This window comes from Lysinibacillus sp. LK3 (assembly GCF_001043675.1).
In the GTDB taxonomy this organism is placed as follows: domain Bacteria; phylum Bacillota; class Bacilli; order Bacillales_A; family Planococcaceae; genus Lysinibacillus; species Lysinibacillus capsici.
On sequence record NZ_LDUJ01000014.1, the window covers coordinates 461,372 to 519,042 of the forward strand.

General features: G+C 38.1%; 61 protein-coding genes (1 of these 61 cut by a window edge). 45 read left to right on the forward strand and 16 right to left on the reverse strand.

Annotated features, from left to right (window positions below):
- On the forward strand, nt 1-31 hold the 3' end of the coding sequence (locus VK91_RS10200; RefSeq protein ID WP_048392704.1) for a LysR family transcriptional regulator. 869 nt of this gene lie to the left of the window's left edge; 31 of the gene's 900 nt are visible here — the last part of the coding sequence; its start codon lies off the left edge, out of view; it ends in the stop codon at nt 29-31.
- Between the two features lie 22 nt (nt 32-53).
- Here VK91_RS10200 and VK91_RS10205 read toward each other — a convergent pair whose 3' ends face one another.
- Together VK91_RS10205 and VK91_RS10210 are read right to left on the reverse strand one after the other, a co-directional pair.
- Nucleotides 54-1,082, reverse strand: a complete 1,029-nt coding sequence (locus tag VK91_RS10205) for an S-layer homology domain-containing protein (protein ID WP_048392421.1) — start codon at nt 1,080-1,082, stop codon at nt 54-56.
- A 125-nt stretch (nt 1,083-1,207) separates the two neighbouring features.
- Complete coding sequence (locus tag VK91_RS10210; protein WP_048392422.1) at nt 1,208-1,945, reverse strand: SDR family NAD(P)-dependent oxidoreductase; 738 nt, start codon at nt 1,943-1,945, stop codon at nt 1,208-1,210.
- A gap of 160 nt (nt 1,946-2,105) precedes the next feature.
- On the opposite strand from VK91_RS10210, the gene VK91_RS10215 reads away from it, so the two are divergent.
- The 14 genes from VK91_RS10215 (at nt 2,106) to VK91_RS10275 (ending at nt 15,453) form a co-directional block, all read left to right on the forward strand.
- Nucleotides 2,106-2,714 (forward strand): TetR/AcrR family transcriptional regulator, encoded by a 609-nt coding sequence (locus tag VK91_RS10215; protein ID WP_048392423.1) that lies wholly within the window; start codon nt 2,106-2,108, stop codon nt 2,712-2,714.
- A 206-nt stretch (nt 2,715-2,920) separates the two neighbouring features.
- The gene (locus VK91_RS22845; RefSeq protein WP_004230657.1) at nt 2,921-3,082 is read left to right on the forward strand and encodes a hypothetical protein; all 162 of its coding nucleotides are present in this window, start codon (nt 2,921-2,923) and stop codon (nt 3,080-3,082) included.
- 152 nt (nt 3,083-3,234) lie between these two features.
- Nucleotides 3,235-4,149: a metal ABC transporter solute-binding protein, Zn/Mn family gene (locus VK91_RS10220; protein WP_048392424.1), complete on the forward strand. Its 915-nt coding sequence runs from the start codon at nt 3,235-3,237 to the stop codon at nt 4,147-4,149.
- A gap of 9 nt (nt 4,150-4,158) precedes the next feature.
- Nucleotides 4,159-4,887: a metal ABC transporter ATP-binding protein gene (locus tag VK91_RS10225; protein ID WP_048392425.1), complete on the forward strand. Its 729-nt coding sequence runs from the start codon at nt 4,159-4,161 to the stop codon at nt 4,885-4,887.
- Between the two features lie 11 nt (nt 4,888-4,898).
- Entirely contained in the window at nt 4,899-5,771 is an 873-nt protein-coding gene (locus VK91_RS10230; RefSeq protein WP_016991662.1) for a metal ABC transporter permease, read from the forward strand.
- Nucleotides 5,768-6,637 carry a metal ABC transporter permease gene (locus tag VK91_RS10235; protein WP_048392426.1) on the forward strand — a complete coding sequence of 290 codons (870 nt, stop codon included), beginning with the start codon at nt 5,768-5,770 and terminating at the stop codon, nt 6,635-6,637. The genes VK91_RS10230 and VK91_RS10235 overlap by 4 nt, the downstream gene beginning before the upstream one ends.
- A gap of 220 nt (nt 6,638-6,857) precedes the next feature.
- Nucleotides 6,858-8,045 carry an MFS transporter gene (locus tag VK91_RS10240; protein ID WP_048392427.1) on the forward strand — a complete coding sequence of 396 codons (1,188 nt, stop codon included), beginning with the start codon at nt 6,858-6,860 and terminating at the stop codon, nt 8,043-8,045.
- 153 nt (nt 8,046-8,198) lie between these two features.
- Nucleotides 8,199-9,467 carry an MFS transporter gene (locus tag VK91_RS10245; RefSeq protein WP_048392428.1) on the forward strand — a complete coding sequence of 423 codons (1,269 nt, stop codon included), beginning with the start codon at nt 8,199-8,201 and terminating at the stop codon, nt 9,465-9,467.
- 16 nt (nt 9,468-9,483) lie between these two features.
- Nucleotides 9,484-9,975 (forward strand): kinase, encoded by a 492-nt coding sequence (locus tag VK91_RS10250; RefSeq protein ID WP_048392706.1) that lies wholly within the window; start codon nt 9,484-9,486, stop codon nt 9,973-9,975.
- A gap of 339 nt (nt 9,976-10,314) precedes the next feature.
- Complete coding sequence (locus VK91_RS10255; protein ID WP_048392708.1) at nt 10,315-11,103, forward strand: lipid II flippase Amj family protein; 789 nt, start codon at nt 10,315-10,317, stop codon at nt 11,101-11,103.
- A 141-nt stretch (nt 11,104-11,244) separates the two neighbouring features.
- A complete protein-coding gene (locus VK91_RS10260; RefSeq protein ID WP_048392429.1) occupies nt 11,245-11,919 on the forward strand; it encodes a response regulator transcription factor in 675 nt (224 codons plus the stop codon).
- Nucleotides 11,916-13,277: a cell wall metabolism sensor histidine kinase WalK gene (locus VK91_RS10265; protein WP_048392430.1), complete on the forward strand. Its 1,362-nt coding sequence runs from the start codon at nt 11,916-11,918 to the stop codon at nt 13,275-13,277. The genes VK91_RS10260 and VK91_RS10265 overlap by 4 nt, the downstream gene beginning before the upstream one ends.
- Nucleotides 13,278-13,440: 163 nt before the next feature.
- On the forward strand, nt 13,441-14,403 hold the full coding sequence (locus VK91_RS10270; protein WP_082148135.1) for an alpha/beta fold hydrolase: 963 nt from the start codon (nt 13,441-13,443) through the stop codon (nt 14,401-14,403).
- 177 nt (nt 14,404-14,580) lie between these two features.
- Entirely contained in the window at nt 14,581-15,453 is an 873-nt protein-coding gene (locus VK91_RS10275) for a DMT family transporter (protein WP_048392431.1), read from the forward strand.
- Between the two features lie 19 nt (nt 15,454-15,472).
- On the opposite strand, the gene VK91_RS10280 is transcribed toward VK91_RS10275, so the two are convergent.
- Nucleotides 15,473-16,159, reverse strand: coding sequence for a helix-turn-helix transcriptional regulator (locus tag VK91_RS10280; RefSeq protein ID WP_048392432.1), 687 nt, complete (start codon nt 16,157-16,159; stop codon nt 15,473-15,475).
- A gap of 88 nt (nt 16,160-16,247) precedes the next feature.
- Here VK91_RS10280 and VK91_RS10285 point away from each other — a divergent pair, with 88 nt between their 5' ends.
- From VK91_RS10285 to VK91_RS10300, 4 genes are all read left to right on the forward strand, one after another.
- Entirely contained in the window at nt 16,248-16,556 is a 309-nt protein-coding gene (locus VK91_RS10285; RefSeq protein ID WP_048392433.1) for an antibiotic biosynthesis monooxygenase, read from the forward strand.
- Between the two features lie 25 nt (nt 16,557-16,581).
- Nucleotides 16,582-17,412, forward strand: coding sequence for a CbrC family protein (locus tag VK91_RS10290; protein ID WP_048392434.1), 831 nt, complete (start codon nt 16,582-16,584; stop codon nt 17,410-17,412).
- A 24-nt stretch (nt 17,413-17,436) separates the two neighbouring features.
- On the forward strand, nt 17,437-18,546 hold the full coding sequence (locus VK91_RS10295) for a PA2928 family protein (protein ID WP_048392435.1): 1,110 nt from the start codon (nt 17,437-17,439) through the stop codon (nt 18,544-18,546).
- Nucleotides 18,547-18,639: 93 nt separating this feature from the next.
- Nucleotides 18,640-18,930, forward strand: coding sequence for a hypothetical protein (locus VK91_RS10300; protein ID WP_048392436.1), 291 nt, complete (start codon nt 18,640-18,642; stop codon nt 18,928-18,930).
- 113 nt (nt 18,931-19,043) lie between these two features.
- Here VK91_RS10300 and rpoN read toward each other — a convergent pair whose 3' ends face one another.
- Entirely contained in the window at nt 19,044-20,363 is a 1,320-nt protein-coding gene (rpoN, locus tag VK91_RS10305; protein WP_231595626.1) for an RNA polymerase factor sigma-54, read from the reverse strand.
- Between the two features lie 509 nt (nt 20,364-20,872).
- On the opposite strand from rpoN, the gene VK91_RS10310 reads away from it, so the two are divergent.
- The 9 genes from VK91_RS10310 (at nt 20,873) to VK91_RS10350 (ending at nt 31,268) form a co-directional block, all read left to right on the forward strand.
- On the forward strand, nt 20,873-22,264 hold the full coding sequence (locus tag VK91_RS10310; protein ID WP_048392438.1) for a sigma-54-dependent Fis family transcriptional regulator: 1,392 nt from the start codon (nt 20,873-20,875) through the stop codon (nt 22,262-22,264).
- A gap of 321 nt (nt 22,265-22,585) precedes the next feature.
- Nucleotides 22,586-23,356 carry an SDR family NAD(P)-dependent oxidoreductase gene (locus tag VK91_RS10315; protein WP_048392439.1) on the forward strand — a complete coding sequence of 257 codons (771 nt, stop codon included), beginning with the start codon at nt 22,586-22,588 and terminating at the stop codon, nt 23,354-23,356.
- 27 nt (nt 23,357-23,383) lie between these two features.
- Nucleotides 23,384-24,772 (forward strand): aminomethyl-transferring glycine dehydrogenase subunit GcvPA, encoded by a 1,389-nt coding sequence (gene gcvPA / locus VK91_RS10320; RefSeq protein ID WP_048392440.1) that lies wholly within the window; start codon nt 23,384-23,386, stop codon nt 24,770-24,772.
- A 22-nt stretch (nt 24,773-24,794) separates the two neighbouring features.
- On the forward strand, nt 24,795-26,378 hold the full coding sequence (gene gcvPB, locus VK91_RS10325) for an aminomethyl-transferring glycine dehydrogenase subunit GcvPB (RefSeq protein WP_048392441.1): 1,584 nt from the start codon (nt 24,795-24,797) through the stop codon (nt 26,376-26,378).
- Nucleotides 26,379-26,390: 12 nt separating this feature from the next.
- Nucleotides 26,391-27,137, forward strand: coding sequence for an SDR family NAD(P)-dependent oxidoreductase (locus VK91_RS10330; RefSeq protein ID WP_048392442.1), 747 nt, complete (start codon nt 26,391-26,393; stop codon nt 27,135-27,137).
- Between the two features lie 20 nt (nt 27,138-27,157).
- Nucleotides 27,158-27,985 carry an ABC transporter substrate-binding protein gene (locus tag VK91_RS10335; RefSeq protein ID WP_048392443.1) on the forward strand — a complete coding sequence of 276 codons (828 nt, stop codon included), beginning with the start codon at nt 27,158-27,160 and terminating at the stop codon, nt 27,983-27,985.
- Nucleotides 27,986-28,192: 207 nt separating this feature from the next.
- The gene (locus tag VK91_RS10340) at nt 28,193-28,888 is read left to right on the forward strand and encodes an amino acid ABC transporter permease (RefSeq protein ID WP_048392444.1); all 696 of its coding nucleotides are present in this window, start codon (nt 28,193-28,195) and stop codon (nt 28,886-28,888) included.
- Nucleotides 28,863-29,585, forward strand: coding sequence for an amino acid ABC transporter ATP-binding protein (locus tag VK91_RS10345; RefSeq protein ID WP_004230601.1), 723 nt, complete (start codon nt 28,863-28,865; stop codon nt 29,583-29,585). Before VK91_RS10340 ends, VK91_RS10345 begins: the two co-directional genes overlap by 26 nt.
- A 30-nt stretch (nt 29,586-29,615) precedes the next feature.
- Nucleotides 29,616-31,268 (forward strand): M20/M25/M40 family metallo-hydrolase, encoded by a 1,653-nt coding sequence (locus VK91_RS10350; RefSeq protein ID WP_048392445.1) that lies wholly within the window; start codon nt 29,616-29,618, stop codon nt 31,266-31,268.
- A 525-nt stretch (nt 31,269-31,793) separates the two neighbouring features.
- On the opposite strand, the gene VK91_RS10355 is transcribed toward VK91_RS10350, so the two are convergent.
- Genes VK91_RS10355 through fdhF form a run of 3 tightly spaced genes read right to left on the reverse strand, consistent with a single transcriptional unit; the run spans nt 31,794 to nt 36,273 of the window.
- Nucleotides 31,794-32,840 carry an Mrp/NBP35 family ATP-binding protein gene (locus VK91_RS10355; RefSeq protein WP_048392446.1) on the reverse strand — a complete coding sequence of 349 codons (1,047 nt, stop codon included), beginning with the start codon at nt 32,838-32,840 and terminating at the stop codon, nt 31,794-31,796.
- 12 nt (nt 32,841-32,852) lie between these two features.
- Nucleotides 32,853-33,332: a DUF1641 domain-containing protein gene (locus tag VK91_RS10360; protein ID WP_048392447.1), complete on the reverse strand. Its 480-nt coding sequence runs from the start codon at nt 33,330-33,332 to the stop codon at nt 32,853-32,855.
- Nucleotides 33,333-33,336: 4 nt separating this feature from the next.
- Complete coding sequence (gene fdhF, locus VK91_RS10365; protein ID WP_082148136.1) at nt 33,337-36,273, reverse strand: formate dehydrogenase subunit alpha; 2,937 nt, start codon at nt 36,271-36,273, stop codon at nt 33,337-33,339.
- Between the two features lie 574 nt (nt 36,274-36,847).
- On the opposite strand from fdhF, the gene VK91_RS10370 reads away from it, so the two are divergent.
- The 3 genes from VK91_RS10370 to moaA are packed head-to-tail and all read left to right on the forward strand — an operon-like array spanning nt 36,848 to nt 39,040.
- Complete coding sequence (locus VK91_RS10370) at nt 36,848-37,195, forward strand: DUF2294 domain-containing protein (RefSeq protein WP_004230595.1); 348 nt, start codon at nt 36,848-36,850, stop codon at nt 37,193-37,195.
- 12 nt (nt 37,196-37,207) lie between these two features.
- Complete coding sequence (gene fdhD / locus VK91_RS10375) at nt 37,208-38,023, forward strand: formate dehydrogenase accessory sulfurtransferase FdhD (protein ID WP_004230594.1); 816 nt, start codon at nt 37,208-37,210, stop codon at nt 38,021-38,023.
- Nucleotides 38,024-39,040 carry a GTP 3',8-cyclase MoaA gene (gene moaA, locus VK91_RS10380; protein ID WP_048392449.1) on the forward strand — a complete coding sequence of 339 codons (1,017 nt, stop codon included), beginning with the start codon at nt 38,024-38,026 and terminating at the stop codon, nt 39,038-39,040.
- A 51-nt stretch (nt 39,041-39,091) separates the two neighbouring features.
- Here the strand turns inward: moaA and moaC are convergent, their stop codons facing one another.
- From moaC to VK91_RS10395, 3 genes are read right to left on the reverse strand one after another with little or no spacing between them, the layout of a single operon-like run.
- On the reverse strand, nt 39,092-39,574 hold the full coding sequence (moaC, locus tag VK91_RS10385; protein ID WP_048392450.1) for a cyclic pyranopterin monophosphate synthase MoaC: 483 nt from the start codon (nt 39,572-39,574) through the stop codon (nt 39,092-39,094).
- A complete protein-coding gene (locus VK91_RS10390; RefSeq protein ID WP_048392451.1) occupies nt 39,567-40,157 on the reverse strand; it encodes a molybdenum cofactor guanylyltransferase in 591 nt (196 codons plus the stop codon). The genes moaC and VK91_RS10390 overlap by 8 nt, the downstream gene beginning before the upstream one ends.
- Complete coding sequence (locus tag VK91_RS10395; RefSeq protein ID WP_048392452.1) at nt 40,154-40,648, reverse strand: molybdenum cofactor biosynthesis protein B; 495 nt, start codon at nt 40,646-40,648, stop codon at nt 40,154-40,156. The genes VK91_RS10390 and VK91_RS10395 overlap by 4 nt, the downstream gene beginning before the upstream one ends.
- Before the next feature lie 107 nt (nt 40,649-40,755).
- On the opposite strand from VK91_RS10395, the gene VK91_RS10400 reads away from it, so the two are divergent.
- The 5 genes from VK91_RS10400 to moaD are packed head-to-tail and all read left to right on the forward strand — an operon-like array spanning nt 40,756 to nt 44,266.
- The gene (locus tag VK91_RS10400) at nt 40,756-41,772 is read left to right on the forward strand and encodes a thiazole biosynthesis adenylyltransferase ThiF (RefSeq protein ID WP_048392453.1); all 1,017 of its coding nucleotides are present in this window, start codon (nt 40,756-40,758) and stop codon (nt 41,770-41,772) included.
- A gap of 13 nt (nt 41,773-41,785) precedes the next feature.
- Nucleotides 41,786-43,075, forward strand: coding sequence for a gephyrin-like molybdotransferase Glp (gene glp, locus VK91_RS10405; protein WP_048392454.1), 1,290 nt, complete (start codon nt 41,786-41,788; stop codon nt 43,073-43,075).
- Nucleotides 43,045-43,563, forward strand: coding sequence for a molybdopterin-guanine dinucleotide biosynthesis protein B (gene mobB, locus VK91_RS10410; RefSeq protein ID WP_082148137.1), 519 nt, complete (start codon nt 43,045-43,047; stop codon nt 43,561-43,563). The genes glp and mobB overlap by 31 nt, the downstream gene beginning before the upstream one ends.
- Nucleotides 43,560-44,036: a molybdenum cofactor biosynthesis protein MoaE gene (locus VK91_RS10415; protein ID WP_048392456.1), complete on the forward strand. Its 477-nt coding sequence runs from the start codon at nt 43,560-43,562 to the stop codon at nt 44,034-44,036. Before mobB ends, VK91_RS10415 begins: the two co-directional genes overlap by 4 nt.
- Entirely contained in the window at nt 44,033-44,266 is a 234-nt protein-coding gene (gene moaD / locus VK91_RS10420) for a molybdopterin converting factor subunit 1 (protein WP_004230585.1), read from the forward strand. Before VK91_RS10415 ends, moaD begins: the two co-directional genes overlap by 4 nt.
- Before the next feature lie 37 nt (nt 44,267-44,303).
- Here moaD and modB read toward each other — a convergent pair whose 3' ends face one another.
- Complete coding sequence (gene modB / locus VK91_RS10425; protein ID WP_048392457.1) at nt 44,304-44,960, reverse strand: molybdate ABC transporter permease subunit; 657 nt, start codon at nt 44,958-44,960, stop codon at nt 44,304-44,306.
- Nucleotides 44,961-44,963: 3 nt separating this feature from the next.
- The gene (modA, locus tag VK91_RS10430) at nt 44,964-45,743 is read right to left on the reverse strand and encodes a molybdate ABC transporter substrate-binding protein (protein WP_048392458.1); all 780 of its coding nucleotides are present in this window, start codon (nt 45,741-45,743) and stop codon (nt 44,964-44,966) included.
- Between the two features lie 163 nt (nt 45,744-45,906).
- Here modA and VK91_RS10435 point away from each other — a divergent pair, with 163 nt between their 5' ends.
- The 3 genes from VK91_RS10435 to VK91_RS10450 all read left to right on the forward strand — a co-directional run bounded on the left by VK91_RS10435 (nt 45,907) and on the right by VK91_RS10450 (nt 48,446).
- Nucleotides 45,907-46,833 carry a helix-turn-helix transcriptional regulator gene (locus tag VK91_RS10435; protein WP_048392459.1) on the forward strand — a complete coding sequence of 309 codons (927 nt, stop codon included), beginning with the start codon at nt 45,907-45,909 and terminating at the stop codon, nt 46,831-46,833.
- Nucleotides 46,834-47,062: 229 nt separating this feature from the next.
- A complete protein-coding gene (locus VK91_RS10445; protein WP_231595630.1) occupies nt 47,063-47,689 on the forward strand; it encodes a trimeric intracellular cation channel family protein in 627 nt (208 codons plus the stop codon).
- A gap of 55 nt (nt 47,690-47,744) precedes the next feature.
- Nucleotides 47,745-48,446, forward strand: coding sequence for an NAD-dependent deacylase (locus tag VK91_RS10450; RefSeq protein ID WP_048392462.1), 702 nt, complete (start codon nt 47,745-47,747; stop codon nt 48,444-48,446).
- Between the two features lie 30 nt (nt 48,447-48,476).
- Here the strand turns inward: VK91_RS10450 and VK91_RS10455 are convergent, their stop codons facing one another.
- From VK91_RS10455 to crcB (VK91_RS10465), 3 genes are read right to left on the reverse strand one after another with little or no spacing between them, the layout of a single operon-like run.
- A complete protein-coding gene (locus VK91_RS10455; RefSeq protein ID WP_048392463.1) occupies nt 48,477-48,824 on the reverse strand; it encodes a hypothetical protein in 348 nt (115 codons plus the stop codon).
- A 14-nt stretch (nt 48,825-48,838) separates the two neighbouring features.
- A complete protein-coding gene (gene crcB, locus VK91_RS10460) occupies nt 48,839-49,168 on the reverse strand; it encodes a fluoride efflux transporter CrcB (protein WP_048392464.1) in 330 nt (109 codons plus the stop codon).
- Nucleotides 49,165-49,530, reverse strand: a complete 366-nt coding sequence (gene crcB, locus VK91_RS10465; RefSeq protein WP_048392465.1) for a fluoride efflux transporter CrcB — start codon at nt 49,528-49,530, stop codon at nt 49,165-49,167. Before crcB (VK91_RS10465) ends, crcB (VK91_RS10460) begins: the two co-directional genes overlap by 4 nt.
- A gap of 914 nt (nt 49,531-50,444) precedes the next feature.
- Between crcB (VK91_RS10465) and VK91_RS10470 the strand changes: the two genes are divergently transcribed.
- Both VK91_RS10470 and VK91_RS10475 read left to right on the forward strand, forming a co-directional pair.
- Nucleotides 50,445-52,187 (forward strand): ABC transporter ATP-binding protein, encoded by a 1,743-nt coding sequence (locus tag VK91_RS10470; protein ID WP_048392468.1) that lies wholly within the window; start codon nt 50,445-50,447, stop codon nt 52,185-52,187.
- Nucleotides 52,184-53,917, forward strand: coding sequence for an ABC transporter ATP-binding protein (locus VK91_RS10475; RefSeq protein WP_048392469.1), 1,734 nt, complete (start codon nt 52,184-52,186; stop codon nt 53,915-53,917). Before VK91_RS10470 ends, VK91_RS10475 begins: the two co-directional genes overlap by 4 nt.
- Before the next feature lie 44 nt (nt 53,918-53,961).
- Here VK91_RS10475 and VK91_RS10480 read toward each other — a convergent pair whose 3' ends face one another.
- Nucleotides 53,962-54,330, reverse strand: a complete 369-nt coding sequence (locus tag VK91_RS10480) for a hypothetical protein (protein ID WP_048392470.1) — start codon at nt 54,328-54,330, stop codon at nt 53,962-53,964.
- Nucleotides 54,331-54,525: 195 nt separating this feature from the next.
- On the opposite strand from VK91_RS10480, the gene VK91_RS10485 reads away from it, so the two are divergent.
- From VK91_RS10485 to VK91_RS10500, 4 genes are all read left to right on the forward strand, one after another.
- A complete protein-coding gene (locus tag VK91_RS10485; protein ID WP_048392471.1) occupies nt 54,526-55,029 on the forward strand; it encodes an RNA polymerase sigma factor in 504 nt (167 codons plus the stop codon).
- Nucleotides 55,019-56,023, forward strand: a complete 1,005-nt coding sequence (locus tag VK91_RS10490) for an anti sigma factor C-terminal domain-containing protein (protein WP_231595619.1) — start codon at nt 55,019-55,021, stop codon at nt 56,021-56,023. Before VK91_RS10485 ends, VK91_RS10490 begins: the two co-directional genes overlap by 11 nt.
- A gap of 172 nt (nt 56,024-56,195) precedes the next feature.
- On the forward strand, nt 56,196-56,951 hold the full coding sequence (locus tag VK91_RS10495; protein WP_048392472.1) for an SDR family NAD(P)-dependent oxidoreductase: 756 nt from the start codon (nt 56,196-56,198) through the stop codon (nt 56,949-56,951).
- 25 nt (nt 56,952-56,976) lie between these two features.
- Nucleotides 56,977-57,405: a MarR family winged helix-turn-helix transcriptional regulator gene (locus tag VK91_RS10500; RefSeq protein WP_004230567.1), complete on the forward strand. Its 429-nt coding sequence runs from the start codon at nt 56,977-56,979 to the stop codon at nt 57,403-57,405.
- The last annotated feature ends 266 nt before the right edge of the window (nt 57,406-57,671 follow it).

Here is a 57,671-nt window from a genome sequence, read left to right on the forward strand (position 1 = left end):
TGAAGCTTTTAAGGATGAAAAAAGAGCCTGAATGATTCAGACTCTGTTACAAATTATTGCTGCTTGAGGGTACCCGAAAAATTGGTCCCTTCATTACGTTCAGCACGACAATCAATCTCGGACACCTTTAGGGCATTATTAGATAAACGTTCAAACTCGACAACACAACGATTGCCATTCGAGGATGTATTCATAAGGGCTTTCGTATTGCTTGTAATTGTGGCTGTGCCATTTACACTACCTGAAGCGGAGCCATCATTCGCCGTTAAAGCAATAGAAAAGCTCTTGTTTGTGGCATTGGAGATTATAGCATCACGGCGGTTAAACTCATTTGTACCCTTACCCCATTTATAGTAATAAGTATACACACCTTCCCATGCGCTTTTACTAGGAGTAGCCTGCTGTAATGATTTGTCGAGCTGATTTTGAGCATTTTTTGCCCTATTATTTAAGGATACGTTGTTGGCATTCTCATGAATTGCTTGTGCATCCGCTGAAATTTCATAATAATTTCGTTCGTCCATACGATAGAGCATCGTGACAACTTGCGCACGGGTCATGTTGCTTGTCACGCCATAAAACTTTTGTAAATTACGCTCTTCATACTGTGGATTTAGCCCAGAAGAAATATAGGTATCAAGTAAAAATTGAATAGATTGATCTAAGCCCTTCTTACCGCTAGCTAAATGAGCAATAGCCTGTGCCACTACACCACGCTTCACAGTAGCCGCTCGGATTCGGTTGTCGAAATAGCCATTTAAAGGCACCCCATAGCTTGCGAGCTGGTTATAGAAATCATCCGACCAGTTTGCCGAAGGCGTTTGCTTTTTTAATTCGTCGATGGGCGTTTCGAGCTCATAAAAATTGGCTAATAATTTTGCTAATTGCTGTTCAGTAATGGTAGCATTCGGTTTAAATGTACCGTCTGTAAAGCCATTAACAATATCATATTCTTCTGCCCATAAAATAGCTTCATATGCATAATGATCCTTTGATACGTCTCGAAAGCCAGCAGCTTGTACATTGCCTGCACTAGCTATAATCAGAATAGAAAATAATAATGTACCTATTACTTTTTTCATTTGTTGTCTTCATCCTTTCTTGCTCGCTTTAGTAATAGTTTGCAGGAAATGGATAAAAACTGCAAATTTTTCTAGTGAAAAAATAATCGCTGCCCTTAGTCGGGTAGCGATTATTTTAAACGTCGTTATTGGGCTGTGTAGCCACCATCTACTGTTAATGTGTTCCCTGTCATAAACGTTGAATCGTCACATGCCATAAATAAAACAGCTTTCGCCATTTCCTCTGGTTGTCCTAGTCGTTGCATAGGTGTGATTTGACGTAATGGCTCCTTACTTTCTTCTGGGATAATTGGTGTATCAATAAAGCCTGGACATAGGGCATTGACACGAATCCCTCGCGTAGCAAATTCTAATGCTAATGAACGTGTTAAATTAATCACGCCTCCTTTTGCAGCATTATAAGCAGCTGATCCTGGCGAGCCAACCCAACCATACATCGAAGCTGTATTAACGATTGTACCACCATTCGCTTTTAGCATTTCTTTGATGGCAGCCTGCGCCATTAAAAATACACCATCTAAGTCTACATTTACAGTTTGACGCCATTCTGTATAAGGAAGCTCCTCAGTTGGCGTAACACGACCAATCCCTGCATTATTAAAAAGGACATCGACTTTGCCAAATGCCTCAATAGTTGTTTGATAAATAGCTGCTACTTCCTGTTCATCCGTTACGTTTGCTTTGATAAATATGGCTTTTGCTCCTGTTGCCTGTAGTTCAGCTGCAAATGCTTGGCCTTTTTCCTCGTTTAGGTCCACAAGCACCACTTTTGCACCCTCTGCTACAAATAATTGGGCTGTTGCAGCACCGATACCAGAAGCACCACCTGTAATAATTGCGACTTTATCTTGTAATTTCCCCATACATGACACTCCCTTAAACAAACTTTTTTCTTGCACACTGTGTAAATCACGGTGTACTTTTATTGTAAAACGCCTGAAAACGGAAACAATCATTAATGTCGTAGTAAATATCTAACTAGTAGACATATGTGCCTGAAATGTCTAAAAGGGGGAAGTAAAATTGCCAAAATGGACACAAAGACAAGAAAGAACCCGCCGTCATTTTTATGAAGCGTTTGTCGATTTAATGAAACAACATGGTTTTCAAGCCATTACAGTGAAGGATATTGTAGAACGAGCGGGCTATAACCGTAGTACCTTTTATGTGCATTTTCAAGATAAATTTGAACTAGCAGAGAATTTACTAGAACAAATGCTGAATGGTCTGGAAGTGGCAGTAGGTGAACGCTACCTATATGGAGAAAAGGTATACACGACAAAATTGAAAGCACCATCCTTTAATATTATTCATTACATTTATAAGCACCGTTTGTTTTTCGAGCTGCTGAATGTGGAAGATACGATTCCTGGGTTGCACACCCGTATGCCCTTAACGATCACAAAAATTTATCAAGAGCAATTTAAATTTGAGACGATCAATCAGCAGCCTGTCAACATGAACATGTTCAAGCATTATACTTCCTACGGCTTTTATGGATTGATGATGCAATGGATTGCAAGCGGCTATGAAAAATCAGAAGAAGCTTTAATCAAGGATATTATTGAATTAACAAAAACACATATTTATGCATTTGAATTTATAGGAAAGCCGCTAGAAAAAGAAGAATAAAAGTATATTAACATAAATCTATGTATTTTTATAAAAGAATCTCTAATGTCTGCATTAGGGATTTTTTTGTTTGGGCTAAACTAATTTTTGTATAAGAAAAAAATTTTTTTAAAGAAATTTTCATAAAGTAGTTGAATTTTCTTTGTATTAAGCATATATTTTTCCTAAGGGAAACAAAATATCTCCAAAGAAAGAAGAGTGCGTGAATGAAAGATTTAGGTGATTTCAAACTGACGATTCTTCCAATGGCCATTTTAATTATTTTAGCAATCGTATGGAAACTGACCGATTCAGTAGGCGCAGGTATGATGTTAATCCTTTTCTGGATGAGCTGGCGCCAGCTTATCAGGAAAATGAATATAAATTAATGTATTGTGTGGAAAAAGTTAGGATATTGGCGTTGAATACGACTAGGGCGGGCATGACAACCAATTTACGGCTTGTCCGCCAATTGGTTACTTCGTAGTTTAGGCACTTTTTTCAAACAATTGCTTAATAAAGAGAAAGTTGAGGTAGGAAAATGAAACAATGGTTAGGTGTGGTGGTATTATCACTCTCATTTCTATTATTTGGCTGTTCAGCAGAAACAGAGGGTGAAAAAGAAGGCATTGTGGTTGCAACCACAGGACAAATTGCAGATGCGATTAAAGAAATCAGTGGTGATCATTTACAGGTATCAGCATTGATGGGTCCAGGCGTAGATCCCCATCTCTACAAGGCGACTCAAAGTGATTTATCGAAATTGGATAAAGCAGAAGTCATTTTTTATAATGGCTTACATTTAGAAGGACAAATGCTCGATATCTTTGAACAAATGGCGAAGGATAAAACGGTCTTGGCAGTGGGCGAGACATTAGATGAAAAGCAACTGCTTGCCAGTGATACGGATGCCATGCTCCATGATCCACATATTTGGTTTGATGTTGAGCTTTGGAAAGGTGTTGTCAAGGCAATCAGTACGCAGCTTCAGGAAGAATACCCTGAATTTAAAGAAGATTTTCAAACAAATGAAGCAGCTTACTTGAAAAAGCTGGATGATTTACAAAGCTACGCAGAAAAGCGTGTGAATGAAATACCACAGCAACAAAGAATATTAGTAACGGCTCATGATGCATTCAATTACTTTGGCAGAAGTCAGGGATTTGAAGTACGTGGCTTGCAAGGGCTGAGTACGGATTCAGAGTATGGTGTGAAGGATGTTCAGGAGATGGTTGATTTCTTAGTAGAAAATAAGATTAAGGCTCTTTTTATAGAATCCAGTGTGTCCGATAAGGCGATGAAAGCTGTCATTGAAGGGGCTAAGGAGAAAGGCCACGACATTGTCATCGGTGGGGAATTATTCTCAGATGCTATGGGAGCTGAAGGAACAACAGAAGGTACGTATATAGGTATGTATCAACATAACATCGACACGATCGTCGATGCATTAAAGTAGGTGAAGAATATGTATGCATTAACAGTGGAAAATCTATCAGTGGCGTATGATAAAAAAACAGTATTAGAAAATGCCTGTGTAACAGTGCCTACAGGTCATCTAGCTGCCATTATTGGCCCGAACGGTGCAGGGAAATCCACATTTTTAAAGGCCATTTTAAATCAGCTTCCTAATAAAGTGGGAAAGGTAGAAATTTTAGGGAAGGTGTTTGAGCCAAAGAGTTTAGTCGTAGGCTATGTGCCTCAGCGTAATGCGGTGGATTGGGATTTCCCAACAAATGCGTTGGATGTGGTGCTCATGGGGCGTTATGGCCATACAGGCTTATTTAAAAGACCGTCTAAGCAGGATAAAATTGTTGCTCGACAAGCTTTAGCAAGTGTTGGGATGCAGGATTTTGCAGAGCGTTCCATCGGGCAGCTTTCAGGAGGCCAACAACAGCGTGTATTCCTAGCTAGAGCCCTTGCACAAAATGCAGATATATATTTTTTAGATGAACCATTTGCAGGAGTAGATGCTGCGACAGAAAAAACGATTATTGATATTTTAAAGGATTTAAAGGCACAGGGAAAAAGTATTTTTGTTGTGCATCACGATCTTCAAACCGTCAAAGAATACTTTGACTATACGATTCTATTAAACAAAACGATTTTAGCATCAGGCGCAACGGAAGATGTTTTTACACCAGAGCAATTACAAAAAACATATGGTGGTAAACTTTTCATGATGCAGCATGTGTAAGGAGGGACATAATGTTAAGCGGTAACTTATTGTGGGTACTTAGTGGAACGATGTTACTTGGCATTGCAGCAGGCATCACAGGCACGTTCTCCTTCTTACAGAAACAAAGTCTAGTTGGGGATGCTGCTGCGCATGCAGCATTACCAGGTATTGCCCTTGCGTTCCTGCTAACAGGTCAAAAGGAATTGCCAATTTTAATGCTAGGAGCGGGCATTACATCTGCATTATCTGTGTATTGTATTCAATGGATTGTGTCATTTTCAAAAATGAAGGCTGACGCTGCCATTGGATTAGTCCTCACCGTATTTTTTGGTGTTGGTGTTGTATTTTTAACAGTGGTTAACCGTAGCCCACTGGGGAACCAGAGTGGTCTGAATAATTTTATTTTCGGTAAAGCAGCGACGATGACCAAGGCAGATTTAATGTGGCTCTTTATTAGTGCAACCATCATTATTGTGGTCAGTCTCTTGCTTTATAAGGAATGGAAGCTACTGATCTTTGATCCTGTTTATGCAAAAGGGATTGGCTTACCAATAGAGGCTTTAAAGGCAACATTAACGGTTTTAATTGTCATGACAATTGTTACAGGTATACAAGCTGTTGGCGTCATTTTAATGTCAGCTCTATTAATTATCCCTGCTGCCAGTGCCAAGCTATGGACAAAAAAATTGAGCACAATGCTCATTTTAAGTGCCGCGATTGGAGGTATCGCTGGTATAACAGGAACCTTTATTAGTGCGATTCGAACTGGGTTGTCGACGGGTCCGATTATTGTCTTAGTGGCAGCAGGTATATTCTTTCTATCGTATTTTATAAGTCCAGCTGGCCAAATTAGTAAATATCGTAGGAAAATGCAATTTCGAAAGCAGGGTGATGTAGGATGATCGAATTTTGGGTTGTATTCACGGGACTGTTAGTTGGGGTAACTTGTGGAATTGCAGGTGTCTTCCTCATCTTGCGTAGAATGTCCATGATTGCAGATGCGATCAGTCATACAGTGCTCTTTGGCATCGTGATGGCTTACCTTATTACCCAAACGTTGAATGGTTTTTGGATGTTGGTAGGTGCTGCGTTTGCAGGGATTTTAACAGCCTATCTTGTGCAATTATTACATTCTTCTGGTATTCAAGAAGACGCAGCGATAGGCGTAGTGTTTACATCTCTGTTTGCAGCAGGTGTTCTCCTCATCACCTTATTTGCAGGCAATGTGCACTTAGATGTTGAGCATGTTTTAATGGGAGAAATTGCTTTTGTTCCTTGGGATAAATGGACATTGCTTGGGCTGGCAATGCCTAAGGCAGTATGGATGCTCTTACTCGTCCTCGTCATTAATATTGCGTTCCTACTCCTATTCTTTAAAGAAATGAAGCTTGCAACGTTTGACCCTGTGTATGCAGCAACCATTGGCATTCCCGTTGTCTTTCTTCATTATGGCTTTATGACATCGATTTCGTTTACAACAGTGGCAGCTTTTGATAGTGTAGGGGCCATTTTAGTGGTTGCCATGTTGATTGGGCCAGCTGCTACCTCCTATTTAATCAGCAAGACGATTAAGCAAATGTTCGTCTATAGTATGCTGTTTGGAGCTGCTGCTTCCGTCATTGGCTATTATTTAGCGAAATTTTGGGATACCTCTATAGCAGGTATGATGGCAACAACAGTTGGCTTCATTTTTATCGTGACGTTCATCTGTCAAAAAATCGTTGAGCGTAGAAAAAAAGTACTTGTTCATAAACTAGAAACTTCTTAATGAAAAACGTCGTTTGATACGCCCATCAAACGATGTTTTTTCTTTTGAGGACAAGTTCAAACTTTTGAATGAGTACTACTTCTAGGAAAAATAGTATACTCGTTAAGATAAACTAGAAAGAGAAAGAATAGTAGCATCTAGCAAATTTTTCTATATTTTTATGTACGAATATTTAAAATTTTGTTACGATAAATTTTATGATAGCAACAAGGAGAACAGCATGTGGAGAAATCGAAACGTATGGATTATTTTATTAGGTGAATTTGTCGTAGGTCTCGGCTTATGGGCTGGCATTATTGGCAATTTAGCCTTTATGCAAGAGGTAGTACCTTCTGACTTTCACAAATCATTAATTATTTCTTGTGGTATTTTAGCAGGCTTAGTTGTTGGTCCAATGGCAGGACGTATCATTGACCAATCGAAGAAAAAAACGGTTGTCCAGATGGCGAGTATCGGACGCATCATCAGTGTTTTATTTATGTTTATCGCACTTTATACTAATTCGGTCATTTGGATGATTCTATTTTTAATCACGCTGCAAATAGCAGCAGCATTTTATATGCCTGCCTTGCAATCTATTATTCCCATGATTGCGAAGGAACAGGATTTAATTACATTAAATGCTTGGCAAATGAATGCGAGAACCATTTCAAGGATCATCGGTACAGCCGCTGCCGGGTTTATGCTCAGTTTTTTTGAGTTAAAATGGTTATATATTATTTCATTTATTGTCTATTTAGGCATGTTTGTCATTACTAGTTTATTGCAATTGGATGAAGCATCTACTGAAACGATGACAAACAAAGAAAAAGGGAATTTTAAAGAAGTGTTACCGATGATCAAAGAGCATCCAGTCGTCTTGATGACGCTTGTCTTAATGTTAATTCCTACATTATTTTTAGGCTCTTTTAATTTAGTGATTATGAAAATATCTGAAATTCATCAATCTACCACAATTTCAGGATTATTGTATACGGTGGAAGGTATCGGATTTATGCTTGGTGCAGCTGGTTTGAAAATGATTGCTGACCGTGTACAAATGGGTACACTGCTTTTTTCATTAGCCTTTATTATCGGCTCAATGGAGCTCCTATTATTACTGGCAGAGACTCCATTTTTCGCTTTAGTGGCATTTGGCGTTTTTGGCTTTTCAGTTGGCTGTTTTTTCCCAACGACAATGGTAATTTTCCAAAAACAAGTACCCAAACAGTTTCATGGACGCTTTTTCTCATTCCGCAACATGATTGATTCCGTCGTCTTTCAAATCGTGCTTTTATCAACAGGTATGATGCTAGATTTAATTGGTTTAAGTGGTATGGGACTTATTTTCGGAATCATAAGCTTAAGTTTAACCACTACTTTCTTATTTTACGCTAAGAAAAAGAATGTCGTTATGCATGCACATTAATATCATGTCCTTTATGCATGACACCAATTGGGGCATACGATAGAGGTATAAAAAGATGGTAGCATAGGAAAGGAACTGTCTAGATGGAGACGGTTCCTTCTTCATTAATTCAAGTAATCTTGTTTGATATACATAGAGAAAGAAGGTTGAAAAATGGTTGAAAAATCTCAAGAGTCAATAGCGTCCTATATTGAGTCACCAGAAAAACTAAAAAACCTATATAGGCGTGTACTGATAGTTGTTAGCTTATCCCAAATTTTTGGGGGAGCTGGACTTGCGGCGGGTATAACGGTAGGCGCTCTACTGGCACAACAAATGCTTGGAACGGATGCCTATGCAGGTGTACCCTCTGCATTATTTACGTTAGGCTCTGCGGGTGCCGCTTTCATTGTAGGAAAACTATCTCAGCGTTATGGTCGCCGCATAGGCTTATCAACAGGTTTTATAGTGGGTGGACTTGGTGCAATAGGTGTAGTCCTTGCTACTTTAATGAATAGTATTGTGTTATTGTTTGCCTCTCTATTAATCTATGGAGCTGGTACGGCAACTAATTTACAGGCACGTTACGCTGGGACAGATTTAGCCAATAATAAGCAACGTGCTACGGCGATTAGTACAACCATGCTTATGACCACGTTTGGTGCTGTTTTAGGTCCGAATTTAGTAGAATGGATGGGAAAAGTGGCGCTGTCTATCGGTATTCCAGCTCTAGCGGGTCCATTTCTATTATCTGCTTTGGCCTTTATTATGGCGGGGCTTGTATTGTTTACTATGTTGCGTCCTGACCCGCTAGAAATAGCGAAAGCCATAGAGGCACATAAGCAAAGAATGAACAAAGAAAATCAAACACCATCCATGCCTATATCTAGCAATAAAAGAGGCCTAGCGGTAGGAGCAACAGTTATGGTCCTGACACAAATTGTCATGGTGGCCATCATGACAATGACCCCTGTACATATGAAACATCATGGACATGGATTAGCCGAGGTTGGTATTGTGATAGGGTTTCATGTAGGTGCTATGTATCTGCCATCACTTGTCACAGGTATTCTTGTTGATAAAATCGGACGTACAGCAATGAGTATAGCTTCAGGTATTACGTTGCTACTCGCTGGCGTAGTGGCTGCATTTGCACCAAGCGATTCAATGGTGCTACTCATTGTGGCACTTTCTTTACTGGGATTAGGTTGGAACTTTGGCTTAATTAGTGGAACTGCTCAAATTGTTGATGCGACGGAGCCTTCTACCCGTGCAAAAACACAGGGCAAGATGGATGTTTTTGTGGCATTGGCAGGTGCATCAGGTGGTGCGCTATCAGGTATGGTAGTGGCGAATTCAAGCTATGCAGTGTTGTCCTTAGCAGGAGGGCTATTGTCGTTAGTATTGATTCCTGTTGTCATTTGGTCTAGGAGAGCAGCTTAAAAAGGAGAAGGGGAAATTGGACTCTAAGCTAATTATTATTCGAGGAAATTCAGGTAGTGGGAAAACGACAATTGCAAAGAAACTTCAGCATCATCTTGGACATGGTACACTTTTGATTGCGCAAGATGTTGTCCGACGTGATATGTTAAAGGTGCATGATCGAGAAGGCAATCTTTCTATTGAATTAATTCGTCAAATCGCAGAGTATGGTAAAGGTCGTTGTGAAGTTGTCATTGTAGAAGGAATATTATATGCCAGTCGTTATGGAGCTATGTTAAAAGATTTAATCCACTTCTATGATCAGAAGGCCAATACTTATTATTTTGATTTATCTTTTGAGGAAACCGTTATTCGTCATCATTCTAGCTCCAAAAAAAATGACTTCGGGGAAGATTCTTTACGTGCTTGGTGGAATCCGCATGATTATCTTGGGGTGGATGGTGAAACGCTCCTGACGGAAGAGATGTCACAGGATGATCTATTAAAATTAATGGTAAAGCAACTGTAGAAGTAACAAAAAACTTACCCTTTCTTAGGGTAAGTTTTTTCATAGTGTTGAAAAATTTCCGTGTAGGTTACATGCTTTCCTCTGGGCGAACACAGCTCCGTTTAGAGGTTACCTGTATCGCTATTCAAGAAGATTCAAGTAGCCTACCACTCCAAACAATTAAAATATTTCTCTTTTAGAAAAAATTTTCAAATAAAACAAAGGTGTTCACTACTCTTTATGGCGAGGACAGCACATTTTTTCAATTGGAACTATTTTATTGAATAAGCGTTACAATATTTAATCGTTAGAAAGCAAAGAGTAGGTACATATGTGGATTTAATAACAGAAAAATTAATCATGATTGCTTTATTTATTTTAATCATTCATGCGATTGAAACGCTTGCATATGCAGTTCGTTTATCAGGAGCACGTGTCAAATTACTAGCTTCGGCTTTATCTCTTTTTAATGTAATGGTCATGGTGTCGAGGTTAGCCAATATGATGCAACAACCATTCACAGGGAGCCTTGTTGATACAGCACCTACGGAGAATGCGATGGCATTTGTAGAACATCAATTTCGACTAATTATTGGAGCGGCTTCGCTTGGAACAATAGTAGGAATCTTACTTATCCCCACCTTTGTAGCCATTTTTTCAAGAGCTATCGTTCATTTGGCTGAGGAAAGAGGTTCAATCCCCGCTTTATTGAAAAAGGGCTTTACATTTGACTATGTAAGACGGGGGATTAAGCATATTCATACACCAAATTTTAATTATTTAAAAGGCATTCGTCTACAGGATATACCGATTAAATTATTTGTTATCAATATTGTTATTACAGCTATCTATACGATTGGCGTTTTATCTGCATTGTATGCTACATTATTAGTACCAGAATTAAAGACTACTGCTGTTATGGCATCTGGATTAATTAATGGCATTGCAACAATACTATTAATCCTATTCATTGACCCGAAAATATCCATTCTAGCAGATGATGTGATCAATAAGAGAGGAAGCTATTTAGACCTGAAAAGAATGTCTGTTATGATGATGTTCTCCAGATTTTTAGGAACCATTGTGGCACAGTTATTATTGATTCCAGGTGCTCATTATGTTGCATGGTTTGCAAAGTTAATTGCTTGATTAGAACCACTTCCTTTATGTTTTTAGGAAGTGGTTTTTTAGGCCACAGCAATTAATCGTGAGGTGTGGTAGGGGAGAAGTAAAGAAATTATATAGTATAATGTGGGTGAATAATAGATTCGAAAAGAGGGGAACGAATGTATGCCGACGATACTTGTTGCGGATGATGATGCGAACATTCGTGAACTTGTTTGCCTTTTTCTGCGCAAAGACGGGTTCACTACAATGGAGGCAGGAGATGGTAAAGAAGCATTAGCCATCTACGGCTCAACACCTATTGATCTTGTTATACTAGATATTATGATGCCAACGATGGATGGCTGGACACTATGTAAGGAGCTCCGCAAAACGAATACGGATCTTCCTCTCCTGATGCTGACTGCAAGAGGGGAAACATGGGAAAAAGTGAAGGGCTTTGAGCTTGGAACAGATGATTATTTAACAAAGCCATTTGATCCGTTAGAGCTAACTGTACGTGTAAAGGCACTTTTGAAGCGCTACAGGATTGGCCATTCGCAGACCATTCAACTTGGTCAAGTCACGCTGGACCGTCAGACCTATAAAATCATGAGAGGAAAAGATGTTATTTCACTACCGCTCAAGGAATTTGAATTATTATATAAGCTTGCCGAAACACCTGGACAAGTCTATACAAGAGAACAACTGATCGATCAAATTTGGGGGATTGATTATGCGGGAGATAATCGAACCATCGATGTACATATTAAGCGCCTGCGTGAGCGCTTCAACACCATCACTGATTTTCATATCGACACAATAAGGGGTCTGGGCTATAGGCTTGAGGTTGAGGAATGATTAAATCTTTATATACTCGCGTCGTTTTAATCTTTCTAGTTGCTGTCATTGGGGGAACGGTTATCTCTTTTTTCATGGCAACATGGGTATTTAAAGATAAATTAAATGAAAACTTACAAATTCCCTTATTAAATTTTGGACAAGACATGGTACAAATTTTAAACACATTGCCATATCATGAAGCCGATCGTTTTATACGTGATATGCATCAGCTTGAATCCTATCATGTTCGCATTTATGAAGAAACAGGGCAGTTTACAGCTTACGGAAAGCTTCATGGCAATCAGTTAGCCCCTGTAACAATGGAACAAGTGCAAGCTGTACTGGATGGAGAGGTCATTCAAGTAATTCCAAGTGGTATTTCATCCATACTTGTCGGCATACCTCTAACAACTGAAATGGGAACGAGAGCGATGTTTATCCAAACGATTGCTTTACCTTCAACCTCCTTTTCCATCAAGTTGATTCTAAATTTTGCTACTTATGCCCTTGTTATTGGAAGCGTTGTGTTTTTAGTTGCAGCGATGTTTTTAGTCAAGCCAATCAAAAAACTAACACAAGCCACTAAACATATTGCTGGTGGTGATTTCAATGTCGAATTAAATATTAAGCAATCAGGGGAGTTAGGTACGTTGGCTAAAAGCTTTGAAGATATGGCGGAGGAGTTACAGCAGCTAGAGCAAATGAGGAGAGATTTTGTATCGAATGTGTCCCATGAGGTGCAGTCTCCACTTACCTCCATTTCTGGTTACGCATTGGCACTGAAACAAGTTGATGTAACGGATGACGAGAAACACCGTTATCTTGATATCATCATTTCGGAGGCCAATCGAATGTCTAAGATGAGTGATAGCCTTTTAAAGCTGAGCTTACTAGAATCAAAGACACAGCCAATGCATCTCGATACGTTCAGTCTAGATGAACAAATTAGACGTGTCATTGTCTCCCTCCAGCCTCAATGGTCCTCTCGCAATATTGATTTTGAGCTCCAGTTGAAGGCTGTTCGCCTCATGGCTGATTACGATCAATTACATCAGGTATGGACAAATATTCTTACGAATAGTATTAAATTTTCAAGTCCTAATGATACGATTGAGATCAGCATGAAGCAAAGTGCAAATCATGTGATAGTCCGAATAACGGATAGAGGCATCGGGATTTCTTTAGAGGATCAGCAACGTATATTCGAACGGTTTTTCAAGGCCGATCGTTCCCATAGTCACAAGTATGAAGGCAGTGGAATGGGGCTTGCTATCGTGAAGCAAATCGTTTTACTACATCGAGGAGAAATTGAAGTCGAGAGTGAGCTTGGGCATGGAACGACAATGATTGTCAAATTACCTATTACCTTAAATTAAAGAGAGCATGTTACGACTCCTATACAGATGTCGTAACATTTTTTTGTTGTTCATCTTGTGTTCATATTGTCGTCATTCGGAAGACATCTCTCTCCTTTATAGTTGCACTAACAGCTCAAAAGTAGCTGGAATAATCGTAGTAAAGGAGGAGGCACGAGTAAAGGTGAATCCCTCTCGTGCATCAAACATGAAAAAATTTATGCGTGTTTTACTGAAATCAATGGCAGTCCTAGGTATATCCATTGTGGGGCTACTTGTCATTGTTTTTACAATAAACATTATTTGCAACAAGATAGAGCAAGGAAAAATAGAACCCTATGGTCAGCTCGTCTCCGTGAATGGGGAAAAAATGAATGTCACCATTCAAGGTAAGGGTGCTGAAACCATCGTATTACTACCAGGCTTCGGTACTGCAGCACCAACGCTCGACTTTAAGCCATTGATAGATGAACTAGCTCCCTATTATAAGATCGTTTCAATAGAGCCCTTTGGCTATGGCTTAAGTGAGGATACAGCTAAAGAACGAAGCACAGAGAATATTGTTAGTGAAATCCATGAAGCTTTACTGGAGTTAAAGATTGATCGGTATATGCTAATGGGACATTCGATAGCAGGCATCTATGGACTCGATTATGTTAATAAATATCCGAATGAGGTAACTGGATTTGTCGGGATTGATAGCAGTGTCCCTACACAGGGGGGGATGGACACGAAGTTTCCAATTAAGTCGTTACAGCTGCTAAAAAAATCAGGGATTGCAAGAATTCTTATAAAATTTTCAGATGATCCCTATGCAGGTCTTCCGTATGATGATGACACAAAAGAGCAAATTAGGATGATTACACTCAAAAACTTTTATAATACAAGTACTTCAAATGAATTAGAACATATTAGCAAAAATTTCACGGCAGCCAAAAATCTTACATTCCCTAAAGATTTACCTCTTCTCTTATTTGTCCAAGCGAAAAGTGGTGGAGTTGAAAAGAACTGGATACCGCTGCATGAAGAACAAGTCAAACATTCCGTATACGGCAAAGTAATCACACTGGATGGGGATCATTACTTACACCATACAAAATCGGAGGAAATCGCAGACAACGTCAGATCGTTTATGCAAAATAAATAATCCATAGTTTCTTACCTCTTTGCTTTTGGAGGTAAGATTTTTTAATACTATCCTCTTCCTTACGAAATCTTATAAAATCTTTCAATTGAGTTGTAATCCATACTTCGATGAGCATTGAAATACTTCCTGATTATAATGTACGTAGAACAATTATTCTATCAGGTAAGGAGCTATTGGATGAAAAATTATCAATTTATTGCTTTATTAGTAGTAACGACCTTTTTAATGGGTTCATCATTTGCCATTGTTAAATTAGGCTTACCGTATGCCTCGCCTTTATTATTAGCTGCACTTCGCTTTATATTGGCTGGTATAATCATGGCTATCGTTGTTATCATCTTGAAGAGACCTCATCCTATTACAAGGAGGGAGTGGTTCAAATTATGCATGATCGGGAGCTTTCAAACAGCAGGTGTGATGGGGTGTATTTTTTTAAGTCTCCGCACCATTACGGCAAGTGAGTCTTCTATTTTAACATTTACAAACCCATTACTAGTTGTAATTTTTGCCACCATTTTCATGAAAGTGTCCTACCGTTTCTATCAATGGATCGGGGTTTTGTTTGGCTTAATCGGGGTGATGATTACGATGGGGGCACAAGTTGAATTGAAAGTAGGCATCCTTTTTGGCTTGCTATCAGCTGTTTTTTGGGCTACTGCCACCTTGTTAGTGAAAAAATGGGGCGTGTTATTTGATACGTGGGTTTTATCTGCTTATCAGATGCTATTTGGAGGCTTACTCTTATTACTAGGAAGCGCATTGTTAGAACAGCCATTTTTTATTGTGAATCCACAATCGTTATTGATTCTGTTGTGGCTTAGTATTTTTTCCTCGATCATACAATTTGCAGGGTGGTATTATCTTCTGCAAAATAGTGATCCAGGAAAAACAAGTGCCTATTTATTTTTAGCTCCTTTTTTTGGCGTATTAACAGGCTGGGTGTTATTGGAAGAACCGTTAAAACCATCACTAATGGTTGGCGGCTTATTCATCATCATGGGCATTTATTTAGTAAACCGAACTTTTAGTGGAGAAAGGGCTAGGAGATAACTCCGTGCCCTTTCCTAATTTACAAATCTAAATGAAAGACCTCTTTAAAGCCTATTTTCCCTTTCTCCGTCACTTTAATGGCGCGAATAGAGGGAACTCGTAAAAGCCAACCAAGGTTGAAAAATTGATTTAATAGCTCACAGCCTAGTGCACCAGCTAAATGATAACGCCGTTCACTCCAATCTAAACAGGCATGAGAAAAGGATCGTCGTTTTCTCTTTAAAGCAGTTAAATCGATTCCGAATGTCGTAAAAAATAATATGCCCTCATCTGTCAGGACAAATTGTTTACCCTCCAATGTAAGATAGCCTGCGTTCAGCATCGATTCCGTTAATTGGACACCCAATTTACCAGCAAGGTGATCATAGCAAGTTCTAGCATTCTGTAATAACTTGATTTGGCTCGATTGCTTTAATGAACGTACTTCAGGTGGTGGAGAGATGGCTAGGAATGACTCTAAAAATTGAGCAATGTCCTCACCAGCCAATTGAAAATAACGATGACGACCCTGTTTTTCAACTTTTATCAGCTTTCCTTCTACTAATTTAGCAAGATGAAAGCTAGCAGTTTGTGGTTTGATGGCAGCCATATATGCTAGTTCACTAGCCGTATGAAAACGACCGTCCATCATACTAGCAAGTATGGTTGCCCTTGACGTTTCACCAAGAAGTGCCGCTATTTCTGCCATGTTTGGATTAATTCCCATCCTGTCACAATCCTTTCAGTGTCCTATATTTAGATTTTAGTCAAAGTCATTATGGTTTACAATAAAAGTAATAGAGGAGGAGAAATAAATGGAAACATATTATGCAGTGATTTTTACATCGCAAAGAACTGAGCAAGATGGGGATGGCTATGGCAAGATGGCTGATCTAATCGAAGCCTTAGCACAGCAACAGCCTGGTTTCATTCGTGTTGAAAGTGTTAGAAATGAGGAAGGAAAGGGCATAACGGTGTCTTATTGGGAATCGCTAGAGGCTATCCAAGCATGGAAAGACAATGCCAAGCATTTAACAGCACAACAATTGGGTAAAGACAAATGGTACACAAACTATAAAGTGGAAATCTGCCAAATGATAAAAGATTATTCATTTGCCAAATAGCAAGTGAGAAGGAGGCTTATTTTTTATGACGATTGTGGAAGAATGGCACGAACTAAGACAAAAATTTAATCCTTCCAATCCGATAACCATTAATCAAATGCATATTTTTAAAGATCAATTAAAGCAGGTTCAACAAACAGAAGAAACATTAAGGATATTAGTAGAGGTCTACTGTTTACTTAGGATGTATCCTGAGGCATATCAGTTATTTACTGTCATTATGAATAAAGACGATAAAAAGGATCGAAAAAAGTATGGCGTTCTCCAGACCTACATAGATAAACCAAATTCGGTGAATCCTCTGCTGCCAAGAAAAATTAGAGACCATCAGCAGCTTAAAACGAAAATTCCAACGTTTAAATATCTACCAAACCCTCTAGAGGCTGAAATTTTTGAAACAGATGAAATCGTTGTATGTGATTGTTGCGAGCAAGAAGTGGATGTCTATTATACTGGTGGTATTTATGCAATTGAGGAAGTAGATTATCTTTGTCCTTCCTGCATCCATAGTGGGGAAGCAGCTCAAAAATATGATGGTTCTTTCCAGCAAGACTTAATGGATGATGAACAGGTTACGAACCCCAAGTTTGCTGAGGAAGTACTCTTTCGGACGCCTGGCTATGTAAGCTGGCAGGGCAATAATTGGGTGGCACATTGCTCTGACTATTGTGCGTTTATCGGCTATGTTGGTTGGCGTGACTTAGTAGAGCTAGGAATTGAGGATCAATTTGATAATTATACTGGCTTTTCAAAAGAAGAACTTTCTGCATCCTTAATTAACAATGGTCATCATCAAGGCTATTTATTTCAATGCTTGGAATGTGACCGTTATGTGCTTTATTCAGATTTTAGTTAATCGTTGTTTGAGGGGGGTAGAGAAGTGGAACAATTTCTACAACGATATATCGATTCATGGCGTTTAAATGGTTGGCTTATCCACGATATTTTTTTCTGCATCGTGCTAGGTACGGGACTTCTACTATTTTTGTTTATCGTCATGAAACGAAAACGACTCGTTATTTCTAGCATTTTGCTCATTGCCTTTTTATTCGTCAGTAATCTATTAATGATTGTTTTTGGCTTAGCGGGGAGAGGCTTTCCCATCAAATCCGATTCGCCGATTTATACAGATGATTCACAAAGCATTGCTGTTCAAATGGTGCAAGGCTCAGAAAATAATGGGACATCGAATGGAATTACGCATTTAATCGCACACCATCTCCTAGTAGCTGTGAATTTACAAACAGGTGAAAAGCAATGGACAAAATCAGCTTCCTATAAAGAAACACTGCTTGGGGAATTTATGGGGGGTGTTCTTGTCCATCATCGTGATGATGAGTTTGGTCAATTATCCTTGGTAGATATGGAAACAGGCAAAGAACTACTTTCTAAAAAAGATTTTCGAACGCAACATCCGTCATTAATAGCGATATTGAGCAATAATGCACATCAAATGGCTGTCCTAGAGAACCATTTATATTTGGAAGGGGTCGATGGCAAATTCTATCGCTTTGATGGTAAAACATTAAGTGAGGATTCGAAGGCTCAAGATTACCTATCTGCCCGTTTTTTCATCGAGACAGAGTTGCCGGGCTATTTTGCTACACATCCACAGCCTGTAGAGGATTATCAGACCATTCGCGATTTTAGTCAAGCTGTCCTAACCGAGCCAGCCATTCAAGCCTATGAAAATTTACAACCAAAAGTGGTGGATGTAGATATCATAGAAAAAACGGCTCTTGTTTCATATCGGCAAACACAGCGAGAAAGTGCTGAACACATGTTATTGCTCTATGATATGAACAAACATCAGGTATTGTGGGAACGCAATATTGGCATCATTAATTCCCAACAACAACAGCCCACTGTTCGGACATTAGAGAATAGCTACGTCATTCAAGCTGGTGATAGATTACTAGTATTCGATAAAGAAACGAAAAAGAGGTCTGTTCACTATCATCTACGTTGGAATCGTCCTATTGATGAGTGAAATCTACTGGAAAAATCGTTCTTTTTTTGATTCGCCAAAAAAGGAGTATAATTTAATAGGAAGAAACTCTTTTTAAAAGGACGGCGTGCAAATATGAATGAACAATTAGTAGATTGGATTATACGCTTTCAAAGGGATAAGGATATTGAAGCACTGGCCCATTTAAAAGATTATTGTTATGAGATGATCGAACCTTTGATGGAAGAATTTACGATGAAGTATGGCGAAGAAGCAGGCGAGTTATTACGCCTAAAGTGGGATAAACGATTTTATTTTATATTTACAAAATATCAAGTGAATGTAGGGCTACCTCTAGAGACATTTGTAAAAAATACGTATCGTTTTTATTTCATGCAGGTGTTACAAAAGGCTGGTTATAAGTAATAGAAAAAACCCTTCATTTGGGAACTGACTATCGTTTTTGAGACAGTCAATCCCATAATGAAGGGTATTTATTTTGTCTTTATACTCTTATAAGTAACTGATAATAAAGTTTTTTATAAATAAATGCGTTTAGATGAATTGGCTATGTTCAATTCTTTACGATATTTTGAAACTGTGCGTCGTGAAATTCGAATACCCTCAGTTTCTAATTTTTCAGTTAGTTGTTGATCTGATAAAGGAGTTTTTCTATTCTCATTTTCTACTAATTCTTTAATGCGACTTTTTATATAGGACACAGAATCAAGCTTTCCTGAATCGTTGATAATTCCTTTTGTAAATAAAGACTGGAGTGCAAAGATTCCATGTGGTGTACGGATAAATTTATTTTTAACCGCACGACTTATGGTGGATTCATGCATATTTAATGCTTGGGCAACATCTTTTAAACGCATAGGAGATAAGGCTTTTATTCCATGTTCAAAGAATGAAGCTTGTAAATCAAGAAGTAATCGTGTCAGGCTGTATAAAGTTTTATCACGTTGAGCTATTCCTTGCGTTAAAGCTATAATATCGTTCATGCATTGTTGGTAATAGGTATAATCTTCAACGGACTCTTTTAATAGATCTACGTAATCTTGATTAATTTCTATTTTAGGTAAAAACCGATTATTTAGTTCTATTATCCATTCCCCATTCAATTTGCTAATGATTATATCAGGTATAATATACGCGCTAGTAGCATTATTATCCAATGAAGCTGGAATGGGTTTTAGGTTTCTTATATATAGAATTGTTCTTTGAGTTTCTTCTATTGAAATGTCGTAAGTTGTACTTAACAATTTAATTGATAAATTAGCTACTTGTTCTAAATGATGTTGAATGAATGGAGCTGCAAATGGTGGGGCTTCTATATCATTGTAAATTTGAATTAATAAATACTCTTTCATATTTCTAACGCCAACGCCAAGAGGTTCGAATGTTTGTAATAGATCTAACAGTGTATTTATATGGTCTAAAGAGATGTTAAATGATTTAGCAACTTTGGATAAATCTACATTTAAAAATAGATGTTCATCGAGGTTATGTATGAAATATTTTAAAATTTCTCTGTCATGTGGTGTAAGATTTAGATGTAAAGGTATTTGATCGAGTAGTTGGGTAATATATGAATGTTGCTGTGTTAATCGAGTTTGAATGAAATCATACTGTTGCTTTTGCTTAGGTTGAATACCTTTTATGGACATTGTGGCAAGGTCTACAATATCCTTTGTGTGATTCATGTTTTTCTCAATGACAGTTAATAGTGGATTTTCATTTGATTTCTCATAAATATGTTGTTCTAATTCGGAGCTGGAGTATTGTAGTAGTTCCAATTGATGAATGAGTTCAGTTGTCAACGTTTGAGTAATTTGTTGTGAGACGTTTAAATTCATTTTCAAGGGAATCACCTCATTTTCTCTATGTAATGTTATTATTATCTAATCTACAAATTTTGTCTATAATGGATCAGATATTTAGTAAAAAAACATAATGCTTAAAGGTAAATAGTTCTTACAATGAGTAGGAAAGCAGATAAAGATCAATGACGTTGTTGAATGAGATAAACTTCTTATTTAGAGGATGATATAGAATATAGACATAAATTTTAGCTACACAGTCATGGAATGCCCCATTTAAAGTTAGATTTTCCTTTAACTTTTATGGGGCAATTCAATTTTGCATGGCATTTCTCATGCTCTATAATCCTAACTTGAAGAAAATTATAAAGGTAAGATGTAACTTTTGGCGAATTAAAAAAGATAAGATAATTAAATTAAACTTCCGTAAAAGGTGTAATTTTCATGAAACTTAATCTATTAACTATTTTACGGACTATTACGAGCTATTTTCACTATAAACAATTTGGCTATATTACTTTTTCAATTTTTGTGGGGGGAATATCATGTTGAATGCCGAAAAATTAGTGCAATCTATGCTGGATGCATTTGGTGAACTATTACAATTGGAAATGGCCTATTTTACTTCGAATGGTGAAGTTTTTATAGCAACGGAAGAATATAGAAAGCAAAAAGGGATACAGGTACACCTTCCGTTCTTTCAGAAGTATTATTCTAAATCTGTTCAATATTTACAAAAACCTGGTCAAATGAAAGTGTGTTCTGGTTGTAGGTTCCAAAATAACTGTCCATCTAAAGTCGAAATGCTAATGAATTTAGTAAAAGGAGATCGTCACTTCGGATATTTGACATTTGTCAGTTTTACAGATGAGGGGGAGAAAAAATTTTCATCTGAGCCGAAGGAATATCAGTATTGGTTAGCTCGGTTGGGAGATATGATTATTAATGCCTTGAACAACGAAGGATCCTATTTATTGCTTGAAAATAAAAAAGGATTCGATACGAAATATGTATTAGGCAACGCACCTCACTTACAACTTATAAAGAGTAAGTTAAGTAGTATTGCAAATAGCCCATCTTCAATTGTCATAACAGGAGAGACGGGAACAGGGAAAAGTTTATTAGCGAAATATATTCATTCAAATAGCATTACACACAGAGGGAAATTTATAGAGTTGAATTGTGCAAGCATTCCAGAAAACTTGTTTGAAAGCGAGTTGTTTGGCTATGATGAAGGGGCGTTTACAGGGGCTAGAAGAAAAGGGAAAATGGGCTATTTTGAAGTAGCAGATAAAGGTACTTTATTCCTCGATGAAATTACAGAATTACCATTACATTTACAAGCGAAGCTATTAACAGTTTTGCAAGATGGGCTTATTTATAGAGTTGGAGCAATTGAGCCTAGAAAAGTAAATGTAAGGATTATTGCTGCGACAAATAAACCTTTAGAAGATATGGTGAGAAAAGGTGAGTTTCGTTCGGATTTATATTATCGACTAAATGTGATCCCTTTAACATTACCTCCTTTAAAAGAAAGAACAGATGAAATAGAATATTTGATTGTAAAATTACTTGAAAAGATTCAGCATAAAACAGGGAAATTTATTAAAGATTTTTCGCAGGAATTTTTGGAGGAATTGAAATCATACTCTTGGCCAGGGAACATAAGAGAGTTAGAAAATGTATTAGAGTACAGTATGGTAATGGAAAATTCCCTACAATTAACAAGGGAAAGCTTACCGAAATATATCATCGAGAATAATCAAGCACAAAATCTTTATAGCAATTCTAATCTATTGAAAGATACGGAAATGGAGGTCATCTACCAAATGCTCTCTATATATGGAAATGACACTGCTGGAAAAGAACGTGTTGCTGAAGAATTAGGCATAAGTACAAGAACGCTTTATAGAAAACTAAAAAGTGTAAATTTATAGTATAAGTTTGACACAAATACCTTGCTTTTAGAGATTTTTAAATTTCTCACCTCCTTAATGGGGAATTTAAAATGAACTTTCTAGGTATTTGTGTTTTTTTATGGCTAATTTTAATGACAAAAGTGACAACGGAATTGACAAAAATGGCAAAAAGGAAATTTAGTATATTTTTGAATCTTTTACTATACACATTTTGAAAATCCTTTAACATCAGAACTTTCTGACATTTCGTAGATTAAAATTGTAAATGGATTTGTGTTTCTACACTTGGCACGTATTTTGCTAGATATATAGTAAGCAAAGGGAAGGAGGAAGATTTATTTGGTAGATTATTTTGAATTGGAAGGTAAAGTGGCTGTGATTACAGGAGGGGCCTCAGGGATTGGCCTTGCAACAGCTAAATTATTAAGTGAGTTGGGAACTAAAACTGTGATTTTAGATATTGATCAACAAAAAGGTAAGGATACTGAAAAAAGCTTTCAAGAAGCTGGTTTAGATGTTGAGTTTTTAAAATGTGATGTAACGAATACACAAGATTGCAAAAGTGTGGCTGATTCTATACAGGAGAGATACGGAAAAGTAGATGTACTTTTTAATAATGCAGGCATTATCCGTAGAAAAACAGTGGTGGATTTAGAGGAAGCGGATTGGGATGCTGTTATTAATGTTTCTCTAAAAGGGGTCTATCTACTTTCGAAATACTTAATCCCACTCATGAGAGGAAATGGTGGCAGTATCATTAATACTGGTTCTGGGTGGGGAATCAAAGGTGGAGACAAAGCTGCATCTTACTGTGCTGCAAAAGCAGGGGTTGTAAATTTAACAAAGGCTATGGCTATTGATCATGGTCCAGAAAATATTCGCGTAAATTGCATTTGTCCTGGAGATACAGATACGCCATTACTTCGTGGAGAAGCAAAACAATTAAATATAGATGAATCAAGTTTCTTACGTAGTTCAGCAGTTGATAGACCGTTAGCAAGATTAGGAACACCTGAAGATATTGCTAAAGGGGTACTATTCCTTGCAAGTAATTTATCTGCTTGGGTTACAGGAACGACATTAACAGTTGATGGTGGCGGCTTAGCCTAAAAATAATTATAGAGGGAGGCAAATTAAATGAGTAAAAAGGTCCATCCATATATCCCTAATATGGTAACTGAGGTAAAGCAAGAAATGCTAGATGAAATTGGTGTTCACTCCGTTGAGGAGCTTTATTCGTGTATTCCGGAGGATTTACATTTTAAAGGTACCATGAATATTCCAAAAGCTTTGAATGAATTAGAGTTACGACGCCATATTGAGGGTCTTTTAAATAAAAATGTAAGTACCAATGACTATATTAATTTTCTAGGAGCTGGTTGCTGGCAACACTTCATACCAGCTGTATGTGATGAAGTGAATCAACGTGCAGAATTTTTAACAGCTTATGCAGGAGAGCCTTATGAGGATCATGGACGCTTTCAAGCATTATTTGAATATCAAAGCTTAATGGCGGAGCTTGTGGATATGGAAGTAGTGAATGTTCCTACATTCGATTGGGCCCAAGCTGCATCTACATCAATTCGTATGGCGAGTCGGATTACAAAGCGTACGAAAATATTACTTGCTAATACACTTTCTCCTGAACGCAGAAAAGTTATTACAAACTATGGTACACCACAGTTATCATTTGAAGGAATAAAATTCAATCTTAATACAGGATTAATGGACTTAGCCGATTTAGAAGCAAAGTTGTCAAACGAAGTTGCAGCTATTTACTTTGAAAATCCATCCTATTTAGGTTTTATCGAGTCGCAAGGTCAGGAAATTTCACAACTTGCTAAAAAATATGGCGTACTTATGATAGTAGGAGTTGATCCAAGTTCTCTAGGGGTATTGGCACCACCAAGTCAATATGGAGCGGATATCGTCTGTGGAGATCTTCAACCATTAGGTATGCACATGAATTATAGTGGAGGGCAAGCTGGATTTATTGCAACATATAATGATCCAAAATTTGTTAATGAATATCCATCACGATTGTTCGGTATTATTCCGACTGTAAAGAAAGGTGAATATGGTTTTGGTGACATTGCCTATGATCGTACGTCCTTTGCAGATAGAGAAAACGGTAAGGAGTCGATAGGCACACAAACAGCTCTTTGGGGGATTACAGCAGGTGTGTATTTATCATTAATGGGACCAAATGGCATGTACGAGTTAGGTCAAGCCATTATGCAAAACAGTCAGTATGCAGTAATGCAATTGAATTCTATTAATAATATTCGGGGTTCAAGAATTACCTCTCCATTTTTCAAAGAGTTCATTATAGATTTTAACGATACAGGATTAACAGTAGAAGAAATCAATTCACGATTACTTGAGCAAAAAATCTTCGGTGGTAAAGACTTATCGTTGGAATTTCCTGAATACGGTCAAGCAGCACTTTATTGTGTAACTGAAGTTCATACTAAAGATGATATTGATAAGTTAATCAATGCTTTAGCTACAATTGTTGGATATTAAATAGGAAGAAAGGAGTTTTAACGTGGATAAGATTCTAAGAGAGAATGTAAATAAAGATTTTCATCAAGCTAAATGGAATGAACCTATCATTTTTGAGTTACATCAATCAGGAGAAGTCGGAGTAGAAGTTCCGCAACCTTCAAATGAGATTGTAGAAGCAGTCGGTGATGGTGTTTCATCCTTACCTCAGAGAATGAAAAGAGTAAATAAACCAAATTTACCCGAAATAGGACAAGCGCGGGTGTTACGACATTATGTAAGACTATCGCAAGAAACATTAGGCTCTGATTTTAATGTTGAAATTGGACAAGGCACTTGTACGATGAAGTATATTCCAAAAATTAATGAATTGCTTATTCGTAATCCTAAAATAATGGAATTACATCCTTTACAAGAGGGTAGTACTGTCCAAGGAATGCTAGAAATAATTCACAATTTGGACTTAGCGATGCGTGAAATTTCGGGGATGGATTGTTTCTCTTTCCAACCAAGTGGTGGTACACAAGCGTTGTTTGCGATGGCATCGATTGTACGCAAATATTTTGAAGTAAAAGGTGAAGCAGATCAACGTAATGAAATTATTACAACCATCTTCTCACACCCTTCTCAAGCAGCAACCGCAGTAGTAAAAGGTTATAAAATAATAACTATTCATCCAGATAAAAATGGTTTTCCGGATATTAATAAATTGAAAGAAGTTGTATCCGAAAGAACAGCTGGTTTTGTTGTAGCTAACCCTGAAGATACAGGGATTTATAATTCTAAAATTAAAGAATTTACGAAAATAGTGCATGATGTTGGTGGAATTTGTTACTACGATCAGGCAAATGCCAATGGACTGTTAGGAATCACACGTGCAAGAGAAGCAGGTTTTGACATGTGTTTTTTCAATCTACACAAAACATTTGCAGCACCTCACATGTGTGGAGGGCCAGCGACAGGGGCTCTTGGGGTCACAGAAGAATTAAAGCCTTATTTGCCAGGTCCAATTGTTGAGAAAGAGGGAGACCAATATGTGTTAAATGATCAATTAGAGCATTCGATTGGAAAAGTACGATCATTCCATGGGGTAGCTCAAACGATTTTGCGTTCTTATGCTTGGATTAGAGCATTAGGCACAGATGGACTTAAAGCTGTGGCAGAAACAGCCGTATTAAATAACAATTATCTGTATAGTAAAGTATCAAAAATTCGTGGTGTAAGTGTGCCGTATATACAAGGGCAAAGATTAGAGCAAGTTCGTTATAGTTGGGAGCAGTTGGAGAAAGAAACAGGTGTTACAACAGAGGATGTACAGCGCCGAATGACTGACTTTGGTTTACATTACTGGACTAGTCATCATCCTTATATTGTTCCACAACCATTTACACTTGAACCAACAGAATCTTATTCTAAGGCAGATTTAGATGAATATATTCAAGCGCTTGAGCAGATTTCTAAAGAAGCATACGAAACGCCAGAAATTGTTAAAGCAGCACCGCAAAATAGCACAATTCATCAGTTAATTGAAGCAGACTATTTAGATGAGCCTTCTAAATGGTGTATTTCATGGAGGGTATATCTACAAAAGGTGAAAAATAAAAAAGAATTAATTAATAACCATTAGGGGGGTGTTTGAATGAGAACCAATCATAGAAGTTTAAAAAATAAGAGAGTAGTTATTACAGGAGGTGCTAGTGGTATAGGATTAGCCACAGCACAACGTTTTATAGAAGAAGAATCGATAGTGGCTATTTTAGATATTAATAAAGAGGGTATTGAACAGTCGATAAATGAAAATCCCGGAATTGCTAAAGGCTATGTAGTAGATGTTAGTAATCCTGAAAATGTAAACGCTGTTTTTGAGAATATAAAAAGAGATTTAGGTGGTGTAGATGTTTTTATTGCGAATGCAGGTATTAGCATTCGCAATAAGTTTCTTGATATTAGTCCTGAACAATGGAGTAAAGTATTAAACATTAATCTTAACGGGGTATTTTATACTTCACAAGCAGCCGCAAAAATTATGGTGGAGCAGGGCAAGGGTGTCATACTTATGACAGCGTCTACAAATGGAGTGACAGGACATCCATTCTATGCTGACTACAATGCTTCCAAAGCAGGGGTTAATCTTTTAGCACGAACAATGGCATTGGAGCTTGCTCCAAATATCCGTGTTAATACGATATGTCCTGGATATGTACTAACCCCTATGCAAATGGCTGAGTATACCCCAGATATGTTGGAAGTTGTAAATGAAGGTATCCCTCTGAAACGACATGCAGATCCTAAGGAAGTCGGAGCATTATACGCTTTCCTTGCTTCGGATGATTCATCTTATATTACCGGACAAACAATTGCTATTGATGGTGGAGAACTAGCTTAATTAAATGGAGGGGTTATTTGATGAAGAAAAATATATTCTATTTATTATTGGTGTTGGTTTTTTCGCTAATGGCGGCATGTTCGGAAAATAAAACAAATACACAAATTCCAGCTACTGCGGATGCAAAAAGTGAGGATCAGGATAAAAGTGTAACAACAGAAATGAAATTGGTTAAGGATGGCAAGTTAACATTTGCAATGAGTGGTTTACTAAAACCATTAAATTATAAGGAAAATCAAGAATTAGTAGGCTTTGATGTTGAAATAGGGAAAGAAATTTCAAAAAGGATTGGCCTTGAAGCAAATCCTGTAACAAATCCATGGGAAACAATTATTCAAGGGTTACGAGGTAATAAATATGATGCCATTATTGGCAGTATGACAGCTACTGAGGAAAGGTCTAAACAGGTCGACTTTTCAATCCCTTATTATGTTTCAGGTGCTACAGTATTTATCTCAAGTGAAAATAAGGAGATTAAAACGGTAGAAGATTTAAAGGGAAAAACGATAGGCGTTATGCAAGCTAGTACGTATGTTGAAGATGCTAAGAAATATACAGATAAAATCAAAGAATTCCCTAGTGAAATCTATGCATTACAGGATCTTCCACCAGGTCGGCTAGATGCAGTAATTACTGATAGAATTGTAGGTATTTCAGCAATGCAAGAATCAGGATTGAAGATTCAAGCCTTAGGAGAGGTCATTAAAAGAGAAGAAATTGCAGTGGCGATTAATAAAGATAATGAAGTTTTATTAGAAGCGATTAATAAGGCGATTGAAGAGATGGTTAAGGATGGAACGTATAAAGAAATAAGTATGAAATGGTTTGGGAAAGACTTGTTAGAATAACTGTTAAAAATAGTGTGCCTAGTATGCTAAAGACGTACTAGGCATAGCTATTAATTGATCTAAAATATTAAAATTGCAGACTAAATAGATTGAAAATTCTTTCTATTTTACTTCCCACCAAAATTTAATTTTATTAATAAATTTTAGCTATCTATAGGAGTGTTTGTCTTTTACGTCCACATACTTAAAAGAGGTTAGGTGATTAATATGGATTTTCTCACAAATGTAACATCAATATTTCAAAAGCATGGCATTGAGTTTTTAAAAGCGACAGTTTTAACTATTGAATTAACCATTGTTTCTTTATTTATTGCTTGTGTGATTGGGTTAGTGTTTGCCTTCTTCAAAGTATCCAATATAAAAATCTTGGAAAGTATTGCTAACGGCTACATTTTTGTTGTTCGAGGTATGCCATTAATCGTACAACTTATGTTCTTGTATTACGGTATTTCTAGTATTTTCACTTTATCAGACTTTGCAGCAGGATCCATTGCGCTCGGAATTCATTCAGGAGCATATATTGCAGAAATTTTTCGTGGATCCATTCAATCTATTGATAAAGGCCAAATGGAGGCTGGTCGATCATTAGGAATGACATATTTTAAAACAATGAGAAGAATTATTTTACCACAGAGTTTTAAAAGAGCTATTCCAGCATTAGCTAATCAATTTATCATAGGGTTAAAAGATTCGTCTTTAGTAGCTTATATCGCAGTATCAGAATTGTTTAACCATGCACTGTCAACTCAAGCATACAACTATATGCCTCTTGAAACATACTTTGTTGTGGGAATTTACTATTTAATTTTAGTCTTATTATTCACGCTGTTATTTAATAAACTTGAAAGTCGACTGGATGTTGGAAGGAGGAAAAAACGTGATAAAGTTGAAATCGCTTTCTAAATCATTTGGTGACTTAGAGGTTTTAAAAGGTATAAATCTTGAAATTAATAAATCAGAAGTGGTTGTTCTAATAGGGGCTAGTGGATCAGGGAAGAGCACTTTATTACGATGTATGAATTTTTTGGAGATATTAGATTCAGGTACGATAAGCATTAATGATGAGATTATTGATGTAAAAAGAACTAATTTAAATCATGTAAGAGAAAATATGGGGATGGTATTTCAACATTTCAATTTATTTCCCCATTTAAGTGTTTTACAAAATGTAATAGAAGCACCAATTCAGGTGAAAAGGCAAAGTAAAGAGGAAGCGATTAAATTTGCTATGAATTTGTTAACACGAGTAGGTCTTGCTGATAAAGCCAATTACTATCCTGAACAACTATCTGGTGGTCAAAAACAACGAGTTGCTATTGCTAGAGCACTGGCAATGAATCCAAGTGTTATGTTATTTGATGAACCAACATCAGCATTGGATCCTGAGTTGGTAGGAGAAGTCTTAGAAACGATGAAAAACCTTGCTAAAGACGGAATGACGATGGTCGTCGTAACCCATGAAATGGGCTTTGCTAAGGAAGTTGCGGATAGGGTGATTATGTTAGCAGATGGCAAAATTATTGAAGAGGGCTCTCCAGTAGAAATTTTTAAAGCGCCAAAACAAGAAAGAACGATTAAGTTTTTGCAACAAGTTTTATAATTATTATCTTTAATTAGGGGATGATGAGAGATGTTAAAAACGTATGAAGAAGTATTAAAGGTTACGAACGAACTTGTAAATATTGAAAGCATTGTTAATACTGAAGGGGAAATTAACATATCAAAGTCATTGGCTAAAACAATTTCTAATTTACCTTATTTCCTGAAAAATCCTAAATATGTGTTTACTTCACGAACAGTAGATGATGAGGTTGAAAGGTACAATGTGTTTGCATTTGTAAAAGGTACTAAAGGAGATAGTAATAAAACGGTTGTGCTAATGGGACATACAGATACGGTGGGTATCGATGATTATAATAGTTTGAAAGAGAAGGCTTGTTTACCTAATGAACTTCATGAAGCGTTAAAGGGTGAAAAAGTTCCGCCGTTGGTTCGAGAGCATTTAGAATCAAATGAATGGTTATTTGGAAGAGGAACACTTGATATGAAGAGCGGTGTTGCAAGCCATTATTATCTATTAAAATATTATTCTGAACACCCAGAGGAACTGAATGGAAATATCGTATTTTTTGCTGAATGCGATGAAGAGGATAGTTCTCATGGAGTATTGTCCGGTTTAAATGATTTAAAAATGTTAAAAGTAGAGCATGGATTTGATTACGCGGCATTAATTAACTCCGATTTTGTTGCTCCTAAGTATGAGGGGGATGAAAGTAGATATATATATAAAGGTAGCGTTGGTAAGCTACTCCCTTCTTTTTATATAACTGGGGTGGAAAGCCATGTAGGCTCTAGTTTTGAAGGAATCGACCCTAACTATATTGCTGCGGAGTTAACTAGACAAATTGCATATAACCCAGAGTTATGTGATAAATCGTTAGGAGAAACACCGATGCCACCTGTAAGTTTGAAGCAAACGGATTTTAAAGAGACTTATACAGTTCAGACAGCTCTTGCTTCATATGTATATTATAATTTCTTTGTGCAATCATGGTCACCTAAAGATGTGTTAGAAAAGCTAAAAGTCCATGCTGAAATTGCATTTAATAATGCAATAGCTAATTTAAATAATCATTATAAGAGATATTGCGAAATTAGTGGGCAGGAATATACAAAATTGCCATGGAAGACGAGGGTATTATTCTATGAAGAATTAGAACAATCAATTATTGTTGAATATGGGGACAATTACAAAGAGCATATAAAAAATTTTAAACACGAATTATTAAAAAATAAAGAGTTAGATGTACGCATGTTTTCTGCAAAAGTGGTAGAAGAAGTTTGGAAGTGGACCAAGGATAAGAGTCCTGCAATCATTATTTTTTATTCTTCATTGTACTCACCATGTGTAGAAGTAACTGGTAAAAATGAAAAAGAAAAAAATTTACTAACCGCTTTAGATTATGCAGTAGAAAAAGTTCAACCACATTATGATAAGCCTATTGTACAGAAAAATTATTTCCCTCATATTTGTGATATGAGTTGCGTGGCTATAAATGTCGATGAAGATAGTGTGAATTCAGTTGTTAACAATAACCCTAGCTGGAGAACTAAACATTATGTAAATTATGATGCCATTAGAGAACTAAATATCCCTGCAATCAATATTGGACCATATGGATATGATGCACATAATAGATATGAAAGAACAGAATTGAAATACACTATGGAAATAATGCCTAATTTAACAAAGCTAGTAATAGATAAATTACTTGAAAATTAAAGAGTTAATATTCATTTAAAGTAGCATCATGAACATGCAAAGGAGATAACTGCTGTGATGAATTAATATGACCTTCAATGACCTGTTCTACATGCATCCGTTTTAGTGATTATAGAACATTTCGGATCTAAGCGAGGGTTAGGTCAGAAACATCTCGATTGGAGGATGATTAATCGTGCCATTACGGGACGTCATTCCTTTTTTACTTCTTGTTGATAATACAAATTATAGAGTCTCAATTTATATGCAAGGTAACTTTTTCTGACAGATGATGTGACTGAAGAAGTGTACCTAAGATAAAAAAATGGAGACGCAATAATTTTTAAACTCTAATTTATTCTCATACTTGTTTGGCGGGGCTTTTGCTTATCTAATTTTTTTCTTCTATATAATATCTTATTCTTGTTCACATAAAAAACACCTTCACGTTGATTGTTCGGGATGCTTATCCCCTTATTTCAACGTAAGGTGTTTTCATTTGTATCAGTTTTTAGATTAGTGCATGGTAAAAAAACAAATCAAGGGTTATTTATAGAGTAGATCTTCTGCTAAATGAGTAAACACTTCACCGATTATCGACACTTCATCATAGACCGAGGAACCTGTATTTTCCTCAGGTTGAGCAAAAGGAATTTGAGCGATTACATCTGTCTGTAATAAATCTGCTAATTGTTCGGCTCCGCCTTGTCCAAATAGATAGTTTTTTTGACCGTCAGCACCTTCAAAATAGGCCATGTTTTCAACAACACCAAGAATCCTGTGTTTCGTATGTTGCGCCATCAAGCCTGCACGAGATGCAACATGAGAAGCGGCAAGATGCGGTGTTGTCACGATGATTTCTTGGGCTTGTGGAATCATCGCAGCCATATCAATTGCAACATCTCCTGTACCAGGTGGTAAATCGATGAGGAGGTAATCTAAATCTCCCCATAGCGTGTTGACAAGGAAATTGCGAATCCACTTATTGAGCATAGGACCACGCCACATAACAGGCTGGTTGTCATTTGTAAAAAAGCCCATCGACATTATTTTTACGCCGTTACGTTCTACTGGAATCGCCGTTTGATCAAGCATGGTAGGCTTTTGATCAATCTTCATCATGGCAGGGATACTGAAACCATAAATATCAGCATCTAAAATACCTACACGTTTGCCAAGACGAGCAAGTGCAACCGCTAAATTAATGGTCACCGTAGACTTTCCAACACCGCCTTTACCACTTGTAATGGCAATGAATTGAACACCAGAATTAGGCAGTAGCATGTTTGGCATTCCTTGATCAGTCACATTCTTTGCCTGTAGAGAGGCGGTTAAAGTGCGGCGCTCCTGATCTGTCATAGAGCCAAAGCTAATGGTAACAGTTGAGGCACCAAGCGCTTGTAAGGCCTCCTCCACATCTTGCTGTATTTTCGCCTTTAACGGACATCCTGGTATGGTCAAAATAATATCCAGCGCTATATGGTTGTCATGTATATGAATGTTTCGCACCATATTCAAATCTACAATACTCTGATGTAGCTCAGGATCATTTACCTGTTTCAATGCGTTTACAACATTTTCTTTTGTTAACATTTAGGAACCACCTTATTCTTTTAAGCCTTTGCCGAGTCCCTTTAAGAAATGAACCCCAAAATTGAGCGCACGATTGACATCTGGATCGTTTATCATTTTCATGAGCTTAAAGGCACTGACCTTTTCATTCGATTCAAGTGCTTTACTTGCTTCATCTACGCCTGTATTTAAGCCTTCAATCAGCTTAGTCGTTGTTTCAGGATTGAGCTCCGTCAATGCTCCCGCAACACCCATTAAATTGTTAATGATATTGGTTACAGGCTTACGTGTTAATTGTCCAAGTGCAATATGTGCCACTTCCTCTTTGGCTTCAAGTAGCTTCATTGCTGCTTCTAGTGCACCGATATCATTTAATTCAGCCATAATACTAAACACCTGATTGACGGCTTCTTCATTTTCAGAAAGCAGTTCTTTTAGATTATCTAATTTTTGTTCTTTTAGTTGTTCTTCTGTTAATTGTTGTTTTTTAATGCCTGTAATGGGTACAGCCATGCTCTCACTCTCTTTCGTTTATGGTTGTTAAGTGAACGTAGCCAGGACGATTCCATTTTCGTTGTACCTCAACACCATTTTGAGGATGACGCTTTTTATAGCGTGGGTTTGTGCGAGGAAGTGGTGATTTACCTTTTGCTTTTAGCACTTCTACTCGTACTTTTGTTTGTTTATAAGCTGGTGTTGACGTATTCACATCTGCTGCAGGACCAGTTAGGAAGTTGATGGCTGAATCTTTGCTAACAGAGTTCATTGGTAAGAATAATTCGTTTCCTTGTACGCGATCTGTAACAAGAGCATTTAGCTTCAAGGCACCATATGGAGACACTAAACGAAGTAGGGCTCCATCTGCAATGCCTCGTTCTTTCGCCAATTCTGGTGATACTTCAACGAAAATTTCAGGTACTTTCGATTGAATACCTTTCGATTTATTTGTTAGATTTCCTTCATGGAAGTGTTCAAGCATACGGCCATTATTAATATGACAATCGTATTGTGCTTCAAACTCAACAGGCTGCACCCAATCATTTAAAGCAAAACGAGCTTTCTTATCAGGGAAGTTAAAGCCATCTTCATATAATAGTGGTGTATCTTTACCATCATGGCTACCCCAACAGAAGCTTCCCCAGCCTTCAAGAACATCATAGTTGGCTTGTGAGAAGAGGGGAGACAGGCTCGCCATTTCATCAAAAATGTCGCTTGGGTGATCATAATGCCAATCTGCACCTAAACGATGAGCAACCGCTTGCAATATTTCCCAATCTGCTTTCGACTCACCAAGTGTTGGTAATACTTGATACAGGCGTTGAACGCGACGTTCTGTATTCGTAAATGTACCTTCTTTTTCAAGCGAAGGCGCAGCAGGTAAAATCACATCTGCATATTGTGCTGTGCGTGATAGGAAACAATCTTGGACAACGAAAAAGTCAAGCTGTGAAAGCACCTCATCTACATGGTTGGCATTACAGTCAACAAGTGCCATATCTTCGCCCACTAAATACATCGCTTTCATTTTCCCTTCCATGATCGCATCTAACATTTGCATATTATTTCGACCAGGTTGTGGTTGAATAGGGACACCATAGGCTTTTTCGAATTTTGCACGTGCCTCGTCATCTGTGACTCTTTGATAGCCTGGCAATAGATTTGGAAGTGTCCCCATATCGCAGGCACCTTGCACATTGTTATGGCCGCGGAGTGGGTAGGCCCCAGCACCTGGACGACGATAGTTTCCAGTTGCTAAAAGTAAATTTGAAATCGCTGCGGATGTATAGGAGCCACCAGTATTTTGTGTTACACCCATGCCCCAAAGAACACATGTACCATCTGCATCACGAATCATTTCAGCTACTTCGATCAATGTTTCCTTACTAATACCAGTCATTTCTTGTGCATAATCAAGTGTATAGGTTGCAAGTACTTGTTTAAAATCATCATAATGAAGGACGTTTTCTTGAATAAACGCTTCATCATGCCAACCTTGATCAATGATATATTTGGTAACAGCCATTAACCAAACTTGGTCAGTACCTTGCTTTGGACGCATAAAGATGTCGGAACGCTCTGCCATTTCATGCTTACGAATATCAGCAACAATTAATTTCTGACCATGTAATTTATGTGCACGTTTCACACGTGTTGCTAAAACAGGATGTCCCTCAGCTGGATTAGCCCCAACAATAATGACAAGTCCAGCCTTAGCAATATCTTTGATCGTACCAGCATCTCCTCCCATGCCAACTGTACGTAATAAACCATCAGTTGCAGGAGATTGGCAATAACGAGAACAATTATCGACATCGTTTGTGCCAAATAATTGACGGGCCATTTTTTGAATTAAGTAATTCTCTTCATTTGTAATTTTAGAAGAGGAGATAAAGCCAACAGAACCTGGACCATATTGTTGTTGAATGCCACCTAGTTTTGTTGCAATTAAATCAAGTGCTTCATCCCACGATGATTCCACAAACTCATTATTTTTACGAATGAGTGGTTTTGTAATACGTTCCTCAGAATTGATAAAATCCCAGCCGAATTTCCCTTTGACACATGTAGAAATCGCATTTACTGGACCATCGGAAGGCTGTACTTTTAAAATTTTACGACCCTTTGTCCAAACTTCGAACGAGCAGCCTACACCACAGAAAGTACATACTGTTTTTGTTTTTTTGGTGCGCTTACTACGCATGGCTGCTTCCACTTCAGAAACGGCAAAAATACCGCTATAGCCTGGTTCAACTTCCTTAATCAAACTGATCATCGGATCTAACATATCCTGTTTGAGGCCAGTCATAAATCCAGCCTCTCCAAGCATGGATTTTTCCATTAAGGCATTACATGGACATACGGTTACGCATTGACCACAACTTACACAGGAAGAATCATTGATAGCAACGCCCGTATCCCAAATGACACGTGGTCTTTCTGCTTCCCAATCAAGGGATAATGTTTCATTTACCTGTAGATTCTGACAAACCTCTACGCACTGACCACAAGCGATACATTGGTTAGGATCATATCGATAAAACGGATGTGACATATCTACTTCATGAGGTTCCACTTTTGGCTGGTAGGGATATTTTTGATGCTCGATTTCCATCATTTCGGCAGTGTTGTGTAAAGCACAATTGCCATTGTTGTTATCACAAACTGTACAATACAGTAAATGATTTTCGAGTAGACGGTCCATCGCTTCTGTTTGTGCCGCTTTTGCTTTGTCAGAAGTTAGGAGTACATTCATGCCGTCTACTGCCTTTGTAGAGCAGGAACGAACTAATTGGCCATTCACTTCCACGATACATGTATCACATGTTTCAATTGGGTCAACAGCGGGCACATGACAAATCTGTGGATGCGGAATGTCATGTTGATTAATGGTATCAAGGATTGTAGCTCCTTCTTTTACTTCATACGGTACGCCATTAATATTAATTTGAGTCAAGGTAACTTCCTCCTTTTGCACTTTGAGACGAATCGGATAACATGGTACAGCTTAAGACAAAAGGGAATAACAAATCGAGTTGGTGATTGTTGAAAAGATTGTCTTGTTATCATTGTAATTCCCAATGGTTCTTGAAGCTACCTCAAAATAGGTAAATTGCTAGATCATAACATGTTATCCATGTCTCGGTTTTGAAAAAATAAAAAAATCCACCATGAAATTACATGTCCGAGACATGCTAATAATTCATGGTGGATAAAATTCTTAGCAGGTCTTGCTAAAAACTCAATCTACTTTTATTTTTTAATTACAATAGAATTCAACTATTAAAAACACTATGCAACATCGTAACATAGGGTTCAAAATAAATTAATTCCATTTGTGATAAGAATATTATAGCCCTTTCATTCAAAATGAACAATATTTATCATAAAATTTATTAAATGAGAATTATTATCAAAAAGTATTTTCTCTTTTATTTTTTTAAAAGTTGCTATATCATTAACAAACTGTAAGGGTGGCCTACATAACCATTTGCCTAAAAAAGTTTAATTATGATGGGAGAATCGTTGCTATGTCTAAAAAAATCCACGAATTTAATGACATGATTCGAAAGTTAAGAAAGGAAGTATTTGGTAAAGGTCCTGAACGTATTCATACCGTTTTTGTCGAGAATATGGCTGTATCTACCTTATACGGAAATATCACTCCGACAGAAAAATTTATTGCCAGTACACCAGAAGGGCTGAAAATGGTGCATGCTGCAAGGACGAGTATGATTCAAGATTTATATAGACAATCGCCACCAGAGGGTATGGAAGAATTGATGGGCAGCAAATTACTTCACTTATTTTCAGATATTAAAATTGAAGAGGATTTTGCGATTTCCGTCTTTGTTTTTGAAAAGCATATCAGTGAATAAAGGGGATGCCTTATGGATCGAGCAATGACAAGAAAAATTGTGCGTGTTGAAGGACAACGAGTGACAGAAATGGTTGATTTAATTGTTTCAGAATACGCTGTTACCGTAAAAATTAATCAGCAGGAATTTGTCACGATGGTCTGTACACCCGAGTATGTAGAAGATATGGTTATTGGCTACTTAGCTTCTGAACGAGTGATTCGTAGTTTTGAGGATATTGAGGAAATTTGGCACCAAGAGAAAGAGGGTTTTGTGCATATTAAAACAAAGCATATTAATCCTTATTACCAACAGACGCAAAACAAGCGCTATATTACGTCTTGCTGTGGGATGAGTCGACAAGGCTTTGTGTTTACGAACGATGCATTAGTAGCGAAAAAAATGGATCAAGTCCATGTGCAAATAACGACCGAAGATTGCTTCCGTTTAATGCATGCGATGCAGGATAGTGCCGATATTTTTAAGAAAACGGGTGGCGTGCATAATGCTGCACTATGTGATGTAAATGGCATCGTCCTAAGTCGCATGGATATTGGACGTCATAATGCTTTGGATAAAATTTACGGCTATTGCCTACGCAACAACATCCGTATGGAAGATAAAATTATCGTCTTTAGCGGACGAATATCATCGGAGATTTTACTAAAGGTTTCCAAAATAGGCTGTGCCATCGTGCTGTCTAAATCAGCACCCACAGAATTAGCATTGCAATTAGCAGAGCAGCTTGGTATTACGACGGTTGGCTTTATTCGGCAACAGACATTGAATATTTATACACACCCACAACGCATCCTATTACCAGCTAATGAATTGAAAGAAGGAGATTAGATGACGAATCTACAAGACCAATTACACAGACCGTTAAGAGATTTAAGAATATCCGTGACAGATCGTTGTAATTTTCGCTGTCGCTATTGTATGCCAGCAGAAGTATTTGGTCCAGATTACGCATTTTTACCGTCTGATAAAATATTAAGTTTTGATGAAATTGAACGATTAGTAAAAATCTTTGTTTCATTGGGCGTGAAAAAAATACGGATTACAGGTGGGGAACCCTTACTACGTCGTGATTTGCCCGAATTAATTGCCCGTATTCACCGCATAAAAGGTGTAGAAGATATTGCTTTAACAACCAATGGTTCGTTATTAAAAAAATACGCACACTCATTGGCACAGGCAGGCTTAGCCCGAGTTTCTGTTAGTTTAGACTCGCTTGATGATGAGCGTTTTTTCGAGATGAATGGTCATAGAGGCAAGGTATTGCCAGTGTTAGAGGGAATTGAAAAGGCTGCAGAAGCGGGCTTACAAGTAAAAATTAATATGGTTGTTCAAAAAGGGAAAAACGAACAAGATATTGTTACCATGGCGCAGTTTTTTAAAGAAAAACAGCATATTCTACGCTTTATTGAATATATGGATGTAGGGAATTCGAACGGCTGGCGTTTGGATGATGTGGTGTCCAAAAAAGAGATTATTGAGCAAATCCATCAGTTTACGCCGTTACAACCAGTAGCTCCCAATTATAAAGGAGAGGTGGCAACGCGTTATCAGTATCAAGATGCTCAAGGTGAGATTGGTGTAATTTCATCTGTAACGGATTCATTTTGCTCCAATTGCTCACGTGCTCGTCTCTCTGCAGAAGGTTCATTATACACTTGTTTATTTGCAACAGAAGGCACGGATTTAAGGGAATTGTTACGTTCAGGGCAAGATGATGCTGCCATCATCAAGTGCATAACGAACGTTTGGGAAACAAGAAATGATCGTTATTCAGATGAACGCAATGAACAAACGATGGCAAAAAGGAAAACGTCAAAAATTGAAATGTCTCATATTGGGGGGTAGCGTGTAAAAAAACAGAAAAAAATCGGCACAATAATGCCGAATTTTTTCTGTTTATTTATGCACAAAAGTGCCACTTTTCCCACCTGTTTTTTCAACAAGGTAAGTTTCTTTGATGACCATCGTCTTATCAACGGCTTTGCACATATCATAAAAAGTTAGTGCTGCGACAGACACAGCAGTGAGAGCTTCCATTTCAACACCCGTTTTTCCACTGCATTTAACAGTGGCTTGAATATGGAGCTCATAGCCATTCTCTGCTTTTTCATAGTCAAACTGGAAATCCGTACCCTGTAGCATGATGGGATGGCACATGGGAATGATATCAGCTGTTTTTTTAGCTCCCATAATCCCTGCAATTTGCGCAACTTGCGTCGGATCACCTTTTTTAATGCCACCTTGTTGGATGGCTTCATAGACCGCATCGGATAAAAGAATCGTACTGCGCGCAATGGCTGTACGTGTTGTGATTTCTTTTGCGGAGATATCGACCATTTTAGGACGACCTTCTTCGTTCCAGTGTGTAAAATTATTCATTATTAAACTCCTTTTTACTTGTTTGTGACCAGTCTTGTTGTGCGTTGATATTGATAAATGTTGAGCTATCGTCATCAAAAGGGACATAACAAACACGAAGTTGCTCTAAAAGCACTTTCATACTCCGTTTATTTTGTGCCGTTAATTGTGTCGTCTTTGGTAAAGCAGTACGTCGATATAATGCAGCTAATGGCTGATCGCGTAGTGCTTGCGTCGGAACAATAGCATCATAAGTGTCATTAATCAGACCTACCATTTTTTGAATAAATTTTGCATTCATATAAGGCATATCGCTCGCTACGACAAAAAACCAATCCACATCAGGATAGGCTGTCATGATATGATGCAAAGCAAAAAGAGGGCCTTGATGTGGCTGCTTTTCAATAACCCACTGGACATTTTCCTGTCCAAACTGATGTTGTAAGTGCGCATTTGTAGCGATAATAAGAGGGTCTAGCTGATTTTTTTGCAGGGCTATGAGACTATGTTTATATAATGGCTGTCCAGCAAACTTCTCAAACATTTTTGGTTGTCCATAGCGAGAGGATTGACCGCCAGCTAACACTATACCTGCAATTTTCATAAACGCTTCAACTCACCGACAAAATGTTGGACTGTAGGTACTATGAGCTTCGTCATAGCTAAAGTCACCGCATTTGTGGAGCCTGGTAAAACATAAATGGCTGTTTGTTGAAGACTTCCAGCGGTGGCACGACTAAACATCGCCTTTGGGCCAATTTCTTCATAGCTGAGCATTCGAAATAATTCACCAAACCCCATCATTTCTTTTTCAAACAGAGGCAGAATGGTGTCATAGGTTTGGTCTCTTGGTGTAAATCCTGTTCCACCAGTAACGATAATGGTATTAATTGTTGGATCGCTGCACCAATTTTTAACATGATGAGCGATATCGAGCGGTTCATCCTTTGTTAGTTGGTAGTCTATAACTTCAAATGCAGCTTCCTGTAGTAAGGACTGAATACGCTGACCAGCATGATCATCTGCCTTTGTGCGTGTATCACTGACCGTTAAAATAGCAACTTGAATTGGTTGCTGCTGATGTGTGGGATGCACAGTAAGACCTCCTTCAAATGCGTTTTTGCTAAAAAACATTGCTTTTATTATAATGCTATAAATAAAAAGGTCAAACGAAAATTCATAGAAAGAAAGGCCACATACGTATGCAAAATAGATATTCTAGACAACAATTATTTCACCCTATCGGACAAACTGGGCAACAATCCCTTCAGCAAAAACACGTCCTTATCATAGGTGCGGGGGCATTGGGGAGTGCTAGTGCAGAAGCGCTTGTGCGAGCAGGTATTGGCAGGCTGACACTCATTGATCGTGATTATGTAGAGTGGAGTAATTTACAAAGACAGCAATTATATACAGAGCTAGATGCACAAGAAAAAATGCCCAAAGTTATCGCAGCTAAAAAGCGTCTCCAACAAATAAACACAGAGGTAGAAATTCATGTCGACATTATGGATGCTTGTACAGAGACCTTGCTACCATTACTAGAAGATGTTGATGTGATGGTCGATGCGACCGATAATTTTGATGTTCGTTTTGTCATGAATGACCTTGCGCAAAAATATCGTATTCCTTGGGTATATGGCTCTTGTGTTGGTAGTTATGGTGCGACTTACACGGTTGTACCAGGTAAAACGCCTTGTTTGCATTGCTTATTAAAGGTGATGCCCCATACAGGGATGACTTGTGATACCGTTGGCATTATTAGTCCAGCAGTTCAAATTGTTGCTGCTTATCAGGTGGCAGAGGTTTTCAAGCTGCTTGTTGGAGATGACAAAGCCTTACGAAAAAGCTACTTAACGTTTGATGTTTGGCAAAATCAACACTATGAAATCAATGTGGAGAAAATAAGGCAAGGTGATTGTCCATCTTGTGGCGACAAGCCGACCTATCCTTACCTATCCTATGAAAATCAAACGAAATTACAGATCCTTTGTGGCCGAGACGCGGTACAAATTCGACCACCAAAGCCCATTTACTATTCGCTTGATCAGCTGGCAAATCAGCTCCGTTCCCACGGAGAAGTCCAGGTTAATCCTTATTTGCTATCTTGCCAAGCGGACGATTACCGAATCGTTATTTTCCAAGATGGGCGAGTTGTGATACATGGTATACAAGATATACAGAAAGCCAAAAGCATTTATTATCGTTTATTAGGTTAAGGGAGTGTACGAAATGGTAGAAAAAAGACAACCAATTCCTGTGGCAGAAGCCGTTCATCGTGTAATGGACTATGCCTTTCAAGCAAAAAAGGAGCATGTGTCATTAACGCAAGCACATGGACGCTTTATAGCACAAGCTATTAGAGCCGATCATGATGTACCTGCTTTTGATCGTTCACCGTATGATGGCTATGCCATTCGCTCCGTCGATAGCCAAGAGGCATCTTCACAGCATCCAGTCCGCTTTCAAGTCGTTGGAGAAATTGGCGCAGGCTATGTCTATGAAGACGTAGTTGGCGATCATCAAGCAGTCCGCATTATGACAGGGGCGCCGATACCGCAAGGTTGTGATGCAGTGGTCATGCTAGAATTAACCCAAACATTCGAAGAAAATCATCAAAAGTATATGTCGATTAAACGACCTTTTGAAGCAGGTACTAATATTTCCTATAAAGGGGAAGATGTGCAGCAAGGCGCAGTTCTCATTGAACAAGGCCAATATATTAACCCGGGTGTGATGGCCTTACTTGCTACTTTTGGCTACGAGCAAGTACCTGTTTATCGTAAAACAGTTATTGGTGTGCTTGCCACTGGTAGCGAATTACTAGAGCCAGGTGAAGCTTTACAGCCAGGTAAGATTCGCAATAGTAATGCCTATATGATGATGGCGCAAATTGAGCGTGCTGGAGCAGAAGTGAAATATTTCGGCAAGTTGAGCGATGATCTTGCGTTATGTATTGATCGTGTTGAAAAGGCCCTACAGGAGGTTGATATTTTAATTACAACGGGTGGCGTTTCCGTAGGTGATTATGATTATTTACCAGCTATTTATGAGGCGATCGATGCAAAGGTATTGTTTAATAAAATAGCGATGCGTCCAGGTAGTGTGACAACGGTTGCTGTTCGCAACGACAAATTATTATTTGGTCTTTCTGGTAATCCTTCAGCCTGCTATGTTGGCTTTGAGCTATTTGTACGTCCGATTATACGTTCTGCATATGGGCATACTCAACCACATTTACGCAGAGAGCAAGCGATTTTAGGGGCTGATTTTACAAAGCCAAATCCCTTTACACGCTTTGTACGAGCTCGTATCGAATATGTAAAAGGGAAGCTCGTAACTGTCCCATCTGGGTTCGATAAATCGAGTGCAGTTTCATCTTTAGCGACAGCCAATGCATTCATTGTTTTACCAGGTGGCTCTAGAGGCTATGAAAAGGGTATGCAAGTGGATGTCCTTTTGCTAGAAGATCTGCAAGGAAGTGAGTGGCCTTGGGACAATATCGAAAAATCTTACAGATAGTTGGCTATCAAAATAGTGGGAAAACAACATTGATGGAGCAATTGATCAAGCAGGCTACAATGGAAGGGCTAAGGGTAGGAACCATTAAGCATCATGGACATGGTGGAGTACCGACGATCGAAACTTCCAAGGATAGTAGTCGGCATGAGCAAGCAGGTGCGGTTGTTACAGCAGTGGAGGGGGCGGGTACTTTACGTATGAGTATCCACCAAAATAGCTGGCAATTGGCTGATATACTAGCGATTTATGAGTCCCTTCCACTGGATATCATGCTAATTGAAGGGTATAAAAATGAACATTATCCGAAGGTTGTGCTGCTGCGCACTGCACAGGATCAAGTACTACTACAGCAAGTAACCAATATCCTCTGTGTGATTTATTGGCCAAGCTGTCCGCTTGATCTATCCCTTGCAATCCCTGCTTTTTCGATTCATGAAGAATCACAATATATGGAATTTTTGTTGACAGAAATGAGGGGAAAACTATGACGACAGCGTTATTTGAAGTTATCGATCAACCAATAGATGTGGAGGAAGTAAGACAAAAAGTCCTTAGTCGAAATGCTGGAGCCATCACATTATTCATCGGTACAGTGCGTGAAATGACAAATGGTAAAAAAACGATGCATTTGGAATATCAAGCCTATCCAGCAATGGCGATTAAAATGTTTGAACAGATTGCAAAGGAAATACAAGAAGAGTGGCCAGAAGCAAAAGTGGCCATCACCCATCGTGTCGGTCATTTAGCTATTTCCGATATTGCCGTAGTGATTGCTGTGTCATCACCGCATCGTAAAATAGCTTACATGGCGAATGAATATGCAATTGATCGCATAAAACAAATCGTGCCCATATGGAAAAAAGAACATTGGGAGGACGGGACAGAGTGGATTGGTGATCAATTAGAAAATGTTCCCTATCCGCAAGGGAAACCAGCCATTCAGGAGGAGGAAAACCTGTGATTAACATTTTATTATTTGCTCACCTACAGGAAGCACTAGGTGAATCAAAGCTATCAGTAGAGCTGTCAGATGTGACAGTTGCTCAGTTAAAAGAGTGGATGGAAAAGCGCTACCCTCAGCTATCATTACAACAGATCATGACAGCGGTTAATGAGGAATTTGCAACGGATACGACAATTGTCAAATCTGGCGACACAATCGCCTTTATTCCACCGATCAGTGGGGGATAAGCAAAAAGAGGTAGTTGGCTCAAGCCAACTACCTCTTTTATACTTTCAGGATATGGATACTAAGAAGTAAAAGGAAGGAAATGGCGATCATACACAGAACCCATGTCCAGGCAAGGGGCATGTTTCCAGAATCGATGGCCATATATATTGCTAGTGGTGTTGTTTGTGTTTTCCCTGGAATATTTCCCGCAAACATAAGTGTCGCTCCAAACTCACCCAAAGCTCGTGTGAAGCTTAGAATCCCACCAGAAACAAGTGCCTTTAATGCAAGGGGAATGGACACATAAAGAAAGACCTGCCATTCATTCGCCCCATCCACACGTGCTGCATTTTCAATATCTCGATCGATAGAGGCAAAGCCAGTTTTAGCTGATTGATACATTAATGGAAAGGCAACGATTGTAGAAGCGATGACGGCCGCCCACCATGTGAACATGATAGGTTGATCGAATAGCCAGATAATGAAATTTCCTAACATACTATTTTTCCCGAAAATGACGATAAGCAGGAAACCGACTACTGTAGGAGGTAATACCAATGGTAATAGCAATACCGTTTCTAGCACTAGTTTGCCTTTGAAATCATGGGTTGCCATCCATTTACCCATTAAAATACCTGCTATAATAGCGATGATCCCTGCAACAAAAGCAATTTCGATCGAAAGCCTAAGTGGAGACCAAAAATCGGTACTCATCTTTTATTGAGCCCCTTTAAATCCATACTTTTCAAAGACATCCATAGCTTCATCACTTTGTAAGAAGTGATAAAAATCCTCCGCCTCTTGCCCATGCTTACTAGCTTTTAGAACACCTACAGGATAAATAATCGGTGCGTGCATAGCATCATCGGCAGTTGCCACGACATTGACCTTATCAGAGACAAGGGCATCTGTTTTATAGACCATTCCCGCATCCACATTTTCTGTTTCTGTATAAGTAAGTACTTGACGTACATCTTTTGTATACACTACTTTTGATTCGAGTGAATCCCACAGTTGCATATTTTTTAATGTGTCCACACCATACTGTCCGGCAGGAACCGTTTCGGGCGTACCGAGTGCAATTTTTCCTGCTTGTTGTAAATCTTCAAAGGATTGAATTTGCTTTTCATTGCTTTTAGGCACGATTAATACTAAATCATTGGCTAAAAGATCCGTTCCTAGCTTTTGATCGATCATTTCTTTCTCTACAAGCGCATCAAATTTATCCTTTGCTGCTGAAAAGAAAAGGTCTGCAGGAGCCCCTTGTAAAATTTGTTGCTGTAAAGCACCTGAACCTCCAAAGTTATAGAGGATTTTAATTGTATCGTGTTGTTGTTCATAAGTTGTTTTCAGTTCTTCTAAGGCATCCTGTAGACTAGCTGCCGCAGAAATTGTTAGTTCAACTGGTTCGTTTGTTGCCGCCTCTTGGTTACCACAGGCTGCTAATAGTCCAACTAGTACTAACATTGTCGCAAATAAACGATAATATTTTTTCACGATGAGTATACTCCTTTTATAACTCGTTATAACAAGACATAACTAATTATAATCAGATATAAATAAAAAAGAAAGTTAGTAAGGGTAGAAAATGTCAAGATGTTCATAAGGCTATAAATACGTTACCATGTAAAATAGAGGCTTATAGGAGGAGAACTTTTACATGTCACAAGAACAATCCTATACGATTGAAGAGGTTGCACAATTATTAAAGGTTTCAAAATTAACAATTTATGATTTAGTGAAAAAGGGTGATTTGCCAGTTTTCCGCGTAGGGCGACAAATGCGGGTAGATCGTGCTGACTTGCAAACCTATATACAAAATCGAAAAACAGGTAGTATGCCAGCTGTGGCACAGGCTTCCATAGCCACTCCGACTAAAAATCATGCGAAAATTATAGTGAGTGGGCAAGATTTAGTATTAGATATTTTAGCAAAATATATCGAGAAACGACGATCTACGAAAGTATTACGCTCACATGAAGGTAGTTTTAATGGTGTAATGGCGTTGTATCACGGAGACTGTGATATTGCGAGTTTACATATGTTTGATGGGGATACAGGAGATTATAATACTCCTTATGTAAAAAAAATCTTTGTCAGCCATGCCTTTGTTCTCATCAATGTTGTATCACGTAAAGCAGGTTTCTATGTTCAAAAGGGGAATCCGCTGGAAATACGCACATTTGAAGATTTCCAAACAAAGACATTTACATTCATCAACCGTGAGAAAGGCTCAGGTGCTCGTACTCTGTTAGATGAGCAATTGCGTATTCACGGTATCGCTCCATCCACGATTGCAGGCTATACCCATGAAGAAATGAGCCACCTCGATGTCGCCTCTGCAGTTGCCAATGGACGTGCAGATGTTGGGATTGGCATTGAAAAAATTGCCAAGCTTATTCAGGTCGATTTTATACCAATGGTCACTGAACGTTACGATATTGTGTTATTAAAAACACCAGAAAATCAACTGCTCATCGATATGGTGAAGGAGATTTTAAATACACCTGATTTCCAATCTGAAGTAGCTGCATTAGGAGATTATGACATCTCTTTAATGGGTCAAGTCATGTATGAAACGCTATAATCAAAAATTCATATTGAGTTTAATAAAAAAATCAATTACAATTCTAACTAGGAAATTTTATGGTCGTTGTGTCAATTAGTATGGCACAGCAGCTATATTCTTTTATGATACATGGTGAGATGGATAAATTAGTAGGTACTACTGCTAGGATATTAGCCCACCATAAAATAGCTTGCGTACTCAATGCGCAACTATTTTATGGTGGGCTTTTTTGTATAGTAAAAAGGAGATGGATGATGTGACATGGTCAGTATTACATATCATTGGCATTATTGCCTACGCCATTAGTGGAGCATTTGTTGCGTTACAGGCCAACTATTCTTTTATTGGCATATTTGTGCTTGGTCTGACAACGTCTTATGGTGGTTCCATTATCCGCAATGTTGTACTGGATATCCCTGTGTCAGATATATGGGAACGGCAATCCTTATTAGTCGTTTTAGTCACGCTGACGACCATTTTATTTGTCAAAAGGAACTGGATTCATCATTGGAACCGCTGGGGCTATTTCTTTGATTCAATTGGCCTAGCTTCTTTCGCAATACAAGGCGGATTGTTAGCAAAAAGCTTACATCACGACCTAGGTATCATTATTATAGCGTCGATGTTTACTGGTGTTGGTGGAGGGATGGTTCGAGATTTGTTAGCTGGTAGAACACCGCTTGCATTAAGAGAAGAAATCCATGCTGTCCTCACATTTGTATGTGCCCTTTGTATATGGTTAGGGTGGGACAGCCCGCTTGAATTGTCAGTCATTGTTATTTTTATAGTAGTGATTCGCATGTTATCTGTGAATAATAATTTAAAATGGAAGCTTCCTTTTAAACATTCCTATAAGAACGCAGAGGAAAAATAGGTTGATTGTCGAAATAGGTGAAGGTAGTTTTAATTCGAAAAAAGGAGGGGGGAAAATGACAATAGAACGTTTACGTGAGTGGTTACTATCCTCAAATAATACAGTGATTCTAACAGGAGCGGGCATGTCAACGGAAAGTGGAGTTCCTGATTTCCGTTCAGCATCTGGTTGGTGGAAACAAATGGATCCAAGAACTGTCGCGACAACGGAAGCATTAACAGATCATTACTCATTATTTCATGAATTTTATAAAACACGTATCGAAAACCTAGAAAAGGTGGCTCCCCATGAGGGACATCATCTATTAGCTGATTGGGAACGAAGAGGTTTAGTGTCTCTAATCGCTACTCAAAATGTGGATGGTTTTCACCAATTGGCAGGAAGTCAATCCGTCGAGGAGTTACATGGTTCGATCCGGTCTATTCGTTGTCATCGTTGCCAGCAGGCGGCTGTCATGGCAAGCTTCTTGAATAAGGCTAGTTGCGCCCATTGTGGTGGGAAACTTCGTCCAAATGTTGTGCTCTTCGGAGAAAGCCTACCACAAGCAAGCTGGCACTGTTCAATGGAGGCAATTAAAACAGCTGAACTTGTCCTTGTCATTGGAACGAGTCTTGAGGTATATCCCGTCAACCAACTACCTATGATGACAACAGGAAAAACCGTGTATGTTAATATGGATATTTCACAGCAGACAACCCCATTTGATCTGACAGTGAGGGGGAAAATAAAAGAAGTGTTGCAAAAACTTCAAATTTAAAAAAGGCGCCCTTGCAATTTCAAGTGGCGCCTAAAACATTTGAGGTAGAAATTCCCTCATGAATCGTTGATTTTTTCGTAACCATATCTTCAAAATCATGCGATGTGTTAACAGTTTATGCCTTTTATTTGGTCTCGCCTTTGCTTCTATGAGGCTCTGTAAAAGAATACAAGTTTCAGTTGCAAAAGCTTGAGGTTCAACGAGAACATCCAGCTTGTAATTAATTAACTGGGCTGTCTGAACCTTGGCAAGTAATTGCGCAAATTGTGTATTCATGGTAGCGTAATTTTCCTCTAATTCTAGGTCAATCAATGCATAGAGCGTTTGCTCTATTTCAACTTCTAATTCCTCCAATAACTCTTTTGACGGCTGTGTCACTAGTTCACCCTCTTTTATACGACTAGATAACCAATAGCTGCACAAAGTACGCCAATTAGCAAGGTACAGGCAATATAGCTAATGGCTTGTCTCCATTTTTGTTGTTCTATAAGCTGTAGACATTCAAATCCAAAAGTAGAAAAAGTTGTGTAGGCTCCTAAAAAACCTATGCCCATTAATTGCCATAACCAATCACTAAGATGTATGGCAAATAAGAAACCAAGCGCAAAGGAGCCTGTACAATTAATCATAAAAGTCGCCCATGGATAGGGATGTACAAGTAATTTTCCTAAATAAAATCTAGAAAGAGCGCCAAAAAATCCACCAATTCCGACTAAAATCATGCAATACGCCCCCTAGCAAGTCGTATTCCCAGCCATGTGCAAGCTAATCCACCTAAAACACTTACTGTAACATAGAGTACAGCCTGTAGCCACTCGCTATTTTCTAGGAGTAATAGTGTCTCTAAGGAAAATGTCGAAAAGGTAGTAAAAGCTCCACAAAACCCTGTACCTACTCCTAGTACAATAGGTGTGCGTTTTATAAATGAAGTAAAAAGCCATGCTAAGCAAAAGCAGCCCAGTAAATTAATAAACAGTGTTGTGAATGGAAATATTTCTGTATTGGGAACGGCGAGACTCAGACTATATCGACAGATGGCACCAAGAATTCCACCAATTCCCACGGCTAGAAATGACCTCAACATAAAAACCCCTTACTGAAAATGACTATAATGAAAGTGTATCATGAGACAAAAATTTTAGAAATATTTCAATTCAAGTTATGTCCCAAAATCGATTGTTAAAATGTATATAGTGTATAGAAAGTTATAGATGCGCATGAAATAATATTTCGAAATATTATATGTGGAAAATGAAATATCTTTTATTATAAGGACAATTCTTTGTCCCTCTTATGTGAAGCCGTTGACGGAAAACCCGGTGACGGCTAATCCATAAACGGAAATCCAGACACTACTAAATAATAAATAACTAAATAATAATTAACTAAATAAAGATGATGAGATAAGCATATGGAAGGAGTGCAACAGACGCAAAAAGAATATTCTAGTGTCTACTACTGGGTATCAAAATCACTAGTCGTGTATTTCAGTCTTTAGGTTAATGTTTGTGCCGTAGAATTATTGTAAGGTTATAGACAACACTGTAATTTTAAGCATGTTCTCCCTTTGATTCCTTAGAGCATTTCAATGCTTTAAAGCGCTAACTATTTCCTGAAAATGATAAAAAATAACAGGGTGATAGTTGACAAATATTTCTATAGTGTGATAATCTTCAAGAACACTATAACAAATAAGCTAAAGGAGGGCATGACAATGTTAATTTTATCAGTATCAAATTCAATCACAGTTACATACATTGTCCGTGCCTAACGCTTTATTTACTATTGCAGAACTAGGTATGGAATTATCCTGCCTTTTATAAGAGACACTTACTCTTTTAGGGTATGTGTCTTTTTTTGTGCAAAAAAGGTTGTAGTGCAAACAAAAAAGGAGTGTATGTATATGACAAAAACAGTTAGAAGAATGATTTTCAAAAAGGAATTTCTAGAAAGTGGGTAGTCATCCACAACAGCACGGAGGAAAGAAGGTTATGATGTATGTTTGATGTGTTAAGTAAATTAGGCTGGTTCTTTAAAAAATACTGGAAGCAATATACGGTGGCCATTGTTCTACTAATGGTTGCCAGTGGATTAGAGGTTGTCCCTCCCTATTTACTCGGTTCTATTATAGATCTATTGACTGCAGGAGAAATGACACCAGCTATTTTAACAAAATATGTCTTGATTTTTATTGGGATTATTATTGGGGGCTATTTATTAAATTTTGTGTGGCAATTCCGACTATTTGAAGGAGCTATCAACCTTGAGAAAATTTTACGTCGTAATTTAATGCAGCATTTTTTACGTATGACCCCAACATTTTATGAAAAAAACCGTACCGGTGACCTGATGGCTCGTGCAACAAATGACTTGAATGCCGTATCCACGACAGCAGGTTTTGGCATTATGACGTTGATTGATTCAACGATTTATATGGGCTTTATCATTTTTGCGATGGGCTATATGATTTCGTGGAAGCTTACATTTTTTGCTATGTTACCAGTTCCTATTATGGCGATCCTCATTCAATATTTAGGGAAAATTGTTCATGAGCGATATATGAAGGCACAAGATGCTTTTGGGGAACTAAATGATAGTGTGCTAGAATCTGTAGCAGGAGTGCGAGTGGTGCGTGCCTATGTGCAGGAAAAAAAGGATGAGGCTAATTTTGCAGATATGAGTGAAGTTGTGTATGCGAAAAATATTCATACAGCGAAAATCAATGCTTTATTTGGCCCGATTACAAAAGTCGGAACAGGCATTAGCTATGTTGTAGCACTTGGTTACGGGGCTCATTTAGTGGCAACTGAGGCGATGACGGTTGGGCAACTGGTCACGTTTAATGTTTATTTAGGTTTGGCTGTTTGGCCGATATTTGCGATTGGTGAGCTCATCAATGTTATGCAGCAGGGGAATGCCTCACTAGATCGCGTGCAGGAAACCTTGAACTACGAGGCGGATGTTCAAAATATTCCGAATCCACAAATGATTGCGACACCAAATGCGATTGGCTTTGATGCCTTAACATTCCAATATCCGATGAGTCAGGTGAAAAACCTACAGCAGATTTCACTTTCCTTGAAAAAAGGTCAAACCCTTGGCATTGTTGGTAAAACGGGGGCAGGTAAAACAACCTTCCTACGCCAATTATTGCGAGAATACCCAATCGGACAGGGACAGCTTTCCATTGACGGTATCGATATAACCGCTCAAACGAAGGAGCAGATCCTCGACTGGATTGGTTATGTACCACAAGATCATGTGCTATTCTCACGCACTATTCGTGAAAATATATTATTTGGGAAAGAAGATGCAACACAAGCAGAGTTGCAGCAGGCGATACGTGCCGCGTATTTTGAAAAGGATTTAGACAATCTACCAATGGGCCTTGAAACACTTGTTGGAGAAAAGGGTGTCTCTCTTTCAGGCGGTCAAAAACAACGTGTATCTATTGCTCGTGCTTTAATTAAAGATCCTGAAATTTTAATGCTGGATGATTCACTCTCCGCTGTCGACGCGAAGACAGAGGCAAGAATTATTGAAAATATTCAGCGTGAACGTCAAGGTAAAACGACGATTATTACGACACATCGCTTGTCTGGTATTCAGCATGCCGATGTCATCATCGTACTGGATGATGGGCAAATTGTAGAGCAGGGAACACATGAGGAACTTCTTGTGCAACAAGGATGGTATAAAGAGCAATTTGACCGTCAGCAGCTAGAAGGAGGTGCCTCATGAGTACGAGTCAACGTTTAATGCGCTATGCGATGTATTTTAAAAAGCCGATACTATTAGGCTTATTCTTCCTAACCATTGCCGTATTCACGGAGCTTGTTGGACCGTTTATTGCGAAACATATTATTGATAATTACATGACAATTGGTCATATTGAAATCAAACCGATTACATGGTTGCTCATTGTTTATTTACTTTTAGCCATTGCAACAGCCATATTACGTTATTTTATGTATATTTATTTGCAAATTGGGGCAAACCGTGTTATCCAAAAATTACGTAAAGATGTCTTTGAACATATTCAAACTTTACCGATCCAATACTTTGACAATTTACCAGCGGGTAAAATTGTTGCGCGTGTAACAAACGATACAGAGGCAGTTCGGAATTTATATGTACAGGTACTATCCAATTTTGTGACGAGCTTCATTTCTATTTTTGGGGTGTATATAGCGCTCTTTATTTTAAATTGGAAAATGGCAATGCTTGCTTTAACCATGATTCCAATTGTTTATGTGTGGATGATTTTATATCGAAAATTTGCCTCTAAATATAACGATGTCATTCGTACAAAAATTGCAGATATTAATGCCATGATTAACGAATCCATTCAGGGCATGACAATTATTCAGGCGTTCCGTCGTGAGCAGCAAATGACGAAGGAATTTGATGACATGAATAATGAGCATTATGCGTATGAACGTAAGCTGCTGGTGCTTGATTCAGCTACATCCTTTAACCTTGTGAATACGCTAAGACTTATCATGTTTACGGTCTTTATTTTCTACTTTGGTACACGCTCATTCACAGCAACTGAAGTGATTACAGCAGGGACATTGTATGCATTTGTTGATTACTTAACAAAGCTATTTAATCCGATCACGAATATTGTGAACCAGTTTTCACAGCTTGAGCGTTCACTCATTGCAGGTAAACGTGTCTTTGAGGTGCTAGATACGAATGGTGAGCCTGTTTCTGAAAAGAGCATCCCACGATATAAAGGAAATGTGGTTTTCGAAGATGTTTCCTTTGCCTATAAAGATAATGAATATGTGCTGAAAAACCTGTCATTTGAAGCACATCAAGGTGAAACAATAGCCTTAGTTGGTCATACAGGTTCAGGGAAAAGTTCCATTATGAACTTGTTATTCCGCTTCTACGACCCATCAAAAGGCAAGATAACCATTGATGGCATTGATATTACTTCTGTTCCACGTCAAACGATGCGTGAACATATGGGTATTGTGCTACAGGACCCTTACTTATTTACGGGTACGATTGCATCCAATGTTAGCTTAAACAACCCGCGCATCTCTCACGAGAAAATAGAAGCTTCCTTAAATGCTGTAGGGGGAGAACGTGTTTTAGCTAATTTACCAAATGGCTATGAGGAACCAGTTATTGAGAAGGGCAGCACATTATCTTCAGGACAACGTCAGTTGATTTCGTTTGCACGCGCCCTGGCGTTTGATCCAGCAATTTTAATATTGGATGAAGCGACATCAAATATTGATACGGAAACGGAAGAAATTATTCAGCATGCGATGGATGTCCTGAAAAAAGGACGAACAACGTTTATTATTGCCCATCGACTTTCTACCATTAAAAATGCAGATCGTATTCTTGTACTTGATCGAGGAAAAATTGTAGAAAACGGCACGCATGATGAACTGCTAGCGCTTGGCGGAATTTATGACAAGATGTATCAAATGCAGGCTAACTCCTTACAATAATAGCTTAAAAGCCCCACTTCAACTGTGAAGCGGGGCTTTTCTATTTATCTTACATATTTGAAGACATTGATAAAGAATAACAGGACAGACAGCGCTACAGCAATTCCACCACCAGACACGAAAAGCTCAAATAACCAGCGTGGTACATCCCAATACACCATCATCATGCCAACAAAAAGGAAGGGTAAACCGAGATTGTAAAGCCAAAACTGTGCTTTGGCGAGACCTGTCTCCGCAGCATTTTTATAAGTCGAATAAATTAAACCAATGAATCCAGTAGTTAGCCAACCTACCACACCAATATGAGCATGTGTCGCTTTCCATTGAAGTTGAACCGTATAATGCATAAACAGGCCAAAAGCAAAAACAATTAATAAATAAAAGACTGAAACCTTTATCCATTTAGCACCCATTATCCACAACTCCTTTCTTGAAAGTGATTTTAGCTAGCTGCTACAGTATATTCTTGTCAAATTAAAAAGATGCTTGTATGTATTTGAAAATAAATGTTGTTGGTTTTCACTAAACTAAAATACTTAATGAGAACTTTTTGTAATATGTAAACTTTTCATGGAGTTCTGCGTTGTATAGGCAGAAGGGAGGTGGACATGGTAAAGCAATCAATGAATGCGTTTCTACAGCAAGCAGGAACGCTGCTATATCGTTATTTGAGAAAACGTGGATTAGCCCATGAGGATGCAGAAGATATCGTCCAAGATACATGTTATAAATTTTTATTACATAAAAATGGAATTCAGTCAGACAAAGTAATGAGTTGGTTATATCGTGTAGCAACCAATCAATTTTATGATCTCAAGAGAAAAGAAACACGTCATCCAACAACAGAATTAGAGGAAGTTCAATTGACTTCATTCATTCATATTCCTGAGATCCAGATGCTAAAGAAAGAAAAATTAAAGGACAAACAGAACACACTCGAAACGCTATCCATTTTGCATCAGGAATTATTAATCCTGAAATATGAGCTGGGATTATCGTATAAGGAAATTTCAGCCTTGATGAATAAGAATGAAAACACACTAAAAACGCATGTCAGACGTGCTAGGGAAGAATTTACTGAACGATTTAAGGAGGATATTCATGATGAATAAAGAAGAAAATGAATTTTTGTTTGATGATAGACAAACGAAAAAAATAATGAGAAAGGCAAGGTTTTGGTCAACAGTCAAAATGATTGGGATTACATTGGTCGTTACACCAATTGTGCTAATAGCATTATGGTATGGGCTGAGGGCTTTATCGTTAAATAGTGCGCAAAAAGTAATGGATGATATTCATTTATTTAACGAAATAAGTGCGCCCAATGTCCAAATTAGTAATCAGGTTTATGACGATCATTTGCTGGGAGGGAAAATAACAACAACAACCTATAAGGTGCTTGGAGATCAGCATCGGCCATATATTTGGCAGCCTATCAAAAGCGATTATAATTTATTTGGAACGCTTACACGAACGGCCATTTCTAGCCCCATCCAAATAGAAGGTTCAGAATCACTGGCCGAAACATATCAATTCGAACGGTTTAATGACTACACAGGTGACCGAGAAATGTTTTTTTATCATCCAAGGATTTCCTACGACCATTATCAAGATAATGTTAGTGAACTGCATCAATTGGAGAAAAATACTTTAGTAGAAATAGCTATTTCTTTTGATGAAGCCTATGATTTTGGTGAAATTAAAAGCAAGCTACCTTCTGAAGTACAAGTAGATTGGTGGTGGGTGGATGCCTATACAGATGATACACTAGATTTTTTTAAGCAAGGACAGAATACTATTTCAGCCAATGATCCATACATTTATGGCTTTCAATCAGAGCAATCCAAACCAAAACCTCGACGCTCTTCAAACGACGAGGTTGAGACCTTTATTCGAAACATTGAGCTTCTTCGTAAAAGCAAGAACTTTGAGTGGGAAACAAACCAGGTTTATCAAGCTTTAGTAGGGGAAAATGGCACCCTGGAGAAAAGTGATGTGAAAATAAGTGGGGCTGTAGTAACTGGTACTCCAGAACAATTGCAGTCTTTACAAGGACAAACCTACATTAAAGGGTCTATATTTGGGGTAATATCAAATCAGAAATAGAGCGTTGGAAAAGAGAATCGGCACAATCATGTAAAAAGATCAATTTTAGAAAAGCTTATTTTGGTTGAACCCTTCTCCAGAATAGGCTCTTTTATCGGAAACAATTTAGTTTAAAATTAAATAGTTTAATGTTAAACTATTAACAGATAAACAAGAAGGAGATGTTGTTGCAATGGGTAAACTACAAAACAAAGTGGTCATCATTACTGGTGGTGCAGGTGGTATTGGTAGTGGAATGGCAAAAGCTATGGTAAAGGAAGGGGCGATTGTTACAATTGTTGACTTAAATGCAGAAGCAGGCGAGGCAATGGCAAAAGAATTACAAGCAATGTCTCCGAAGTCTATGTTTTTACAGGCTAATCTAATGGAACGCGACCAATTACCAAAAATTATTGATACAGTCGTAGAAAAATACGGTAAACTAGATGTGCTAGTTAATAACGCTCATGCTGCTAAACAAGTTACAATAGAAGAAACTACACAAGCAGATCTTGATTTGTCATTTGGAACAGGTTTTTATCCAACCTTCTATTTAATGCAAGCAGCCCTACCGCATTTAAAAGAAACTAAGGGTAATATTATTAACTTTGCATCTGGAGCAGGCATTCAAGGTCATGAAACACAGGCTGCTTATGCCGCTGCCAAGGAAGCCATTCGTGGTATTTCCCGTGTTGCCGCAAATGAATGGGGACGTTTTGGTATTAATGTCAATATCATTAGTCCGCTTGCTGATTCACCAGGTGTACAAGCATGGGCAAAAGCACAGCCAGAGTATTATGAAGCGGTGAGAAGTAAAATCCCGTTAGGCCGTTTTGGTGATATTGAGCAAGATATTGGTCGAGTAGCTGTTTTCTTAGCTTCTGACGATTCTCAATACATTACAGGTCAAACGATTATGGTGGATGGAGGCTCACTAATGCTTCATTAATTCTCAGCGTTTGAGGAGGATTTTTTTGAAACAGACAAATATTTTTAAACTGATTCATATGATTGAACAGGTGAACAATGCGAATATTATACGTTTTACAAAAGCGTTCCCATATCCTTTAGGAATTTCACCAATTTTAGTTTTAAATGAGCTACATGTCAAAGGCCCTCAAAAACAAGCCGAATTAGCTGAGACAATCGGCTATACAAAAGGTGCTATGACGAGCATTGCCGAAAAGCTGGTCAAGCTTGGATTAGCAGAAAGACTATATGATCCATCCGACCGCCGCACCATTCGCTTACAAATTACAGACGAGGGTCAAAGTGCTTTAGCAAAGGCTCAATCTATCGGAAAAGAGGTCTTTGTACAGCTTTTTGAAGTATTAGATGATGAGGAAATTGCCCAATACTTGCGGATTCAAGAAAAATTAGTACAGGGTATCCAGCAGAAATAACCATGTAAAAAGATCAACCTACCTTTTAAGAGGTGGGTTGATTTTTCTTTGTTTAGGCGGATAACTGGCGGATAAAACTCAAAATGTGACGGATAGAAAGAGGATTCTGGCGGATAGCTTTCCTTTTTTGCGTGATAGAATGGCTCTAAGTGGATAGAATGTCCAAACTGGCGGATAAAATTGGAAATGTGACGAATAAAAAGAGGAATCTAGCGGATAGCCTTCTTTTTTTGGGTGATAGAATGGCTCTAAGTGGATAGAATGTC

What these genes read in the sequence shown, in the direction of transcription:
- VK91_RS10205 (WP_048392421.1), bottom strand. Translation starts at nt 1,082, where the DNA reads ATGAAAAAAGTAATAGGTACATTATTATTTTCTATTCTGATTATAGCT.
- VK91_RS10210 (WP_048392422.1), bottom strand. Translation starts at nt 1,945, where the DNA reads ATGGGGAAATTACAAGATAAAGTCGCAATTATTACAGGTGGTGCTTCT.
- VK91_RS22845 (WP_004230657.1), top strand. Translation starts at nt 2,921, where the DNA reads ATGAAAGATTTAGGTGATTTCAAACTGACGATTCTTCCAATGGCCATT.
- VK91_RS10220 (WP_048392424.1), top strand. Translation starts at nt 3,235, where the DNA reads ATGAAACAATGGTTAGGTGTGGTGGTATTATCACTCTCATTTCTATTA.
- VK91_RS10225 (WP_048392425.1), top strand. Translation starts at nt 4,159, where the DNA reads ATGTATGCATTAACAGTGGAAAATCTATCAGTGGCGTATGATAAAAAA.
- VK91_RS10230 (WP_016991662.1), top strand. Translation starts at nt 4,899, where the DNA reads ATGTTAAGCGGTAACTTATTGTGGGTACTTAGTGGAACGATGTTACTT.
- VK91_RS10235 (WP_048392426.1), top strand. Translation starts at nt 5,768, where the DNA reads ATGATCGAATTTTGGGTTGTATTCACGGGACTGTTAGTTGGGGTAACT.
- VK91_RS10240 (WP_048392427.1), top strand. Translation starts at nt 6,858, where the DNA reads ATGTGGAGAAATCGAAACGTATGGATTATTTTATTAGGTGAATTTGTC.
- VK91_RS10245 (WP_048392428.1), top strand. Translation starts at nt 8,199, where the DNA reads ATGGTTGAAAAATCTCAAGAGTCAATAGCGTCCTATATTGAGTCACCA.
- VK91_RS10255 (WP_048392708.1), top strand. Translation starts at nt 10,315, where the DNA reads ATGATTGCTTTATTTATTTTAATCATTCATGCGATTGAAACGCTTGCA.
- VK91_RS10260 (WP_048392429.1), top strand. Translation starts at nt 11,245, where the DNA reads ATGCCGACGATACTTGTTGCGGATGATGATGCGAACATTCGTGAACTT.
- VK91_RS10265 (WP_048392430.1), top strand. Translation starts at nt 11,916, where the DNA reads ATGATTAAATCTTTATATACTCGCGTCGTTTTAATCTTTCTAGTTGCT.
- VK91_RS10275 (WP_048392431.1), top strand. Translation starts at nt 14,581, where the DNA reads ATGAAAAATTATCAATTTATTGCTTTATTAGTAGTAACGACCTTTTTA.
- VK91_RS10280 (WP_048392432.1), bottom strand. Translation starts at nt 16,159, where the DNA reads ATGGGAATTAATCCAAACATGGCAGAAATAGCGGCACTTCTTGGTGAA.
- VK91_RS10285 (WP_048392433.1), top strand. Translation starts at nt 16,248, where the DNA reads ATGGAAACATATTATGCAGTGATTTTTACATCGCAAAGAACTGAGCAA.
- VK91_RS10290 (WP_048392434.1), top strand. Translation starts at nt 16,582, where the DNA reads ATGACGATTGTGGAAGAATGGCACGAACTAAGACAAAAATTTAATCCT.
- VK91_RS10300 (WP_048392436.1), top strand. Translation starts at nt 18,640, where the DNA reads ATGAATGAACAATTAGTAGATTGGATTATACGCTTTCAAAGGGATAAG.
- rpoN (WP_231595626.1), bottom strand. Translation starts at nt 20,363, where the DNA reads ATGAATTTAAACGTCTCACAACAAATTACTCAAACGTTGACAACTGAA.
- VK91_RS10310 (WP_048392438.1), top strand. Translation starts at nt 20,873, where the DNA reads ATGTTGAATGCCGAAAAATTAGTGCAATCTATGCTGGATGCATTTGGT.
- gcvPA (WP_048392440.1), top strand. Translation starts at nt 23,384, where the DNA reads ATGAGTAAAAAGGTCCATCCATATATCCCTAATATGGTAACTGAGGTA.
- VK91_RS10330 (WP_048392442.1), top strand. Translation starts at nt 26,391, where the DNA reads ATGAGAACCAATCATAGAAGTTTAAAAAATAAGAGAGTAGTTATTACA.
- VK91_RS10335 (WP_048392443.1), top strand. Translation starts at nt 27,158, where the DNA reads ATGAAGAAAAATATATTCTATTTATTATTGGTGTTGGTTTTTTCGCTA.
- VK91_RS10340 (WP_048392444.1), top strand. Translation starts at nt 28,193, where the DNA reads ATGGATTTTCTCACAAATGTAACATCAATATTTCAAAAGCATGGCATT.
- VK91_RS10350 (WP_048392445.1), top strand. Translation starts at nt 29,616, where the DNA reads ATGTTAAAAACGTATGAAGAAGTATTAAAGGTTACGAACGAACTTGTA.
- VK91_RS10355 (WP_048392446.1), bottom strand. Translation starts at nt 32,840, where the DNA reads ATGTTAACAAAAGAAAATGTTGTAAACGCATTGAAACAGGTAAATGAT.
- VK91_RS10360 (WP_048392447.1), bottom strand. Translation starts at nt 33,332, where the DNA reads ATGGCTGTACCCATTACAGGCATTAAAAAACAACAATTAACAGAAGAA.
- VK91_RS10370 (WP_004230595.1), top strand. Translation starts at nt 36,848, where the DNA reads ATGTCTAAAAAAATCCACGAATTTAATGACATGATTCGAAAGTTAAGA.
- fdhD (WP_004230594.1), top strand. Translation starts at nt 37,208, where the DNA reads ATGGATCGAGCAATGACAAGAAAAATTGTGCGTGTTGAAGGACAACGA.
- moaA (WP_048392449.1), top strand. Translation starts at nt 38,024, where the DNA reads ATGACGAATCTACAAGACCAATTACACAGACCGTTAAGAGATTTAAGA.
- moaC (WP_048392450.1), bottom strand. Translation starts at nt 39,574, where the DNA reads ATGAATAATTTTACACACTGGAACGAAGAAGGTCGTCCTAAAATGGTC.
- VK91_RS10390 (WP_048392451.1), bottom strand. Translation starts at nt 40,157, where the DNA reads ATGAAAATTGCAGGTATAGTGTTAGCTGGCGGTCAATCCTCTCGCTAT.
- VK91_RS10400 (WP_048392453.1), top strand. Translation starts at nt 40,756, where the DNA reads ATGCAAAATAGATATTCTAGACAACAATTATTTCACCCTATCGGACAA.
- glp (WP_048392454.1), top strand. Translation starts at nt 41,786, where the DNA reads ATGGTAGAAAAAAGACAACCAATTCCTGTGGCAGAAGCCGTTCATCGT.
- VK91_RS10415 (WP_048392456.1), top strand. Translation starts at nt 43,560, where the DNA reads ATGACGACAGCGTTATTTGAAGTTATCGATCAACCAATAGATGTGGAG.
- modB (WP_048392457.1), bottom strand. Translation starts at nt 44,960, where the DNA reads ATGAGTACCGATTTTTGGTCTCCACTTAGGCTTTCGATCGAAATTGCT.
- VK91_RS10435 (WP_048392459.1), top strand. Translation starts at nt 45,907, where the DNA reads ATGTCACAAGAACAATCCTATACGATTGAAGAGGTTGCACAATTATTA.
- VK91_RS10445 (WP_231595630.1), top strand. Translation starts at nt 47,063, where the DNA reads ATGGATGATGTGACATGGTCAGTATTACATATCATTGGCATTATTGCC.
- VK91_RS10450 (WP_048392462.1), top strand. Translation starts at nt 47,745, where the DNA reads ATGACAATAGAACGTTTACGTGAGTGGTTACTATCCTCAAATAATACA.
- crcB (WP_048392464.1), bottom strand. Translation starts at nt 49,168, where the DNA reads ATGATTTTAGTCGGAATTGGTGGATTTTTTGGCGCTCTTTCTAGATTT.
- crcB (WP_048392465.1), bottom strand. Translation starts at nt 49,530, where the DNA reads ATGTTGAGGTCATTTCTAGCCGTGGGAATTGGTGGAATTCTTGGTGCC.
- VK91_RS10470 (WP_048392468.1), top strand. Translation starts at nt 50,445, where the DNA reads ATGTTTGATGTGTTAAGTAAATTAGGCTGGTTCTTTAAAAAATACTGG.
- VK91_RS10475 (WP_048392469.1), top strand. Translation starts at nt 52,184, where the DNA reads ATGAGTACGAGTCAACGTTTAATGCGCTATGCGATGTATTTTAAAAAG.
- VK91_RS10480 (WP_048392470.1), bottom strand. Translation starts at nt 54,330, where the DNA reads ATGGGTGCTAAATGGATAAAGGTTTCAGTCTTTTATTTATTAATTGTT.
- VK91_RS10485 (WP_048392471.1), top strand. Translation starts at nt 54,526, where the DNA reads ATGGTAAAGCAATCAATGAATGCGTTTCTACAGCAAGCAGGAACGCTG.
- VK91_RS10490 (WP_231595619.1), top strand. Translation starts at nt 55,019, where the DNA reads ATGATGAATAAAGAAGAAAATGAATTTTTGTTTGATGATAGACAAACG.
- VK91_RS10495 (WP_048392472.1), top strand. Translation starts at nt 56,196, where the DNA reads ATGGGTAAACTACAAAACAAAGTGGTCATCATTACTGGTGGTGCAGGT.